Source organism: Rhodococcus sp. SBT000017, from assembly GCF_003688915.1.
In the GTDB taxonomy this organism is placed as follows: Bacteria; Actinomycetota; Actinomycetes; order Mycobacteriales; family Mycobacteriaceae; genus Rhodococcoides.
Genome location: NZ_REFU01000001.1, coordinates 4,280,480 through 4,336,594, shown reverse-complemented (window position 1 = coordinate 4,336,594; position 56,115 = coordinate 4,280,480). Strand labels below are relative to the sequence as shown.

The following is a 56,115-nucleotide window of genomic DNA, read 5'->3' as shown; positions in this document are numbered from 1 at the left end:
ACCAGTTCTCGATCGTGCGGTCGGTACTCGTATCCCTGAGCCTTGGCCCACATCTGCCGAACACGTCCGGACTGATCTCGCTTGGACCTGTCGATGTAGAGCAGCGCCACTGCACCCATCAGTGCAATTGCCGCAAGGCCGAACCACATTGCCGTCATCGCGCACCACCTTAATCGACATCAACACCTGCGCCGCCCACCACCGCCGGGTCCTGTGAACGGTCCCTACGACAGCTCGGGTTGCCTATCCACCGAGACTGGGCGTTTCGATGATGACGTTCGCGCGAATCGTTCCGTCCTCCACGGCCTCGCCCTGCACCACGACGAAAGCACCGACGGTCAGCGACGCCAGATCGCTACCGGACAACGAGATTATCTGCGTCTGAGGTGTGGTCTGCACCGTCACCGGAGCGCCGTCGAGGCCGTCGAGCGTCAGAGTCGAACCGTCGTTGGCGCTGATCGTTCCCACCGACGAGCCCAGCTGACCGAGAATCTCGGGGATTCCTCCCGGGATCAACTCGGGGGTGGTGGCCGTGCCCGATTCGGTGGGCTGCGGCGCGGTCGTGGGCGCACTCGAGGTGGGCGGCCGGATCGAGGTCGACGTCGACGGGCCGGTGGCCGTGGTGCCGGGCTCGTCCGATCCCCCGCTCAGGAAGGAAATTCCGAACACCACGACGATGGCGAGGACGACGAATCCGATCAGCGCCAGAACCCACGGGCGGGGGCCCTTGCTGCCCGAATCAGCGGCGTTCGGTCCATCGGTGGGAGGCGGAGCGCCGTACTCCGGCGGCTGCCCGAATTGCCCCGTGTGCCCGAACTGCTGAGTGTGGCCGAACTGCTGAGTGTGACCGTACTGCTGGGGCTGGCCGTACTGAGCAGTGTCGTACCCCGGGGCCTGGCCGTACTGCGGAGCCTGGCCGTACTGCGGAGCCTGGCCGTACTGCTGGGTCTGGCCGTAGGCCTGATTCGCCGCCGCCTGCTGCTCGGGGTCGTACGGCGGAAATGCCTGGGTGGGCTGATACCCCTGCGGATACGCCTGTGGATCGTCATTCGGCTGGGCCGGGTTCTGATACGCCTGCGTCGGATATGCCTCGGTGGGGTGAGCGCCGTCGGGGTAGTTCTGGGCCTCGGGGTCCGGCCGACCGTAGTCCTGGGTCGGCTCGGATGACTCCGTCTGGCGTGCCGCGTCCTGATCGCGTTCTCGAGGTGTCCGCGGGTCGTCCGGATTCGTCATTCCACGAGCGTACCTACCCGGTACACCCCAGTTGAAGGCACAAAACAGGCCCGCACGAGCAGTGCTCGTGCGGGCCTGTTCACGAAATACCGCGGCTAGCCCAGGATGAGGCGATCGCCGTCAGGAGTTACGTTGACCGACACCACATCGCCGTCGTGGACCTCGCCGGCGAGCAACAGCTTCGCCAGTTGATCTCCGATGGCCTGCTGGATCAGTCGACGCAGCGGCCGCGCTCCGTACAGCGGGTCGTAGCCGCGCACCGCGAGCCACATCTTCGCCGGCGACGACACGTCAAGCGTCAGGCGACGAGCCGCCAGACGCTTGGCGAGGAAGCCGAGCTGGATGTCGACGATCGACTCGAGTTGATCCTCGGACAACGCGTCGAACACCACCACGTCGTCGAGTCGGTTGACGAACTCGGGCTTGAACGACCGCCGCACCGCGTCCATCACCTGCTCCTTGGTACCGCCGGCACCGAGGTTGGAGGTGAGGATCAGGATCGTGTTGCGGAAGTCGACGGTTCGGCCCTGGCCGTCGGTGAGCCGGCCTTCGTCCAACACTGCGAGCAGGATGTCGAACACGTCGGGGTGCGCCTTCTCGACCTCGTCGAAGAGCACCACCGTGTACGGACGCCTGCGCACCGCCTCGGTCAGCTGGCCACCGGCCTCGTACCCGACATAGCCCGGAGGTGCACCGACGAGCCGAGCGACGGCATGCTTCTCGCTGTACTCGCTCATGTCGATGCGCACCATCGCGCGTTCGTCGTCGAACAAGAACTCCGCCAACGCTTTCGCCAGCTCGGTCTTGCCGACGCCGGTGGGTCCGAGGAACAGGAACGATCCCGTCGGACGGTTGGGATCGGCCACTCCGGCGCGGGAGCGTCGGACGGCGTCGGACACCGCTTGTACTGCGTCCTTCTGACCGACGACTCGCTTGCCGAGCTCGTCTTCCATGCGGAGGAGCTTGGCGGTCTCGCCCTCGAGCATCCGGCCCGCGGGGATTCCGGTCCAGGCCGCGACGACGTCGGCGACGTCGTCCGGTCCCACTTCTTCCTTGAGCATCACGTCGCCCTGAGCCGGCGAGGCATCGGTCTTGGCGGCGAGCTCCTTCTCGAGAGTCGGGATACGTCCGTAGCGCAGCTCGGCGGCCTTGCCCAGATCGCCGTCGCGTTCGGCGCGGTCGGATTCGCCGCGCAGGTTCTCGAGCTCCTCCTTGAGGACGCGCACCGAGTCGATGGCGTTCTTCTCGTTCTGCCAGCGTGTGCTGAGTCCGGCGAGCTTCTCCTGCAGATCGGCGAGCTCCTGGCGGAGCTTGTCGAGCCGAGCCTTCGACGCGTCGTCGGTCTCCTTCGCCAGGGCCATCTCCTCGATTTCGAGGCGACGGACGGCGCGTTCGACCTCGTCGATCTCGACGGGGCGAGAGTCGATCTCCATCCGCAGACGGGACGCGGCCTCGTCGACCAGGTCGATGGCCTTGTCCGGCAGGAACCGGGCGGTGATGTACCGGTCGCTGAGCGTGGCGGCGGCGACCAGGGCGGAGTCCGTGATCCGGACGCCGTGGTGCACCTCGTAGCGTTCCTTGAGTCCGCGCAGGATGCCGACCGTGTCCTCGACCGACGGCTCACCGACGTAGACCTGCTGGAAGCGTCGTTCGAGCGCAGCGTCCTTCTCGATGTACTTGCGGTACTCCTCGAGGGTCGTCGCACCGACGAGGCGCAGTTCGCCGCGGGCGAGCATCGGCTTGATCATGTTGCCCGCGTCCATTGCCGATTCACCGGTCGCGCCTGCTCCGACGATGGTGTGCAGCTCGTCGATGAACGTGATCACCTGGCCTGCGGAGTTCTTGATGTCGTCGAGCACGGCCTTGAGCCGTTCCTCGAACTCACCGCGGAACTTCGCGCCCGCGACCATGGAACCGAGGTCGAGGGAGACGACGGTCTTGCCGCGCAGGCTCTCCGGAACATCGCCGGCGATGACGCGCTGAGCGAGTCCTTCGACGATGGCCGTCTTGCCGACGCCTGGTTCGCCGATGAGCACCGGGTTGTTCTTGGTGCGCCGTGAGAGAACCTGCACCACGCGCCTGATCTCGGTGTCGCGGCCGATGACGGGATCGAGCTTGCCTGCTCGGGCCAGCGCGGTCAGGTCGGTGCTGTACTTCTCCAGCGCCTGGTAGGTGTTCTCGGGATCTGCGCTGGTGACCCGGGCGCTGCCCCGGACGGCCTGGAAGGCGTCGCGCAGCTCGTTCGGTCCGGCTCCGTGGCCGGTCAGGAGCTTGGCGACATCGTCGCTGCCGGTCGCCAACCCCACCATGATGTGTTCGGTGGAGACGAACTCGTCGTCGAGTTCGGTGGCCAGGTGCTGTGCGGCGGTGATCGCGGCGAGGGTTTCACGGCCGAGTTGCGGAGTGGTGGTCGAACCGGATGCCGAGGGCATGCGGTCGACGAGGTTCTGCGCTTCTCGACGCACCGTTGCAGGGTCGACGCCGACGGCCTTCAGCAAGGGTGTGGCGATGCCGTCGGTCTGATCGAGCAACGCCACCAACAAATGTGCCGGACGAATATCCGGGTTACCGGCCGCGGATGCGGCCTGCAGAGCAGCGGAAAGTGCTGCCTGCGACTTCGTGGTGGGAGTGAAACTGTCCACCGGTCACCTTCTTTCCAGAGTGGATTTCAAAGCCTGTCGATGACTACAACCATAGCCAAGTTGAGTCTGTTCCGCTCAACCTTGTTTTTCTCCACATTCGGCGAAATGCGGGATATCCTCGATCGGTCTACTTTGGTGACGGTCGATGGTGTGTCATCGGCAGTGATTCGGTGGGGTGGAGGTGGAGGTGGATCGATGCTCGACGCGCGCACGATCTCCCTGGTTCGCACCGGATTCAAATCCGTCGTGGCCGCTCAGGACGGCCCGGCGCGACTGTCCCGGTCCTTCTACGGGCATCTCTTCGCCGAGCACCCCGACTTCCGAGCCCTGTTCCCCGCGTCGATGGATGCGTTGCGCGAACACTTCGTCATGGCACTCGGATACGTCTTCGAGCATCTCGACGACCCCGACCGCGTCGAACCGTTCCTCGAGCAGCTCGGCCGGGACCACCGCAAGCACGGGATCTCGGGCGCGCATTTCCGTGCCGGCAGCTCGGCTCTGATCAGCGCGTTCCGCACCTTCGCCGGCAACGAGGTATGGACCGACGAGGTCGAGACCGCCTGGAACGACGCGCTCACCGTCGTCAGCAATGCGATGGCCGTCGCCGCCGACAACGACGAACTGCCGCCGTTCTGGAGTGCCACCGTCGTCGAACATCATCGGCTTCTCGACGACCTCGCGGTGGTGCGATTGAAGACCGACGGCGAAATCCCGTACTTTCCCGGGCAGTACGTCAGTGTGCAGATTCCGCAGCGGCCCAAGCTGTGGCGATACCTGTCCCCTGCCATCCCCAGCAATCCCTACGGCGAGATCGAGTTCCATGTTCGACGCGTCTCCGGGGGCTGGGTGTCGCCGGCGATGGTCACCGAAACCGCCGTGGGTGATCGCTGGTCCATCAGTCCGCCGCTGGGCGGGATGCATGTCGACCGCGCGATCCGCGAGGACGTGCTGATGATCGCGGGAGGCACCGGCCTGGCTCCGCTGCGTGCGCAGGTGATGGAGATGGCGCAGCGCAGCAACAATCCGCGGGTGCATCTGTTCGTCAGTGGGACGTATCCGTGCGACCTCTACGATCTGGACACTCTGTGGCAGTTGTCGCTGTCGAACCCGTGGCTGACGGTCGTTCCGGTGACCGAGGAGCTCGAGAATCCGTGGTGGTTTTCGGGCACACCTCGCGAACTACCGTGGGGCATGCACCACCGTCTGCACGGCGCGGTGGGCAAGGTGGTGACCCAGTTCGGCTCGTGGGCCGATCGGCAGATTCAGATCTGCGGGTCGCCGTCGATGGTACGGACGACGATCTACGCTCTCCGCAAGGTCGGCACGCCGATGGAGCACATTCAGCACGATCCGTTCTGAATCACTGTGCGCTGCAAAGTAATCAGCTCGACAGAGATCTCGGCGGCAGATCCTCGACGATTCCGCCCGCCACCAAGCGGGGAGTCCACGTCTCGGTGATGAGCCGACCGTCTCCGGTGATGATCGCGTCGGGATCCGGGTCGATCAGGATGGGGAATCCGGTGTCCGCTGTGGCCCGAATGTTCTGTACCAGTACGCCGTTCTCGATGGTGTAGTGCACGCGCACCGGTTGCAGGTCGGAGTCGAAAGCCCAAGGGCGACCGATGAATATCACCGCACGTTCGCCTGCGTCGAGCACCGAGACCGAACCGTCGTGTTCGAGACGCAGACTCCAGTGCGGCGGCATCGACGTTCTGAATTCGAACCTGCGCGGTGCCCGCGCATCGAGAAGATGGATCATCAACAACGCGCCGTCCCGTGGATCGCGTTGCGGCACAATCACTTCGAATGAATCGCATTCGTAGAACCTGGACCCGAACGGCCCTGGGATACCTGCGCCGAGATCGTCTGCGATGGCGAGTTCGAGCCAAACGAACCCGGAGCCGTCCTCGGCCCGGAGCATGATTCCCTCGGACGGGTGCGGCAAGGGCGACTCGTCCCGCGGCGCGTAGGACAGCACTGCGCGCAGCAATGGCTCGACCACCTCCGCGTCACCGTCTCGTGAATCGAACGTTCGTCGTTGACGACCGGTCATCTCCACCCCCTTCGCCTGGCAAGACAGTCTGCCACCGAGGCTCGGATCAGGTGTCCGATTCTGCGGAAAAGCATTCGTTCGATGCAGTTCCCGGGGCACCCGGCTGCGCCGATTCGGCGCCGCACTGCGCCCAACGCATGAAACCGATCAGTACGATTTTCGGATCAATTCCTGCAGGTCAGCCACGGTTCGCCGGAATCATGGCAGCGGCTACTATGAGCCGGTTCGGTCCGCGGCGGACCGATCTGCCCGGGTGGGCAGCGGCTGTATCAGGAAGGCACACACATCCCCGATGTCCGCTGATTTCGCCGCACGTCTGAACCATCTGTTCTCCACGATCCACCCGCCCGGACGCAAGCCACACACCAATGCCGAGGTCGCCGACGCGCTCGCCCTGCGCGGGCACCAGATCTCCAAGCCGTACATCTCGCAACTACGGTCGGGGCAGCGCGCCAATCCGTCCGCGGACACCGTGGCGGCGCTGGCTGCGTTCTTCAAGGTCAAGTCCGACTACTTCTTCGACAACATCTATGCGTCGAAGGTCGATCACGACCTCGAACTGCTCACCCAACTGCAGGGATACGGTCTACGCCGCCTGTCCGCCCGGGCATTCGACCTGTCCGAGGAATCCCAGAACCTGCTCAGCTCGATGGCCGAGAAGCTCCGCGTGAGCGAAGGACTCCCCGCGGTGCCGCCGGACAAGCACTCTCTAGGACCCAGCTTTCTGAGCTGATATGGGTCGTTCCGCAGGCTCCACTCCCGCGGCCGCGATTCGCGCCTGCACTTCGGGACGCCTCAGTGGCGGCACCGTGGGCGGTGGCTGACGCCGCTCCGGGAGCGCATCGAGTAGCCGGTGCGTCGTTGCCGTGACCTCGGCGACGGCCAGCTCGAAGGCGTCACGGGTGGCGTCGGACGTCTTCTGCACGCCACTGATCTTGCGGACGTACTGACGTGCGGCCGCTTCGATCTCCTCGTCGGTGGCGTGGGGTTCCAAGCCTCGCAGGGTGGTGATGTTTCGGCACATGCGTCGACGATAACCCCGCAGGTCACACCTCGAGAAGACCGGCCACGGCACGTAGACATACCGCACGAACCTGTTCTCGGTCGAGAGTTCTGCGCTCCACCCAGTCCAGACACACCGCTCGCACGAAGGCCACCCATCCGCGCAGCGCGATGCGGATCATTTCGTCGTCGCGAAATTCCGCGGGCAGAGCAGCCAGGATCCGGTCCTGCTGGATCTCGAACTCACGTGTGAGAATGTCGTCGATTCGGCGATCTCCCAGCAGGGACCCGCGGTTGACGGCTCGGACGCCGTGCGCGTGCTCGTCGGTGTAGGAGATGTAGGCGTCGAGCCCGGCGGCGATCTGCTCGAGGATCGGAAGCGAGGTGTCCGGTGCGGTGAGGTCGAGGTTTCGCTCGGATTCGGTGCGCACGATCTCGACGAAGAACTCCCGCTTGGACGGGAAGTAGTGGTACATCAACCCACGTGAGACGCCCGCGAGGTCGGCGACCTCCTCGATCCACACGTCCTCGTAGGGCCGCTCGGCGAACAGTGCCGAGCCGATCTCGAGTAGTTGCGCACGCCGTTGCGCCGGCGTCATCCGCTTGCGGGGTGTGGTCATGGGCCTCGAACTTTACTTGACACGAGTTCAACAGTGAGTACCGTCACTATTGCACACCAATTCAACAAGCCGAAACCATGGAGTGGCGATGTCGACAGAGTTCGCGGTACGAAACGGCGCTCTACCGCATCCCCCGTACCGAATTCCCGTGCTCGGCGACCTCGTCGGCGTCGACCCGCGTACCCCGGTTCAAGATTCGACCGCGATGGCCGGCCGCCTCGGCCCGATGTTCGAGCGGAACGTCCTCGGCAGGCGCTTCGTCTTCGCCTCGGGTGCCGACGTGGTGGGCGAGCTGTGTGATGAGAAGCGCTTCGAGAAGTTTCTGCCACCCGGCGTCGAGAATCTGCGCGATATCGGGGCCGACGGGCTGTTCACCGCCTACAACCACGAGCCGAACTGGCAACGCGCCCACGACCTTCTGCGTCCGGCGTTCACCGCCGGTGCCATGCGCGGCTACCACGAGATCATGGTCGACGTCGCCGACGATCTTGTTCGGCACTGGGAAGACCGCGCACGCACCGGCGCAACGACCGACGTGTCCTCGGACATGACGAAACTGACGCTCGAGACCATCGGTCGCACCGGGTTCAGTTACACCTTCGGCTCGTTCGAGCGAACCGAGCCGCATCCGTTCGTCTCCGCCATGGTCGGCGCACTGACGTACAACCAGCGGCGTGCGTTGCTGAAGATCCCAGCGTTCACCAAGCCCCTGTTCGCCCGATCCGACCGAAGGTACGCACACAACAAGCAGTACCTGGCCAACGTCCTCGCAGACGTCGTCCGGACCAGGCGCCGGTCCACCGAAGAATTCCACGACCTGCTGCAGATCATGATGGACGCGGCACGTGAGGTCGACAATCCGAATGCGTTGAGCGAAGCCAACATCGGCTACCAGATCCTGACGTTCCTGATCGCCGGGCACGAGACCACCTCCGGTGCATTGTCGTTCGCGCTGTACTACCTGGCGACACATCCGGAGGTCTTCGAGCGGGCCCGCGCCGAGGTCGACGAGGTGTGGGGTGCGGAAAAGCCGGAGTTCGGGCAGGTCCCCAAGCTGAGGTACGTCCGCCGAGTCCTCGACGAATCACTGCGCCTGTGGCCGACGGTTCCTGCGTTCGGGCGAGGAGCGCGGGCCGAGACCACCGTCGGTGACGGCTACCGAATGGCGGCCGGGGACTGGGCGATCGTGCTGGTGACGGCCCTGCATCGCGATTCGGTGTGGGGCGATCGGCCCGGTGAGTTCGACCCGGACAACTTTCTACCCGACCGCATCAGAGCCAGACCGGCTCATGTCTACAAGCCCTTCGGCACCGGTGAACGCGCCTGCATCGGAAGGCAATTCGCCATTCACGAAGCGGTCCTGGTACTCGGAACGATTCTCCAGCGTTTCGATCTGCGAGCCGACCCGTCGTACAACCTGCAGGTCGTGGAACGACTGACCATAATGCCCACTGGCTTTCGGGTGCAACCGACGATACGAGCGTAGTCAGTCCGGCAACAGCGGAACCGAGATTCCCGGATCGCGGCCGAGCAGCACCCCACGAGTGAGCGAGGTGGATCCGAACTTCTTGTGTACCCCGTCGAGCGCGCGGTCGAGAGCCGATGCCTCCGGAGGCTTTCGCACCGACGGTGCGTCGAACTGCAACTCGAGCTGTTCCGCTCCGCCCTTGTCGATACTCGAGACGGTGACACCGACGAGGGTGATGCCCTTCTCCGCGATCAGCGGTGCAGCATCGCGGAGCAGTTCGAGTGCGGCGTCCAGGATGTCTCGGGTGTCGGCGGTCGCGCGATCGAGTGTGTGCGAGCGGGTGGCGCGAGTGAAGTCGGCAAAACGCAAGCGCAACATGACGGTTCGACCGGTTCGCTGCGCCCCGCGCATCCGGTGCGTGACGCGATCGACGAGCCCGATCAACGACGCCTCCACCTCGGCCGCGTCGTGCCTACCGCGTCCGAGTGCTCGCTGTGCGCCGATGGAACTACGCGACTTCCCTGGTTGGACGCGCCGCGGATCCCGGCCCATGGCCAGCGCGTACAGGTGGGCGCCCGCACCCTTGCCGAGCACCGAGGCCAACGACCGCTCGCCGTAGGCTGCGATATCCCCGACGGTCCTGATGTCGAGGACGTGCAGCTTCTCGGCGGTCACTTTGCCGACACCCCACAGCCTTTCGATGTTCAGAGGATGCAGGAACTCGAGCTCGCCGCCGGGGGGAACGAGAAGCAGTCCGTCGGGCTTGGCGAATGCGCTGGCCACCTTCGCCAGGAATTTGGTGGTCGCGATCCCGACGGTGATGGGCAGCCCCACCTGCTCGGCGACGTCCCGTCGCAGTTGTTCCCCGATCGAGGCGGCGCTGCCCGCAATCTTCTGCAACCCGCCGACGTCGAGAAATGCCTCGTCGATGGAGATGCCCTCCACCAGCGGGGTGGTGTCGTGGAAGACGTCGAACACGTCCTTGCTCGCCTGCGAGTACGCCTCCATGCGAGGGGGGACCACGATGGCCTGCGGGCACACCGCGCGGGCCTGCCCGCCGCTCATCGCCGTGCGCACCCCGAAGGCTTTGGCCTCGTAGCTGGCGGCGAGCACCACTCCCCCGCCGACGATGACCGGCTTTCCGCGCAACCGAGGGTCGTCGCGCTGCTCCACCGAGGCATAGAAGGAGTCGAGATCGGCGTGCATGATGCTCGCCAAATTCCGATTGTTCGACTCCACGAAACTATGCTCGCACGTGCTTCCGACACTCCTCCATGCACAACCCGAGCAATCAGGGTGGACGAAGTGACCCAGATCACCGAGTGTGCCATTGTTGAAGCCGTCGGATCGGCGTGAACGGCTGGAGAAAATCGTGACGGCCTGGTGGCGGTGGTACGCAGTGCTCGGCGCATTCGGCTGCGCCGCCTACTTCGTGGTCCCGACGACCGTCTGGGGCCAGTCGGTCTTCGTTCTCGTCGGGGCCTCCGCCGTCGCCGCCACCGTCATCGGCACCAGAATGCACCGGCCACGCAACCGAACAGCGTGGCTGGCCATCGCCGCAGGTACCGCCCTGTGGGTGATCGGCGACATCGCCTACGAGTGGATCCACATCACCCGGGGCAGCGTCCCGTATCCGTCGCTGGCAGACGCCTTCTATCTCGTCGGGTATCCGGTCTACGGTTTCGGCTTGTTTCTCCTCGCTCGACACAAGTGGCGAGCGAGTGAGCGCGGCCATGTCGCCAACAGCGCCATCGTCATGGTCGCGTTCGGCCTGCTCACCTGGGTGTTCGCCGTGCAGCCGTCACTCGGCGAAGAGGGTATATCCGGAATCGCCGGTCTGGTCGAGGTCGCGTACCCCGCGATGGACATTTTCCTGCTGGGACTGCTGGCCCACTTCGTCGGCTCACGGCAATGGCGAGCCCTGTCCTATCGACTGCTCACCGTGGCCGTTGCGCTGCTCGTCGTCACCGACACCGTGAACAACTTCGCGATGGCCTCGGATTCCTCGTCCGACCGGTCTCTGTTCGACGTCGGATGGACCATCTCCTATGTCCTGATCGGCGTCGCAGCCCTCCACCCGTCCATGCGGCGCATCACCAACCCGAACATCGAATCCGACGCCCATCTGATGGCGTCGTTCACCACTCCCACGGTCGTCGTGTTGACCGCGGCCACCCTGACCGCGCCGATCGTGATGTTCATCGAAGTCGTTCGCGACGAGCCGATCGCCCAATGGGGATGGGCGGTGCTGCTGTGCGCACTTGCATTGGTGGTGCTGGTGATGTTTCGCATCACGGATCTGCTGCGGTTGTTGCACACCCAGACCGTCCAGCTACGTGCCGTCGCCGATACCGATCACCTCACCGGCCTGGCCAACCTGCGCGCCCTCGAACATCGACTCTGGGGCAATGCGGGTGAATCGACTTTGCTGACCGTCGATATCGACCGATTCAAGGAGATCAACGACACCTTCGGACGCGGCCTCGGCGACCAGGTCCTCGTGGTGGTCGCCGAGCGCCTTCGCGGCGTCGCCGACGACTCGATTCTGTTGGCGCGCTTGGCCGGTGACGAGTTCGCTCTGTGTGGGGCATCGGATTCGATGGACCCGGTCGCATTGGCACACGAGATTCAGCTCCGGTTCGCCACACCCTTCGAGGTGGGGAACATGACCCTGCTGATCGAAGCGAGCGTCGGCGTCGCGACGAATTCTCCGGCCGGCGACGGTGAGGACGAGACGACACCCGATCGCCTCGTGCAGCGAGCCGACCTCGCCGTCCAGACCGCGAAAGCCGCTCAGTCGCGCGTCGCGTACTACGACCGGTCGATGGACCGGGACAAGAGTGAGCAACTCATCATGCTCGGCGAACTCACCACAGCACTCGAAACGGATCAACTGCGACTGCACTATCAGCCGCAGGTCGACCTCACGACGATGACCGTCGTCGGAGTGGAGGCACTGCTGCGGTGGCATCACCCCAACGGCACGGTCCTGTCCCCCAGCGTATTCCTGCCCACCGCCGAACGCACCGGACTGATCCGGCCGTTGACGAGCTACGTCCTCACCCACGCCCTAGCCCAACGCGAGCAGTGGATGTCCGAGGGACTCGAGTTGAGCATCGCCGTCAACATCTCGACCCGCAATCTTTTCGACGACACCCTCATCGGGCAGGTGTGCACGGCGCTGAAGGAATTCGCCTGCCCACCTGGCCGATTGACCTTGGAAGTGACCGAGACGTCGGCGATGACCGACCCGGTGGGCGCGACCGAGAGCCTGTCGATATTGCATGCGATGGGTGTGCAAGTCGCCATCGACGACTACGGCACGGGCTACAGCTCTCTCGCGTACATCGAGCGGCTACCGGTACAGGAGTTGAAGATCGACCGCACCTTCATCGGCGGCATGGCGCGCAACCCAGCGCATGCAGCCATCGTGCGATCGACCGTCGAACTCGCCCGTACGCTGGGATTGTCGGTCACGGCAGAGGGAGTGGAGGACGAGGTGACGATGACGGCGTTGCGCGAGCTACGGTGCGGACGAGCTCAGGGTTACCACCTCGGCCGGCCCACCTCGGCAGACCGACTGCCCGCCCTGGTCGCCGAACTGAACGCACGGCTGAATACTGCTACAGGAGAACGGATATCATGACCGAGGCAGCCCTGTCGGTGTACGCCGCGATCAGATCTCGCCGCGACGTCCGCGCCGAGTTCGACGGCACCGTCGTCGACGACGAGACTCTGCGCCGAATCCTCGGAGCGGCGCATCAGGCCCCGAGCGTCGGCAACACCCAGCCCTGGGACTTCGTGGTCGTCCGCAAGCCCGACACTCTGAGCGCATTCGCCGCCCACGTGGCCGGTTGCCGACAGGACTTCGCGGACAAGCTGGACGCCGAACGCCGAAAGACGTTCGACCCCATCCGTATCGAGGGAATCGAGACGAGCGGAACCGGCGTGGTCGTCACCTACGATCCGAACCGTGGAGGACGGTACGTCCTCGGCCGTGACACCGTCGACGACACCGGACTGTTCTCCGCCGTACTTGCCATCGAAAACCTGTGGCTCGCAGCGATAGCCGAGAACGTCGGCGTCGGCTGGGTCTCGTTCTACGACGAGGCATACCTCACCGAACTGCTCGACATCCCCGCACCGGTCCGGCCGATCGCCTGGCTGTGTGTCGGCCCGGTCGAATCGTTCCAGGAGGTACCCGATCTGGAGCGCTTCGGTTGGCGCACCCGGCGTCCCCTCGACGACGCCCTGCACTTCGAGCAGTACCGCCGATGAGGGCGCGTCTGGTTGCCGTGGCCACTGCCTGCCTGCTCGTGGCCGGCTGCTCTACTGCCGAATCGCCTACCGAACCGTCCACTCCACCGACCACTCCGGCGGCCGAGCCCGCACAGGCTCCGGATGCTGCCGACCCGATCGGTACGGTCGTTCCACTTCCGGGCGCTCCCGAGGGTGTTGTTGTGGGGGCGTCCGGGATCGCTGCTGCCGGGGTGCGCGAGCCCGACGGCGTGGTGCTGTTCGACGCGGCCACCGGCGCTGTGCGGCAGATGGTCTCGACGACGGGTGCGCCGCGTCATCTCTCACTGGCCGGTCCCGACGGCCCGGTGCTGGTTCCGCTCGAGGGCAGTGACGAACTGCTCGAGATCTCGCTCGCCGACGGTGCGATTCTGTCGACCGCCACCGGGGTGGGCCGTCAGCCCCACGATGCCGTGCAGACTTCCGACGGCACCATCGTGGCCACCAACGAGATGGGCGGCGGAGTGATCTTCCTGCGCGGCGGGTCGGTGGTGTCGGATCTACCGCCTGGTCCAGTCCAACCCGGTGGTGTCGCCGCTCTCGGCCCGTTCGCTGCCGTCGCGGACGTGCAGGGCAACGGTGTGTGGGTCTACGACGGTACGACGCAGCAGGAGGTGGCGCAGGCTCCGATCGGCGTCAAGCTCACGCACGCGGTGACGGTGAATCAGACGGTGGCCGGGTTCGCCGACACCGACGGCGGAACGGTCCTTCTCGCATCGGTCGACGCTGCCGGGGGCATTCGTCAGATCGCGTCGATCGATGCGCCCGGAAACCCGTACGGGCTCGCCGTGGATCCCGAACGCCGACTGCTGTTCGTGACGCTGACCGCATCGAACGTACTGAGGGTCGTCGACGTGTCCGATCCCGCTGCTCCGCGCACCCTGGGCGATGTGCCGACGGTGACGCAGACCAATTCGGTTGCGGTCGATCCGCGGACCGGCGACGTGCTGGTGACCGGCAGCGACCCGGGCGCGAGCAGTTCGATTCAGATCATCACCCGCGCGGAGTTGCCTGGTAGTTAGACCGTCACCAGCCGTAGGACCCTGGGATTCCTTTGAACGGGCCCACCACGTCGTCGGTGATCCAGCCCTCGTAGAACCCGCCTTCCTGGGGCCGGACCGCTTCGCCGTCGATCTCGCAGTCCAGACGACTGGGCGAGAAGGCGAGGTACCCGGCGATCTCGGCGAAACGAGGAGTGGGGTTCTCGTAGCTCCATCCTGCGGCGGGTGCGACGGTATCTCCACCGTGCACGTCCCAGTAGGTGGCAGCACCCTTCCACTCGCAGTGCGTCGAGCGGGCGTCCGAGGGCGTCAGCGCACCCGGAACCACGTCCGCAGGCGAGATGTACCAGGTCGGTGGGTGGCTCGTCTCGAGCACGCGGTACGCGGCGGTGGTGCGGGCGACCACCTCGCCGCCGAGCCGAACGACCAGGGAACGGTTGGAGGCCTCGAGTTTGGGCGGGCGGGGGTAATCCCAGACGGACTCCTGGCCCGGCTTCGGCTTCTCGGGAACGACGGATCTCGGCAGATGTGAACTCATACTTCGATGGTGCCACCGGGTGTCACGGGGCGTCGACGGGATAGAGATCGTCCACCCGTTCCTCGTCGAGAATCCAGCGATCCACCTCGTCGAGAGGTTCGACCGTGCGCACCGAGGTGACCGAGGCTTCGGGCGGGCGCTGTTCGGTTCGACCCGGCTCGGTGCCGACTGGTTCGGTGCGGATTGGTTCGGTGCGGACTGGTTCGGTGCGGACTGGTTCGGTGCGGACCGGCTCGGTACGGACCATCGGCGCGGGTGCCGGTATGTCGGGCGTGGGGAGTTTGGAGGTGGGGAGTTCGGCCCCAGGTGTCACGGGTTCGACTCTCGGGACCGCGATTGCCACCTCTTCGGGGGCGGGGTCTTCGTCGGCGATGTCGATCGTCTTCGGCAGTTCCGCCGGTATCCGAACGAGGATGCCGAGTCCGTGCGTCGCGGCCAACAAGCTCACCGGGGCGACGGTGGCAATGGCCGCGGACAGGGCTGGATGCAGTGTGCCGGCGTCGGAGATGAAGGCGTGCATGGCATTTGCGCCGATACTCACCAGAGCTGCCGTGATCAACACGCCCCAGAAGAAGCGTCGACCACTGCGTTGATCCTCGAATTGGGCGAGCGCGATGACGGAGATCGTGGCCTGCAGGATGGTGCCGTCGACGATCACCGGCCACAGCCAGGACAGTGAGCGCGGAACGCCTGCCATCGTGGCGAGATCCCACAGTGCGGCGAAGCTCAGCACGAAGGACGCAATTCCGATGACGGTGGTGATGACGACCGCACTGACGAGCGTCGCACGCAGGACCTTGTTCATGGATCGTCATGAAACACGATGCCACCGACAAGTTCGACGGATCGGGCGGGAGCTACCCTCGAGGCACCCGGCTATCGCGTGGTGAACGCGCCGCCGTTGCCGTGAAGCGTCTGACCGGTACTAGGCAGAGCACCCGCCGAGGAGAAGAACACTGCCACTGTGTTCACCGCCACCCGGGCCGTGCTCCACCCTCTCTACATCGATTGCGATTGAACGTGTTCAGGCCACGCGCATGCACTTGCCAGCGTCCTCGTGGCGCATCAACCCCAGGCGGGCGGCGTCCAGGTTTCGGCGAGGGCGAGGTTCTTCTGACTGCTCTGCGAGCTTTGCAAGTACTCGAGGAAAACCCGCAGCGCGGGTTGCCTGTTGTCAGCGCGCCAGACGATCGCATGTGGATAGACCGGGGTGGGATCGACGATCGGGATTCTGCGCAGATCGTAGGACTCGGGCCACAGATACCTGGACCCCTCACCGATCAGAGTGGATATAAGGGCAGAATTCGCAAGCTCTTCGAGAAGTACGTCCACGCCGAAACTTGTTCCGATCGAGTCGATTCGGATCCCGAACGTTCGGCCGAACTCGTCGTAATATGCACCCCAGTCGGTGTCCGAACGCACGCCTGGCATCCATATCCGGTGTGGACGAAGATCTGCGATGGAGACGGAAGCCTTGTCAGCAAGGGGATGCTTCGGCCCGGTGAGTAGTTGATGGCGATCGTCGATGACGCGCGTCGACCGAAGTTCGGCCGGAAGCGTTCGACTGCGCGTAGCGCTGATGGCGCGGAAAGTTGCGTCCACACTGCCGTCCAAGACGGCGTCGAGGGCAGCGTCGGTGTTTGCGTCGGGGAGGGTGACGACATCCAGATCGATCTGTGGGTGAATCCTGTGAAATGCCCGCAGTGAGGTCGCAGGAGCCGTGCGACGGTTGAGAACGTCGACCCGTAATGCTCTGTTGCCCAACGCCACCGAACCGACGGCCCGCTGTGCACTCTTGACCAGCTCGCGCGCATGGGGCAGGAAAGCCTGCCCGTCCACACTCAATCGGGCTCCCCTCCCGGAACGCACGAACAGCGAGACACCGAGGCTTCGTTCCAGTGCCGCAATGCGTTTGGATACAGCCTGTTGTGTCAGCCCCAACCCGTCAGCGGCAGCCTGGAACTGACCTCCGTCTGCGGCTGCCACGAACGTCCGCACGGCCTCCGTATCCACCGTCGAACCCTATACGGACAACCATCGGTTGTGACTCGCCGACCTCGAGGTTGTTTGCCGACCGCCAACGGGTGCAGTTTGCTCGACATGCCCATCCGGAAGAGGTTCGCAGAGAGGACCGCCATGAACTTCGCCGAAAAAGTGCAGCGCGCAATCATGCTCACAGCAAAAATCAGTACGATCCCCTACACCGACCAGCAGGCCATTCGAGAGGGCTGGCAGGAACTGACCGGACAAACTGTCGACGACGCCTTCCATCTCATTCCACCGGTCTTTTCGGACCACGGGATCAACATCCGCATCGGCGGAAATGTGTTCGTGAATCAGAACTGCCGCTTCAACGACATCGGCGGGATCGAAATCGATGACGACGTCATGCTGGGGCCCAATGTCAGCCTGATCACCTCGGGGCATCCGATCGAACCCGCCGGGCGACGGGCCGGAATCACCTCGGCACCGATCACGATAGGACGAAACGTCTGGATCGGAACATCAGCACTGATCCTGCAAGGCGTCACCATCGGCGCGGAAGCCATCATCGGTGCCGGCGCTGTCGTCACTCGCGACGTACCCCCTCGAACGTTGGTGGCCGGGGTGCCGGCAACTGTGGTCAAGACACTCGCCTGAGTTCTCGGTGCCATTCAGTTGGTCCCCAGCGCCCTCTCGAAAAGGGCGAGCAACCGGTCCCAGTGCCGCTGCAGCCCAGCCGGATCGAAGGCGTCCGTGTCGGACATCGTGAACCCATGAATTGTGCCGGGATAGATCTCGGAGTTGTAGCTCAACTGTGCGGCGTCCAACGCTCTATTTAATTCGTTCAGAGCCTCGGGCGTCAGATCGCCTGCGGCGTGGCCAAAATGGACTTCGGCGGTGATTTTCGCAAGCTCTTCGATTCGGTCCGCTGCCACCGGGCCATGGAATGCGGCAATCGCGGCAATCCGGCTCGGGTACACGGCGGCGGTTCGCGTCGCGAGCAGACCACCGATGCAGTAACCGACCACCCCAACTTCACCTGTGCTCACTTCAGGCTGTTCTTCAAGAAATTGTAGGTAGACCTCGGCGTCGCTGGAGACGCGCTCGGCAGTGTGCAGATGGATGAAAGGCATCAACTGGTCGACGAGTGCCGGCCGAATTTCTTCTCCGATGTGGTCGGGAAGCGCGACGAGGGGCGCTCGACCATGTCGGTAGAAGATGTTGGGAACGAGCACGTAGTAGCCATGGGCGGCCAACTTTTGTGCCATCTCACGAAGCACGGGCCGAGGACCGAACGCATCGGGATACATCAAAACGCCTGGGTGCGGCACCTGGTCATCTGGAAACGCGGCGAAGACGTCGGCGTGTCCATCCGCCATCGGGATCTGGAAAGTTTTGGTGGGCATGAATTCTCCTGTCGTGGTTGATTTTTCGATACCATCAACACAACAAGGCGGACCCCGCGCTCCCGTCAAAACAGGGCCGGGTCACCGATCCGTGTGTGGCGCAACGCCGTCCCGGTGGTCATTGCCAAAGAATAACGCGTCCGGAGCCGCCGACACCAGACTCGCGGAGATCGGTCGAGAACACTCCCGGAGGTGGACCGTGGATCACGACTGCTGGTCGACCCCGACGTCAGCCACCGGACGGTGCGTCCGGCTTCCTCGGCGCTACCCGAAGAGGCGGGGATGACGGAGATCGTTGTCGACGTCTCCGCATCCGCGGTACAGGAAGCTCAAGCGGTTCGGACGGCTCCGCGGTAGAAGTCGGCGCGATCGTGTGCAGACATTCCGCCCCACACGCCGTAGGGCTCGTTCGCCTCCAGGGCGTGCTGGCGGCATTGTTCGAGTACCGGGCAGCGGCCGCAGACCTGCTTGGCGGATTTTTCACGCGAGGTGCGGGCGCGTCCTCGTTCGCCTTCGGGATGGAAGAACACGGACGAGTCCAATCCGCGACACAGTCCGTCGAGTTGCCAGTCCCATACGTCTGCGTTGGGTACGGGAAGTTGGACCGGCCTGGCGGGTGCGCCTCGCACCATGAGCTGTCTCCTCACTGAAAAAGTGAACAAGCTCACTATCTCGCATTCGTCATACTTTTACAAGTCCTTTCGGTCATTCGTAGTACTTAAAAGCAAGCATGCTTGCTTGAGTTTTCTTCGATCAGTGACTCTCGGACATTCCCGCGCGCTTCTCGAGCTCCAGCAGAATGTGCTCGGCGATCTTGGTCGGGGGCGGACCGATGTCGACGACGATGGAGTTCTCGTCCTCACCCAGCGGCTCGAGGGTCGAGATCTGCGTGTCGAGCAGCGAGGACGGCATGAAGTGGTCCATCCGAGCATTGAGGCGACCGCTGATCCGATCCTTCGTTCCGGCCAGATGCACGAAGATCACCTCCGAACCCTCCCTCGACCCAGCAGCCAGCACGTCCCGATACGTCCGCTTGAGGGCCGAGCACGTCACGATCCCCGATCGGCCCGTCGTGGTGTGGTCGGTGATCCATTCCGCGATCACGTCGAGCCACGGCCACCTGTCCTCGTCGGTCAGCGGCTGACCGGCCGCCATCTTGGCCACGTTGGCGTCCGGATGCAGGTCGTCGCCCTCCTGCAGGTCCCATTTCAACGCGCCGGCGAGAATTCCCGCCACCGTCGACTTGCCCGAACCGGACACTCCCATCACTACGAGAACCGGATGATGCGCTCTGCCTGTCGTCTGTGATGCCATCCCTCGATACTGCTCCATCTCGCTCCGGCGGATCGGACAGACGCGAGAATCCGGGCAACCCGTGGGACGATCGGTCGGACATGAGCGAGACCAGCGACTTCCGCCAGCTTCACGATTCGGTGCTCGACGAGCTCGGTCGCGACATCGTGAGCGGCGCGATCCCGAGCGGGACCCGAATCTCGGCCGACGACGTCGCCGTGCGGTTCACGGTGTCGCGGACCGTCGTCCGGGAAGTGGTCCGCGTCCTGGAATCGCTGGGGTTGCTCACCGTGCGTCGGCGCGTGGGGATCACCGTGCAGGGCTCGCAGAACTGGAACTCCCTCGATCCGGTGGTCATTCGCTGGCAACTGGCCGGGCCCGCCCGCGCCGAGCAGTTGCTGCTGCTCAGCGAATTGCGTTCGGGCATCGAGCCTTTGGCGGCCAAGCTCGCGGCGCATCGAGCAACGCCCGAGCAATGCGGCGCGCTGACGGCCGCTGTCATCGGAATGTCGTCGACGTCCCGGGCCGCGGATTCCGACGCCTACCTCGAGCACGACAGCAATTTCCATCGCACATTGCTGGCGGCCTCGGGCAACCCGATGTTGCGGTCGATGTCCGACATCGTGGTGGAGGTGCTGGCCGGACGCACCCGGCATTCCCTGATGTCGCGGCAGGCCGACCCGGAGGCGATCCGGCTGCACGGCGTGGTCGCGTCGTCGATCCAATCCGGCGATGCAGACGGCGCGCAACGCGCCATGTTGGCCATCGTGACCAAGTCCGCTGCCTCGATGTCGGCGGCCTCCGGTGTGACTCCGTCGCCCGGTCTGGTCCCCGACCAGCAGTGATACATCACGCGCACAAAGCCAGGTACGCCGAGGCGGGGTTCATCGCCTAGATTCGACGGGTGACTGCTCTCGAATTGCCGCTCGAACTTCGCCGCGCACTCGTTGGAGTAGCTCGGACTCCGCGTCTGCTCGTCGCGTCCGATTACGACGGCACCATGGCGCCGATCGTCTCCGACCCGCAGAAGGCCTTCCCGCACCCAGAGTCGGTCAGCGCCATGCGCGGGCTCGCCTCCCTGGCCGGCACCAACGCTGCCGTCATCTCCGGACGTGCCCTCCGCGATCTCGCGATCCTCTCCCGCCTGCCGTCCGAGGTGCAGTTGGTGGGCAGTCACGGCAGTGAGTTCGACGCCGGATTCATCAACGCCATCGACGAGAACGCCAAGAAGCTCCTCACCGTCATCACCGGCGAACTCCAGGCCATCGCCGACGCCCATCCCGGCGTGAGTATCGAGACAAAGCCGGCCAGCGTCGCGCTGCACGTCCGCAATGCCGAGACCGCCGCCGGTGACGAAGCGCTCGCAGCGGTGCGATCCGGTGCCGCTGCGCGGGACGGCGTTCAGGTCACCGAAGGCAAGTCCGTCATCGAACTGGCCGTCATCGTCACCGACAAGGGCGTCGCCCTCGACATTCTTCGCCATCAGGAAGCCGCCACTGCCGCAGTCTTTTTCGGCGACGACGTCACCGACGAGAAGGCGTTCGGACACCTGCACGGGCCGGACATCGGCGTCAAGATCGGGCCGGGAGACACCCTCGCGGAGTTCCGGATCGACAGCACCGAGCAGGTCGCGCTCGCCCTGGCATTTCTGCTCGAAGAGCGACGGCAGTGGCTTTCGGGAGCCGACGCCCCACGCATCGAACGACTGACGATGTTGGCCAGCCCCAATGCCGTAGCGCTGCTGACCCCCGACGCCGACGTCACCTGGCTGTGCCACCCCGAACCCGATTCCGCAGCAGTGTTCGCGCACCTGCTCGGCGGCGATCAGGCCGGCCACTTCAGCGTCGGACCCACCCGCGCATCACTTCCGCTGAGTCAGCAGTACGTGGACGGCACGATGACGGTGCAGACCAAGTGGGCCAGCCTGCAGGTCACCGATTACCTGCCGCACGACATCGGCCAGGGCCAGACCGCGCTGACGCGAGTCATCACCGGCAAGGCCACCGCCGTGGTCACCTTCGCACCGCGTCCGGAATTCGGAAAGGCCTGGGCCTCACTCGAACCCGATGTCGACGGTCTCCGCATTCTCGGTACCGCAGATCCGATGGTGCTGCGCAGTCCCGGCGTCACCTGGAACATCGTCTCCGACGGATCTCAGCAGACGGCACACGCCGAGGTCGATCCGTCCGACGGACCGATCGTTCTCGAATTGCGGCTCGGCACAGACGATCTGACCGAATACCCGTGGGACGAGGTGGAGCGTCGCCGCGCCTCGGAGGCATACTGGAAGGACTGGGCCGACGGCCTGGACCTGCCTCCACTCAAGCGCGATCTGATGAAGCGATCGGCACTGACCCTCCGCGGCCTCGTACATGCCGAGTCCGGCTCGATCATGGCTGCGGCCACCACCTCACTGCCCGAGGACATCGGCGGAGTACGTAACTGGGACTACCGATACTGCTGGCTGCGCGACGCCGCACTCACCGCAACCGCGCTGGTCGACGTGGGATCGATGGCGGAGGCAGAGAACTACCTCTCCTGGATCCACGGTGTGCTCGAGTCGGTCTCCGGCCCCGAGCGTCTGCACCCGCTCTACACGATCTGGGGTCTCGGCCTACCGCCCGAGGCCGTCATCGACGAGCTGCCCGGCTACGCCGGCTCGCGTCCGGTACGCGTGGGAAATGCTGCCAATCAACAGGTTCAGCTGGACGTCTTCGGTCCCATCGTCGAACTGGTGTCCGCTCTCGCCCATGCACGCAAGGCCGCAGGATCGGACCACGTTCTGTCCGAAGACGATTGGGATCTCGTCCGCGCCATGGTCGAAGCCGTCGAGCGTCGGTGGTTCGAGCCCGACCACGGCATCTGGGAGATCCGCGACAACCCCCGTCACCACGTCTACTCCAAGGTGATGGGCTGGATCACCGTCGATCGCGCCATCCGACTCGCCGAAAAATTCGGTCGCACAACAGAACCCAGCTGGGCATCTCTGCGCGCGACCATCCGCGAGGAAGTGCTCGCCAACGGCTGGAACGAGGAAGTGCAGTCCTTCACCGCCGCGTACGACGGCACCGACCTCGACGCCGCCACGCTGTTCATCGGACTGTCCGGACTGATCGACCCGGCCGACCCACGCTTCGCGGCCACCGTCACCGCCACCGAAGCCGAACTGCGCAGCGGCTCGACCGTGTACCGATACCGCCACGACGACGGACTGCCCGGCGGCGAAGGTGGCTTCCACCTCTGTGCGGCCTGGCTCGTGGAGGCATACCTACTGGTGGGACAACGCGCCGAAGCCGAAGCACTGTTCGCCCAACTCGTCAGTGCTGCAGGGCCCACCGGACTGCTCAGTGAGGAATACGATCCCATCGCCGAACGATCCCTCGGCAACCATCCGCAGGCCTACAGTCACCTCGGTCTGCTGCGTTGCGCGAGATTGCTCAGCGCTCAGCCTGCTTGACCCCCGCCCCCCTTCCGCGTCAATGGCCCCTCCCTGGTTGGGATCAATGCGCCTTTGTTGCACTCAGAGCGACTGAATCTCACATTCATCCCGAACGGGGGGCGGGTGGGCGGGCAGAAGGCGGGCGGGCAGGAGAGCGGGCGGCAAAGGTCAGGCGATAGCGGGCGGCTGTTTCGGCGGCGGTCCTGCGGTTCGGCCGCGGAAGAGTTCGGTCGGCAGAGTTTCGGCGGCGACGATGCCCGAGTGGGAGGACGAGAGCACCAGTTTGCCTGCTCGACGGCCTTTTTCTTCGGCGTCTTGGCGCACGGTGGTGAGGTTCTCGCGGATGGCGTCGGAGATGCCGTCGAATCCGGTGACCGAGAGTTGGCTCGGCACATCGATTCCCGAGACTCGAGCGAAGTTGAGTGCGCCGAGGGCGATGACGTCGGTGGTGCAGAGCAGGGCGGTGGTTTCGCGGTTGGCCTGCAGCGCTTGGGCGGCCGCGGAGTGGCCGGAGCGGACGGTGTGGTCGAAGCGTTCGACGACGGTGAGGATGTCGGGGTCGAGTCCGGCGTCGATCATGGCTGCCTGGACTCCGGCGATGCGTTCGCGTTGGACGTGGAAGTGACTGTCCGCCAAGCGCCCCGGGGGTACGACGCCATCGCGGCGGTCGCGTCCGAGCCTCATGCACAGGACGGCGAGGTGCTCGTGCCCCTGTGAGATGAGATGTGCGGCAAGCATTTTCATCGCGCCTCGGTCGTCGATGGCGACGAGGGCCGCTTCGGGGATGTTGCGCGGCTGATCGCAGACGACGATCGGTAGGTGGCGTTCGCGAACGGCAGCGAGGTAGGGGTCGTCGTCGGCGACGGAGTAGACGACGAAGCCGTCGACTCCTGCTTGTTGGACGACGGCTGCGGCTTGCACGTCGTCGCGTTCGGCTCCGGCGGGGATAAGCAGTAGGCCCTGCCCTGCGGCTTCGCAGGATTCGGCGAGTCCAGCGAGGAAGCTCATCGCGGCGGGGTCGCGAAAGGAGTAGCTCAGGGCTTCGGTGAGGAGCAGCCCGATGGCTCCGGCCTTGCGGGTGCGCAGCGATCGCGCGACGGGGTCGGGGCCGGCGTATCCGCGGCGTTTGGCGGCCTGGAGGACGCGTTCGCGGAGTTCCGGAGAGAGCTGATCGGGTCGGTTGTAGGCGTTCGAGACGGTGGTGCGCGATACCTTCAGCTCGGCGGCGATCGACGCCAACGTCGCCTGACGTCGCGGTTCGCTTGACCTGACCATAACCGGGACGTTAGTCCCACAACACGGCGTAGAGAAACTCGAGGTCTCGTTCGTCCGATTCGATCCGTCACCCCACTGCGCGCTAGAGTACAACGGTAACGGTTTCCATTAGCGTCAAGTTCCGCTCACAGGAGTTCATCGATGTCGTCCACCCATCGCGCGTCCCGGACCAAGCTCACGGCTGCACTGGGCCTGACCTGCGCCGCAGCCCTCACACTCAGCGCGTGCAGCTCCACCGAATCCGCGAGCACCGAGTCGGCTCCGGCCACCGCCGTCGACGGACCGATCACGATCGTCGCGTCCACGAACGTCTGGGGAAGCGTCGCCGAGGCGGTTGCAGGCGACCTGGCGACAGTGACGTCGATCATCTCCGACCCGTCCGCGGACCCGCACTCCTACGAGGCGAGCCCCGCCGACGCGGCTTCCGTAGCCGAGGCGTCGCTCGTGGTCTACAACGGTGGCGGCTACGACCAGTTCATCGAGGACATCCTCGGATCCGAGGGCCAGGACGTGCCGTCGGTCGATGCCTTCTCCCTGCTCGAGGACAGCCACGATCACGACTCCGAGCCCGCCTCCGACGAAGCGACACCGGAAACAGAAGCAGAAGCAACGGACGATCACGGCCATTCGCACGGTGAGGTCAACGAACACGTCTGGTACAACGCCGAGGTGGCAGCGCACACCGCCGAGGAGATCGCCGACAAGCTCGGTCAGCTCGATCCCGACAACGCTGCGCAGTACACCGCCAACGCCGAGACGTTCCACGAGCAGGTCCACGGCATCACCGACGTGACGGCGAAGATCGCTGCCGATCACCCCGACGCACCGGTGGCGCAGACCGAGCCGATCGCGCACTACCTCATCGAGGAGTCCGATCTCGACGATCGCACCCCCGAGGATTTCAAGGACGCCATCGAGGAGGGCAACGACCCGTCTCCGGCATCGATCGCCGCAACGCGTGATCTGTTCACCTCGAAGTCCGTCCGCGCGCTGATCTACAACATCCAGACCGAAGATGCTGTGACACAGGACATTCGCTCCACCAGTGAGGCCGCGGGCATCCCCGTCGTCGAGGTCACCGAGACTCTGCCCGCCGGGATGACGTACCTCGAGTGGCAGACCAAGGCAGCGACGGATCTGCAGGCCGCCCTCGCAACCACCCCTTGAGCCGATCCGACTCCTGATCTCGGACCGGTTGATGGAAAGCTGTAGTACATGCCTGCTGTAGAACTGCGCGATGCCGGACTGGCGTTCGGTGAGCGCACGCTCTGGCAGAACCTGGATCTGGCGGTCGAGAAGGGCGAGTTCATCGCCGTTCTCGGCCCCAACGGGTCGGGCAAGACGTCTCTGCTCAAGGTGCTGCTGGGCCAGAATCACCTCACGTCCGGCACGGCCGCGATAGACGGCCATCCCGTCCGTCGCGGCCAGTCGGGCGTCGGCTACGTGCCCCAGCAACGCAACATCGACGACGATCTACCCCTGCGCGGACGCGACCTCGTCGGCCTCGGCTGGGACGGCCATCGGTGGGGCATGGGCCTGCGCGGCATGCGGCAACGCAAGGAGACGGTGCAGCGCGCGATCGATCAGGTCGACGCCAACTCCTTCGCGGGCGCTCCCGTGGGCTCGATGTCCGGCGGTGAACAGCAGCGGCTGCGCATCGCCCAGGCACTCGTCGGCGATCCGTCGGTCCTGCTGTGCGACGAGCCCCTGCTCAGCCTCGACCTCGCCAACCAGTCTCTGGTCTCGAGCCTCATCGATCGCCGACGGCGGGAGCACGGCACGGCAGTGCTGTTCGTGACGCACGAGATCAACCCGATCCTCCCGCTCGTCGATCGCATCGTCTACATCGTCGACGGCCGGTTCCGCATCGGCACTCCCGCCGATGTCATGACCACCGAGGTCCTGTCCGAGCTCTACGGCACCGAGGTCGAGGTGTTGAAGGTTCGCGGCCGGCTCATCGTGGTCGGAACCGGTGACTCCATCGATGCACTCGGCTCGGCCGGCGCTCACCATCCACCCGTGCCGCACGACAGAGAAGACAAGGCATGAACGAGAAGGTTCTCGACGCATTCTCGAAGATGCTCGACTTCGACACCACCGCCAATCTGCTGACCTACGACTTCGTCCAGCAGGCTCTGCTCGCCGCCGCGATCCTCGGATTGCTCGCCGGGGCGCTGGGCCCGCTGATCGTCAGCCGCCAGTGGGCGTTCGCGGTGCACGGATCGAGTGAGCTCTCGCTCACCGGCGCCTCTGCCGCACTGCTCGTCGGCATCACCGTCGGCCTCGGAGCCATCGTGGGGTCCGTGGTCGCGGCGGTGATGTTCGCCCTGCTCGGTAGCAAGGCCCGCGACCGCGACTCGGTCATCGGCGTCATCATGTCCTTCGGCCTCGGCTTGTCGGTGTTGTTCATCTGGCTCTATCCCGGCCGAACCGGCACCAGCTTCTCGCTGCTGATCGGCCAGATCGTCGGCGTCGGGCAGAGCGGGATCGAGTTGCTGCTGGTGTGCGCCGTCCTGGTGCTGATCGTCCTCACCGTGGTCTATCGGCCGCTGCTGTTCGCCAGCACCGACCCCGAGGTGGCGCTGGCCCGCGGCGTCCCCGTCCGCGCACTCTCGGTGGTCTTCGCCGTGCTCGTCGGCGTCGCCTGCGCACTGGGCGTCCAGATCGTCGGAGCGCTGCTGGTGCTCTCGCTGCTGATCACTCCCGCCGCAGCCGCCGCACGGGTCACTGCCAGCCCACTCAAAGCGACGCTGCTGTCCATCCTGTTCGCCGAGATCGCCGCCGTCGGAGGCATCCTGCTCTCCCTCGCCCCCGGGCTTCCGGTGTCGACGTTCGTCACCACCATCTCCTTCGTGATCTATCTCGTCTGCCGTGCGATCGGCGGAACCCGCAAGGCCAATTCCGGACGGCTGGTTCCCGCCTAGGATGACGAGGGTGTCCATCGACCTCAACGCCGATCTCGGCGAAAGCTACGGTGCATGGACTCTCGGGGACGACGACGCGATGCTCGCCCTGGTATCGAGCGCCAACGTTGCGTGCGGCTTCCATGCCGGTGATCCCACCACTCTGCTGCGTACGTGCCGTTCGGCCTCGAACGCAGCCGTGCGGATCGGTGCGCAGGTGGGCTATCACGACCTCGCCGGATTCGGCAGACGCTTTCTCGACGTCTCCTCGGCCGATCTCACCGCCGACGTGATCTATCAGATGGGTGCACTCGACGCACTCGCTCAGGTCTCCGGTTCGGCCGTTGCCTACGTCAAACCACACGGCGCGCTGTACAACGCGATCGTGCACCATCGCGTTCAGGCCAAGGCCGTGGTCGACGCCGTTCTCGCCTACGACCCCACGCTGCCGGTGCTCGGCCTGCCCGGTTCGGTGTTCCTCGACGAAGCGGAGCGAGCCGGGCTTCGCACTGTCACCGAGGCTTTCGCCGACCGCGCGTACACCCCGCAGGGAACGCTGGTGGCCCGCTCGGAACCTGGCGCCGTGCTGTCCGATCCCGACGCCGTCGCCCGGCGCGTGCTGACCATGATCACCGACGGCACCACCCTGGCGGTCGACGGCTCGCCCATCGACATTGCCGCCGAGTCGATCTGCCTGCACGGCGACTCCCCCGGCGCGGTCGCGATGGCAACGGCCGTGTCGGAACTGCTGCGCGGCAACGGCATCGACGTGACAGCCTTCGTCTGATGCGCATTGTTCCGGCGGGTGAGAATGCAGTACTCGTCGAGTTCGACGGGCTGGACGAGACCATGGCGTATTACCGCTCTCTGACGGCCGATCCACCGTCTCGAGTCGCCGATCTGGTTCCCGCCGCCCGCACCGTGCTGGTGATGTTCGACGGGCCGAAGCAGCCGATACTGGACTGGATCTCGGCCACCGAACCCGCAGTCGACGTGGACGACGACCGGTCCGACACCGTGACTATCTCGGTGGTATACGACGGCGAAGACCTCGACGAGGTGGCCCGACTGACCGGCCTGTCCACCACCGAAGTCGTTGCCGCACATACCGATCAAGCGTGGATCGTTGCGTTCGGCGGCTTCGCACCCGGCTTCGGCTATCTCGTCGGCACCGACGCCCGGCTGCACGTTCCGCGGCGCACGTCGCCGCGCACCAGCGTCCCGGCCGGCTCGGTGGGGCTGGCGGGTGACTTCTCGGGCATCTATCCGCGCTCCTCCCCCGGCGGCTGGCAACTGATCGGGCGCACCGACGCGCAACTGTGGAACCTGGACCGCGATCCACCCGCGCTGCTGCGGCCCGGCACCACCGTTCGATTCGAGCAGGCATGAGAGCCCTGACCGTTCTGCAGACGGGACCACTGTGCACCGTCCAGGATCGCGGGCGCCCAGGGTATGCGTCGATCGGTGTGGGGCGCTCGGGGGCCGCAGATCGGCTCTCGCACGATGCCGCGAACCGATTGGTGGGCAACAACTCCGACGCCGCCACGCTGGAAGTGACCTTCGGTGGCCTGAACCTCCGCGCCGAGTTCGACGCCGTCGTGGCCGTCACCGGGGCACACGTGATCTGCCGCGTGGACGGCACCCTGCAAGGATTGAATTCGACGCTCGTGGTCCGAGCCGGACAGGTACTGGAATTGACCACGCCCACATGGGGTCTGCGGAGTTACCTGGCCGTGCGGGGTGGGATCGACGTCCCCGCCGTCCTCGGCAGCCGTGCGACGGACACGATGTCCGGTCTCGGACCGGCAGCGCTCTCCGCCGGCGATGTTCTGAACGTCGGCAACGGCAGCGGGGAATGGCCCGCCGCGGATTTCGTACCGCCGCCATCGACCCGAGCCACATTGCACGTCACGTTCGGGCCGCGCGAGAACTGGTTCACCGAGAGCACCCGATCGCTGCTGCTGGAGCAGCCGTGGACGGTCACGCCGGACACCGATCGCGTCGGAATCAGGCTCGACGGCTCCGAGCCGCTGGTTCGCGCACTCGACAGCGAATTGGCCAGTGAGGGAATGGTTCTCGGCGCTCTACAGGTTCCACCGTCGGGGCAGCCGGTGTTGTTTCTCGCCGACCATCCCGTCACGGGCGGTTATCCGGTGATCGCCGTCGTCACCGCGGCCGACGTGTCCGCTGCCGCACAACTGACGCCCGGAACGCAGATACGCTTTCGCGCTGTCGGTTGATTCCGGCCCCGGACAACCTCACACCCCTTTTGTCGACCTCGCACACCGGCTATCGCGTGAGCGAGGGTGTGAGGTTCGCAGAAAGGGTGTGAGGTCCGTGCCTACCCGCGACGCTGACGAGCGATGTCGGCCAGTACGACGCCCGCGGCGACGGATGCGTTGAGTGATTCCACCGGCCCCGCCATCGGGATCGACAGAATGTGATCGCAGGTCTCGCTGACCAGACGCGACAGGCCCTTGCCCTCGGATCCGACGACGATGACGACCGGACCCTTACCGTCGAAGGTGTCGAGTTCGGTGTCGCCGCCCGCGTCGAGGCCGACGACGGTGACGCCCTTGGACTGCCAATCCTTGAGCGTACGAGTCAGATTCACTGCTCGCGCGATGGGCAGGCGAGCTGCGGCACCGGCACTGGTTCGCCATGCCACTGCGGACACGCTGGCACTGCGACGCTGCGGAATCACGACGCCGTGACCACCGAAGGCAGCCACCGATCGCACGACGGCACCGAGGTTGCGCGGGTCGGTGATGTTGTCGAGCGCCACGAGCAGCGCCGGCTCCTGGTGCGTGCGCGCGTTCGAGATCAGATCGTCGGGGTGCGCGTAGCGGTACGGCGGCACCTGGAGGGCCAGGCCCTGGTGCAGTCCGTTGGCGCTGAGCTTGTCCAGATCCGAACGAGGAACTTCGAGGATGGAGATCCGCGCATCGCCTGCGCGCTGTACGGCTTCCTTGAGTCGATCGTCGCTGTCGGTACCGACGGCAACCCACAGTGCGGTGGCGGGCACGCCTGCACGCAGGCACTCGACCACCGGGTTGCGACCGAGTACCACCTCGGGACCGTCTTCGGCCTTGCGTCCGGCCGGTCGTCCACCCGCGCGGCCACCGGTGTTGCCGCCGCGGTTCGTTGCGGACTTCTCGGCGAGCTTGGCCCGACGCGCGGCGGGATGCTTGGTGCGCTCGGAGGCGGGAGGCGTCGCGCCGCGCCCCTCGAGGCCCTTCCGACGCTTGCCGCCGGATCCGGCGACCTGTCCCTTCTTGGTGCCGTCCTTGCGGATTGCGCCGCGCCTACTCGAATTGCCTGCCATCACAAACCTGCTTCGTCGGTCTTACTCGTACCCAGCGACCATTCGGGCCCGTTGGGTGTATCTGTCACGTCGACCCCGGCTTTCGCAAGTCGATCGCGTATGTCGTCGGCGGCGGCCCAGTCCTTGGTCGCCTTCGCCGTTGCTCGACGCTCCAGCTCGGCCTGGACCAGGACGCCGAGGGCGCCGAGAGCTGCTGCGTCGGAACCACTGTCTTTGCTCCAGTGCGGATCGAGCGGGTCGACACCGAGGATGTCGAGCATCGCGCGCACACTGCCTGCGTACTCCACCGCTGCCGGTAGGTCACCGGATTCGAGTGCGGTGTTGCCCAGGGTGACGGTGGCATGAATCTCGGCCAGCGCCTTGGGAACTGCGAGGTCGTCGTCGAGAGCCTCGGCGAATCCGGCCGTCCACTTGCCCATCGGCACCTCACCGGCTCGTTCGACGGCTCGTTTGACGAACCCTTCGATGCCCCGGTACGTCACGGCCGCGGTCTCGAGTGCGGTATCGGAGTACTCCAGCATCGAGCGGTAGTGCGCTCCACCGAGGTAGTACCGAAGCTCTTGCGGCCGAACCTTTTTCAGCACGTTCGGCACCGAGAGCACGTTGCCGAGAGACTTCGACATCTTCTCGCCGCCCATCGTCACCCACCCGTTGTGCAGCCAGTACCGCGAGAAGCCGTCTCCGGCCGCCATGGACTGCGCGCGCTCGTTCTCGTGATGCGGGAACACCAGATCCAGCCCGCCGCAGTGGATGTCGAAATCCGAACCGAGGTAGTTCTCCGCCATCGCCGAGCACTCGAGATGCCAGCCCGGACGGCCGGGGCCCCACGGCGTCGGCCACGCCGGCTCGTCGGGCTTCGCGCCCTTCCACAGCGTGAAGTCGCGCGGGTCACGCTTGCCCTCGGCGACGCTCTCACCCTGGTGTACGTCGTCGAGCTTGTGCCCGGACAGTGCGCCGTAGCTCGGGAAGCTCTGCACGTCGAAGTAGACGTCGCCGCAGTCGTCGGCGTAGGCGTGGCCGCGTTCGATCAGACGCTCGATCATCTGGACCATCTGGGTGATGTGCCCGGTCGCACGCGGCTCGGCGGACGGCGGGAGCACCCCGAGCCGGTCGTAGGCCCAGGTGAAGGATCGCTCGTAGGTAGCAGCCCACTCCCACCACGGACGGCCCGCGTCACGCGCCTTGTTGAGAATCTTGTCGTCGATGTCGGTCACGTTGCGAACGAATGCGACGTCGTAATCGTGCGCCAGCAACCAGCGGCGCAGTACGTCGAACGCGACGCCGCTGCGCACGTGGCCGATATGAGGTTCGCCCTGCACCGTTGCCCCACACAGGTACACCGATGCATGGCCAGGGACCAAGGGGGTGAATTCCCGCAGGGCCCTCGTCTCGGTGTCGTGTAGGTGAAGGGTCACGACCAGCAATGCTACCGGTGGTTTTACCTCGTCATGACAAGTGCGGTCGCGATGGCCGCGATTCCTTCACCGCGACCGGTCAGCCCGAGCCCGTCGGTGGTGGTCGCAGACACCGATACAGGCGCACCGAGCACCCGCGAAAGAACTTCCTGGGCCTCGACGCGGCGCGGTCCGATCTTGGGCCGATTGCCGATGATCTGCACCGCTGCGTTCCCGATCGCGAATCCGTCCGCGTCGAGCAGGCGCTTGACCTCGGTCAACATGGCAGCTCCACTGACCCCGTCCCATTCCGGACGACCGGTCCCGAACACCGATCCGAGATCGCCCAGTCCGGCCGCGGACAGCAGCGCGTCGCACAGGGCGTGCGAGGCCACGTCGCCGTCGGAATGCCCGTCGAGTCCGTCTGCGTCCTCGAACAACAAGCCGGCCAGCCAACAGGGCCGACCGGGAGCAATGGGATGGACGTCGGTGCCTATGCCGACTCTCACAGCTCGTCTCGACTGTTCACAGCAGCGCCTTTGCCAGTAGCAGGTCGTGTGGAGTGGTGATCTTGAACGCGAGTGCATCGCCGACGATGGAGTGCACCGTCTCGCCGATGCGCTCGACGAGGCCCGCGTCGTCGGTGGAGATGTCGGATGTTGCGTCGTACGCGCGGCGCAGGACGTCGGCGTCGAAGCCCTGCGGGGTCTGCACCGAGCGCAGACTCGCGCGGTCCGGGGTACCGACCACTGCGCCCATGATGTCGACTTCCTTGATGGTGTCGACGACCGGGAGAACCGGAATGACGGCGGAGCGTCCGGCTCGTACCTCGGCCACGACGCGGGCGATCAGCGTCGGTGGGGTGAGGGCCCGGGCTGCATCGTGGACGAGCACGACGGCTGCGTCGCCGACAGCGGCGAGACCGGCGCGTACCGAATCGGTCCGCTCGAGCCCTCCGGCCACGACGGTGACGTCGTCACCGACATGACGGCGGGCCGCGTCGAGCAGCTCGGCCGGCACGATGACGACGATGCGATCGACGGCACCCGAGGCCCGGAGACCGTCGACGGACCGAGTCAGAAGAGAGTCGGTACCCAGACAGACGAATGCCTTCGGCTCGTCGTAGCCGAGCCGAAGGCCTTTGCCTGCTGCGGGTACCAGGGCGACCACGTCGCCGGCAGTACCGTTCACTTTATGAAGCTGTAGCGAGAACTTCGTCGAGCATGGTGTCGGCCTTGGCCTGATCCGTTCCCTCGGCGAGTGCGAGTTCGCCGACCAGAATCTGACGTGCCTTGGCGAGCATGCGCTTCTCGCCCGCCGACAGTCCGCGATCCTGCTCGCGTCGCCAGAGATCGCGGACGACCTCGGCAACCTTGTTCACGTCACCGGAAGCGAGCTTCTCCAGGTTGGCCTTGTATCGGCGCGACCAGTTGGTGGGCTCTTCGGTGTGCGGCGCGCGGAGCACCTGAAAGACTTTGTCGAGACCTTCTTGCCCGACGACGTCGCGAACGCCTACGTATTCTGCGTTGTCCGCGGGAACTCGAACGGTGAGGTCGCCTTGCGCGACCTTGAGAACCAGATACTCTCTCGGTTCACCCTTGATGGTGCGTGTCTCTATCGCTTCGATCAGCGCCGCTCCGTGATGGGGGTAAACGACGGTGTCTCCGACCTTGAAAATCATGTGACAAGTGCCCCTTTCGATTTACCCAGAATACCACGGCTCATATCAACGGTGCAGGTCAGGGGCATAGTGGTGCCGAATCAGGGGTTGACACAGACGGATCGACGTGTATCCGGGGCCACATTTTCCCGTGAGTCGTTCCGCGGTTCCCACTCCTGACAGGCACCCTCACCTGGCGTCATCGGGCCGCTGGCCGACCCCACGAGCGGCCGGTGGACGAGAACTACTACTCTGCCTAGTGGACGAGATGGACCGAGCCGGCCCGGCACCACATGGAGGACGACCGAAGTGACTGCAATAGACGCTGCGACACCGCTTGGCCGCCATCGCAGGACGGCCGCCGCCCTCGCTCTTCTCGCCGGTGGCGCGTTGGCCCTCACCGCGTGCGGCGCAGGTCAGATCTCCCAGACTGCGACTCAGGTCGCCGCGGTCAACGGCAACTCCGTCGACGTCGGAGACATCCAGCTGCGCAACGTGCACGTCGTTTACCCCACCTCCGAGGAATACAGCATCGAGCCCGGCGGCACCGTCGAGCTCGGCTTCACGGCCATCAATTCCAACCCGACCGTGGCCGACGAGCTGACCGACATCTCCTCCCCCGAGGCTCAGGTCACCATCGTCGACGAGGCGGAAGCAGGCAGCAACGAGATCGCTCCGCTGACCGCGCTCGGCGCAGGTTCGCCCGCGGATGTTCAGCTCGACGATCCGCTGCTGCCGATCCAGCTGATCAAGGTGGAGATGGCCGACATCTCCGAGAACGTTCGACCGGGCCTGACGCTGCCGGTCACGTTCGAGTTCGCGAACGCGGGCGAGGTCGTCGTCAAAGTTCCGGTCGATGCCGGTCACGAGCTCGAGCGCGACGAGTCCGCGGTAACCGAGCACAGCGAAGGCGAATAGCCGCCGCCCCGACCCTGTCGGCGCCGATCGTTAGGCTCTCGGCGTGGTCAAACTGAAGTCGAGCTACCGCTGCTCTGCGTGCCGTCACTCGGTCTCGAAGTGGGTCGGTCGCTGCCCCGAATGCGGTGACTGGGGCTCGATGGACGAGGTCCAGGCCACTGCCGCTCCGCTCGCGACACGCGCAGGTGCATCGGCCCTGCGTTCGGGCGGCGGGGCCATGATTCCCACCACGCCCGCCGCGGCTCTGACGACCATCAGCAGTGCCACCTCACAAGCCAACACCACCGGGATCGACGAGTTCGATCGCGTTCTGGGTGGCGGCCTCGTCCCCGGTTCGGTCGTGCTCCTTGCCGGCGAGCCCGGAGTCGGCAAGTCGACGCTGTTGCTCGAGGTGGTGCATCGGTGGGCCCGCTCGGCACCCGATCGCCGCGCGCTCTACGTCACCGGCGAGGAGTCGGCGGGTCAGGTGCGGTTGCGGGCCGATCGAACCGGCGCGGTACACGAGCGCGTCTTCCTCGCCGCCGAGTCCGACCTCGCCACCGTCTTCGGCCACGTGGAGCAGGTCAAGCCCAGCCTGCTGATCGTCGACTCCGTGCAGACGATGCTCGCCGCAGACGTCGACGGCGTCATTGGCGGCGTCACCCAGGTCCGCGCCATCACGAGTGCGCTGACCACGCTGGCCAAGACGACCGGGGTTGCGGTGCTGCTCGTCGGACACGTCACCAAGGAAGGTGCGGTGGCAGGTCCGCGGTCGCTCGAGCATCTCGTCGACGTGGTGCTCAACTTCGAGGGTGACAAGCACTCCACCCTGCGGATGATTCGCGGCGTCAAGAACCGATTCGGCGCATCCGACGAGGTCGGCTGTTTCGAGCTGCGCGAAACCGGGATCGTCGGCATCAGTGATCCGTCGGGGCTGTTCCTGCATCACCGGGGCGACGCCGTGCCCGGAACTGCCGTGACCGTCACGATGGACGGCAAACGGCCCTTGTTGGCCGAGCTGCAAGCGTTGATCGTCGACACCGCGATGCCGTCGCCTCGGCGGGCGGTCAGCGGGCTCGATCACGCCCGCGTGGCGATGATCCTTGCCGTGCTGGAACGCCGCTGCGGGGTCAAAGTGTCCAAGGCGGAGGTCTACGCGGCGACGGTCGGCGGGATGCGCACCAGCGAACCGTCCGCCGATCTTGCGCTGGCCGCGGCGGTGGCATCGGCGGTCCGCGATCAACCACTTCCGCCGGGCATGGTGATTCTGGGCGAAGTGGGCCTGGCAGGCGAGGTGCGCCGCGTCGCCGGGCTGGGTCGCCGTCTCGCCGAGGCCGCGCGATTGGGGTTCAACTACGCCATCGTCCCCGAGGACGCCGGTCCCATACCGGACGGCATCAAGGTCAAGACCGTCACGAACGTCGGCGAGGCGTTGACCTACACGCGTATGCGGCCCGTATGACACCGGGCAGTATTCTTTGTCTGACTGCCCGCATGTAGCAGCGCAGTATTCTTTGTCTGACTGCCCGCATGTAGTTGCGCAGTACTCTTTGTTCGCACAGTATCCGCAGCCCGAGCCCGAGCCGCTGCCATGACACGAGGGGGTTGGCCATGGAGGGCACCACGCCGTCCCCAGCGTTGCGCGAGACCATCGCCCGGCTTGCACCGGGAACCGCCCTGCGCGACGGTCTCGAGCGAATTCTGCGCGGCCGCACCGGCGGCCTGATCGTCCTCGGATACGACGACGAGGTCGAGGCGATCTGCGACGGCGGGTTCGAGCTCGATGTCGAGTTCGCGCCCACCAGACTTCGCGAGCTGTCCAAAATGGATGGCGCAGTGGTGCTTTCGACCGACGGCAAGCGAATCGTGCGCGCCAATGTGCAGCTCGTACCCGACCACAAGATCCCCACCGTCGAATCCGGCACCCGACACCGCGCCGCCGAGCGAACTGCCATGCAGACCGGCTACCCCGTCGTCTCGGTGAGCCAGTCGATGAGCATCGTCAGCGTCTACATCGGCGGTATCAGGCACGTCGTTGAGGGCTCGGCCACCATCCTCTCGCGCGCCAATCAGGCCGTCGCGACGCTCGAACGCTACAAGGCCCGACTCGACGACAACACCCGCCAACTCTCTGTCGTCGAGATCGAGGACTTCGTGACCCTGCGCGACGCCCTGACCGTCGCGCAGCGCCTCGAGATGGTGCGGAGAGTGTCGGTGGAGATCGAGCAGAACGTCCTCGAACTCGGCACCGACGGCAGGCAGCTCGCCCTCCAGCTCGAAGAGTTGTTGGGCGACAACGACGTCGATCGCCAACTGATCGTCCGTGACTACCTCGCCGGCAACGAACCGTCGAGCACCACCGGAGTCGAGAAGGCGCTGGCCGCACTGGACAAGCTGACCGACGTCGATCTGCTGGATCTGACGACGCTGGCCCGCGCCTTCGGATATCCCGCGACCATAGAGGCCCTCGACACTCCGATGAGCCCCCGCGGGTACCGGGTGCTCACCCGAGTTCCGAGGTTGCAGTTCAGCCAGATTCACCGACTGGTCGGCGCGTTCGGCACCCTGCAGGGGCTGCTCGCGGCTACCGCAGCCGACCTGCAGTCCGTCGACGGCATCGGTGGACTGTGGGCTCGTCACATCCGTGAAGGCCTCTCCAGACTGGCCGAGGCGTCGATCTCGGGGCCGTACGACTAGGACGCCTTCTTCTTGGTCCCCGGCAGGAAGCCTGCGTCGATCACGGCTTTCACAAACGGCCGGGCACTGGTGATCAATTGCTCGGCGTCCGGGACGTTCTTCCACACGGCCGACGCCATGATGTCGGTGCGATCCTCGATGTGCTGATCGAGCGCGACGCCGTCATCGGTCAACGTCTCTCCCTCGGGGGAGATTGTGAGCAGTCCGCGGGCAGCGAGTCGTTCAGCGGCAGAATCCCATTCGCTCTCGGACCATTCCCGGGTGAGCTGCGTGATGCGTTTGCCGAGCGCTCGACGGCCTGGCTGCGGGGCCGTGCGGTCGGCCTCGTGGAAGACGGCGGCTTCCGTGGGGTCGAGCTCTGCGTCGATCAGTGCGGCGAGGTGGCCGTCACCGCGCCACTCACGCAGGACGGTGATCGAGTGCCAGAGGGCCAGGTGCGGTGCCTCGGGTCGATCGGCGGAGTGCCACGCGGCGGCGAGCGGTCGGCCCGCGAACGAGGCGGTGTCGCCGATATCGCCCAGACGGCCCGCCAACGTTGTGAGCGCAGGGTCGTTTGCCAGGGGGCCGAGTGCCGTTCCCAGAACGGAGTCGAGCAGGGTCCACCGACGATCGGACACCGTCTCGAGACCGACGGCCACGGCGGCAGGCCACGCACGCTCGATCAGTACCGGATTGAAGTTGTAGAACGCAGCAGCGACGACACTCGGCGCGCACGGACCCATCGGGGCCGCCCGAGCGCCGACGTACCAGGCGTGCCCGTCGAGGCCGGTGTCCTCGTACGCCGATCCCAGTTCGGGGTTGAAGTACGCGGTGACGTGGAAGGGTTCGAGCGTCTTGTAGGCGGCGCGGGCGAGAGCTGTCGAGGTCGTCATGAGATTCGACCGTACTCAGCCGGTGATGTTGAACGGCTCCGGCACGCTCTTGAGCTCGCCGAGCTGGGCGATCGCCTGGTAGGCACCGACACCGACCGGGATGCGCTCCTCGCCACAGCCGGGAACCGAGTTGGTGCCGGACCACTTGACGGTGAAGCCGGCCTGTTCGCCGGGCTTGAAGGTGCGCAGATCCGACGCGGCGTTGGGGAAGCAGTCGATGTTGGACCAGATGCGCTGATTGTCGAGGGTGTAGACGAGTGCCTGCTGCAGCCCGGCACCGACATCGCGCTGGCATTCGGTGGAGCCGATGTTGGTGATGACCACGGTGAACACGGGCTCTTCGCCCAGACGGTAGGTGGCCTTCTCCGGCGTCACCTTGATCGCAAGCGATTGATCCGGGCACTGGTTGGAGATCACGGGAGCCGGCGCACCGCTGGTGGGCGCAGCTGCGCCACCACCGGCAGCGGAGTCGGTGGCTCCACCCGAGCCGCCGGAACCACCGGATCCACCCGAACCGCCGCCGGAACCACCCGCTCCGGCGGAATCGGCGTCGGAGGCAGAAGAGCTGGGTGACGGCAGCGCCGAGGATGTCGCCGGAGCCGCAACGACGCCTGCGGGAGCGGCCTCGGTGTCGTCGGAACCGCCACTGAGCGAGGCGATGAACCACACGATCAATCCGAGGACGACAACGGCCGCACCGATAGCGAGCGCACGGCGTCGCCAGTAGATTTCGGGAGGCAAAGGCCCGGTCGGTTCCAACACGAATCAACCGTATGCGGACGAAGCCACGCTATCCCTGAGCCCACACGGCGTGTCGCGTCAGCGAACTCACCGAAATGGGATCCGAGCTGATTCAGGCAGGCATTTCGCCGATGTCGCCGATGACCTCACGCAACTGCGCATGTCCCTTCGACAGTTGGTAGGTGAGGCCGACGATCGCGAGTTCCCCGGCTTCGACCTTCTCGGCGACGATCCGCGAGCGCTGCATCAGCAGATTGCCGGTCTCCTCGACGTGCCGAGCCTCGAACTCGTCGACGGCCTGGTAGCCGTCGCGGCGGGCCGAGAGCACCGACGGGGTGACGCGTTCGACGACGTCGCGGATGTACCCACCGGGTACGTCGCCACTCTCGAGGGCGTCGACGGTCGCCTTGACTGCACCGCAGTGATCGTGGCCCAGCACCACGATCAGCGGGGCCGCCAGTACGGCGACGCCGTACTCGATGGAGCCCAGAACCGCGGAATCGACCACGTGACCGGCGGTGCGCACGACGAACATGTCGCCGAGGCCCTGGTCGAAGATGATCTCGGCAGCAACACGCGAGTCGGCGCAACCGAAGAGGATGGCACTGGGGTGCTGAGCACTTTCGAGGCGAGCACGATCCTCGATACCCTGCGACGGGTGCAGGACCTCTCCGGAGACAAACCGTTGGTTGCCTTCCTTGAGGGACTTCCAGGCAGCGATCGGATTCGAAGCAGGCATGTGTTTCATTGTGCACGCGCAGCGGGCGCACGGCGAGTTGGGTGCACGTGGATCGAGTTACCGGCGAGTCGGGTTGACTACTGTTGGGACCGATCACAGACACGACGAGAAGGGCGACCACTTGCCGATCGATGCCGACGCTCTGCTCGGGTGGTTCGACACCGACGGACGCGATCTGCCGTGGCGGCGACCCGGCGTCAGCGCGTGGCAGATCCTGATGAGCGAGATCATGCTGCAGCAGACGCCGGTGGTGCGGGTCGCGCCGATCTGGGAGCAGTGGGTGCAGCGTTGGCCGGTGCCGTCGGCGATGGCCGCGTCCTCTCAGGCCGAGGTGCTCCGCGCGTGGGGCAAGTTGGGCTATCCGCGTCGAGCATTGCGGTTGCACGAGTGTTCCCGCGTGCTCGCCGAGGAGCACGGCGACGAGGTACCTGCCGACGTCGAGACACTGCTGGGCCTGCCGGGTATCGGTGCGTACACCGCGCGCGCAGTGGCGTGTTTCGCCTACGGTCAGCGAGTTCCGGTGGTCGACACCAATGTTCGACGCGTCGTGGCGCGTGCGTTGCACGGCAACGCCGAGCCGGGGAATCCCTCCACCTCGCGGGACCTGGCCGACGTCGAGCAGCTGCTCCCGGAGAGCGTCCCGCGCGCCGCCCGCTACTCGGCGGCGTTGATGGAACTGGGCGCACTGATCTGTACCGCCAAGAATCCGGCATGCCTGCTGTGCCCGCTGCCGGAGTGCGCCTGGATCGAAGCAGGCAGGCCCGCGCACACCGGCCCGGCCAAGAAGGTCCAGAAGTTCGCGGGCACGGATCGTCAGGTGCGCGGAAAACTCATGTCGGTACTGCGTGAGAGCACCGGACCGGTCGAGCGCGCCCAACTCGACATCGTCTGGCCCACCGACCCGACGCAACGCGACCGAGCTCTCGATTCACTGCTGACCGACGGATTGATCGAACAGACCGAGTCGGGATTGTTCGCCCTCGCGGGTGAGGGTTCGGACGGCTAACTCCGGCCGTTTGCGTCGAACCATGCTCTGCCGAGCAACAATCGGTCCACCAGAGCGGCCGCCTCGATCTCGTCGATCTGCCCGACCATCGTCATCGTCCCCAAACCGTGCAACGCGGCCATGAGCAGCCGAGCCTCCGCGACGGCGTCGATTCGATCCGAGCCGCTCTCCGCTGCGGCCTGCCCGATCATGTGGGTCAGAACCGACTCCAGCACAGCAAGATTGGCGCGATACGCAGCCTGCGCCAGGTCCGGTTCCCGGATCGCCAAGGATGCGAACGACACTCCCAGCCGATGGAAGCGCCTGCCCTCGTCGTCTGTCGGCAACACCGAACGGGCGAACATCTGCAGGCGTCGGGCTGCCGAAGCGCCGGCGATCGCGTCGATCCGGGATCGAGAGTCCGCGTAGCCACGCTCGGAGAAGCGCGTCAAAACGGCGTCGAGCAGCCCTGCCTTGGAGTGGAAGTAGTACTGAACCAGACGCAGCGACACCTCGGCTGCCGCGGCGGCGCTCCGCATCGTCAGCGCCTCCAGCCCATCGACGGTCGCGACCCGCTCCGCAGCTACCAGAATCTGCTCTCGTCGATCTTCGCCGGCCATCTTCCGCCCACCTCCCCATGTTTGATACAACTGTATCAAGCGGCTGTTATACAGCTGTACCAATCGAGGGGGTCGAGCATGACGCGGGAGCGTTCGTGGGGTGTTCTGGCAGTTGCGTGCCTGGCCCAGTTGCTGGTGGTGCTCGACTCCTCGGTCGTCAACATCGCACTGCCGCAGATCGCCCGAGCGCTGAGCATCGACGATCGAGACGTGCAGTGGGTCGCCAGCGGATACACCGTCGCGTTCGCCGCGGCCCTGCTCGCCGGAGCCCGCGCAGCCGACACCCGAGGCATCCGCGAGGTTTTCCTCTTCGGCGTTTCCCTGTTCGTCGCCGCCAGCGTTGTCGGCGGAGTCGCATCCACCGGCTCGATGCTGGTGTCCGCGCGCATCGTTCAGGGTCTGGCCGCAGCAATCGTCTCCCCGGCCACGTTCACGTTGCTCACTCTCACCTATCCCGAGGGGCCGATGCGGACACGTGCTGTCGCGGTGTGGACGGCCATCAGCGTTGCCGGCGGTGGAGTGGGCAACATCGCCGGAGGCGCGCTGACCGAGTACATCTCGTGGCGGTCGGTTCTGCTGATCAACCTGCCCATCGGCGTCGTCCTGCTGATGTCGGCTCGTCGACATCTCGACGCTCGGCGAGCCGGGACCGAGGCGCATCGGCCCGGGCTCGACATCGTCGGTGCCGCTTTCGGGGCGTTGGCCCTCGGCGCGTCCACCGTGGCGGTCACCCAGCTCGGAGCCGGCGGCTCGCAGTCGTTGTCCCTGTCGACGGCTGTTCTCGCCGTGGCCGGATCGATCGGATTCGTACTCCGACTGCGTCGATCGACCGCACCACTGATTCCGTTGCGGCTGTCCGCCGATCGCACCGTGGTCACGGGGAATCTGCTGACACTGCTCACCGGTGCGGTGTTCCAGATACCGATCTGGTTGTACCTGACCTATCAGATGCAAGAGCTCCTGCAGCGGTCACCACTGCAGGCTGCAGTGGGCTTTCTACCGCTCACTGCCGCTCTCGTCGTGACCGGCGTCGCAGTCACTCCTGCTCTGATGCGCAGATGCCCCTCGCACCTGGTTGCCGCTGCCGGCGCCACCCTGGCCGCCGCCGGACTGCTCGGCCTCGCTGCGGCCTCGAATTCGCCTGGCTACCTCGCGGCAGTCGGGCTGCCGTCGATTCTGATCGGGATCGGCGGCGGGCTGCTCAACACCCCGTTGGCCACTGCGGTGACCAGCGGGGTCGCGCGCTCCGACGCCGGAGCCGCGTCAGGATTGATGAACACGTCCAAGCAGTTCGGTGGCGCGATGGGGTTGGCGCTGCTCACCATCGTCGCCGGGCTGACGGACTTTCGATTCGCCTATTCGGCCATGGCAGCAGCGATGGCGGTGACCGCGGTGTGCTGCGTGGTCTTCCTTCGCACACCGCCGCCGAAAGTTCGCTACTGAGCGAGAAATTCGACGAGAGTCGCGTTGACCGCATCCGGACGTTCGAGGTAACCGAAGTGACCGGTGTCGGCGATCTCGACGTAGCGCGCACCCGGTATCGCGTCGGCGACGTCGCGGCACTGCTGCACCGGGATCATCCGGTCGTCCGCGAATCCGATGACGAGCGACTTGGCCGCGATCCTCCGGTACGCCGCCAATCGATCTGTCCCGCTCCGCATTTCGAGTCCGATCTGCGCCCGCATACCCGCAGTCTTCCTGCCGCCGGAGTATTCGAGGATTGCCAGCCAATCACCGATCGCGGAGTCGTCGGCCAGCGTCTTCGGCGAAAAGTTCTGCATCGCAGTCATCGCCGCCCGGTACGACGCGGGGAGTTCGACCCCAGCGTCGTGCAGGTCCTTCTCCCCCTTGGACAGTTGCTCGCGAAAGGTGCCCGACTTGCCGTAGGTGGCCATCATCACTGCATGCGACACCAGATCCGGCCGGGCCAAGGCCAATTCCTGAGTGACGCGGGCTCCCATCGAGGTGCCCACGACGCGTGCTGCGCCGCCTCCGAGGTGCTCGATGAGGGCAGCGGTGTCGGCGACCAGGTCGTCCAGCGTCATCCCGCTCGCACACTCGGAAGACGGTGCGATACCGCGATTGTCGAAGGTGACAACCCGGTACCCCTGCTTCACCAGCACCGGAACCTGATGGGTTCGCCAGACTCGTCCCGGGCTACCGGTGCCCATCACCAACACCACGAGCGGACCGTCGCCGGTCACGTCGTAGTTGAGGTCGATTCCGTTGAGCTTCGCGAGCGGCATTCGGATCATCCTAGTGCGCGCAGGAACTCCTCGACCGCCGTGCGATACCGCTCGGGTGCCTCGTCGTGAATCAGGTGCGCCGCCTTCTCGACCCGCACGTACGCCGATCCGGGCTTGCTCGAGTACATCTGCTGCATCTGACCGGCCGGGGTGATGGTGTGTTCACCCTCGATCAGCAACACCGGCGCGTCGACGGCATCCCACTCGTCCCAGAAGTGCCGAGTCCCCCACTCCTGCGAGATCGCTTCGAAGAAGTCCACCTCACCGTGCAGCCGCCACCCGTCGGCGTTTCGCTCGAAGGAATCCAGAAAGTACTGACCCGCAACGTCTCCGAAGAACGCCCGCACCGCGTCGGCGTCGGGAAAGGGTTGCGGCCACGCCCGGATCATCGCGGCCCAGTCGTCTGCGGTGCGGCCCCTGAAGTCCGGGGCGATGTCCTCGACAACCATGGCGGTCACCAGGTCCGGTCGCTGGGCGGCCGCACACCAACCGTGCAGTGCGCCCATCGAATGACCGATCAGCACACTGGGCCCCAACGCCTCGAGATGCTGGAGCAGATCGGCAACGAAGAACTCCGTCGTGAGCTCGGGAGGCGGCGGTCGCCGGTGCCCCGGCGCATCGTAGGTGTGCACGTGCCCGAACTCCCTGAGCCACGGAACCTGCCGCCGCCAGGTGGCGGCACTGCCCATCAGCCCGTGCAGCAGCAGAATCGAACGGCCGGATCCACCCTCGTCGTAGAGCATCACCGCCGAGCATATCGGCGGAGTAATCTCGCGGGCATGGCCATTGTGAAGATCAATGCGATCGACGTACCCGAGGGCGCAGGCCCCGAACTCGAGAAGCGCTTCGCCGCGCGCGCCGGGTCGGTCGACGGCTCCCCGGGCTTCCTCGGGTTCCAACTGCTGCGGCCGGTCAAGGGCGAGTCGCGCTATTTCGTCGTCACCCAGTGGGAGGACGAGGAGTCCTTCCAGGCGTGGTCGGCGGGACCGTCGCGGGAGGCTCACGCTGGAGCCAGTTCCGCGAAGCCTGTCTCGTCCGGAGCATCACTGCTCGAATTCGAGGTCGTACTGGACGTGCCTGCCACTTCGTGAGAGCGCACGCGTCCGCTCAGATGCGTTCGCGGGCGAGCTCCCATTCGAGTTTCGTCGGCATCTCCGAATCCAGTTTCGCCACCGCATCGGCCAGGAACTCGGCGGGCATCGGCCTACCGAGGATGTAGCCCTGGGCACCGTCGCAGCCCAACTCTCGGAGCGCATCCAACGTGCCCGCGTCCTCGACTCCCTCTGCCATCACCCGCACCCCGAGGCTTCGAGCCAAGTCGATGGTCGAGCGCACGATCGATGCGTCGGTCTCGTCGGTGTTCATCTTCGACACGAACGAGCGGTCGATCTTGAGAGTCTGCACCGGCAGGGTCTGCAGATAGGCCAACGAGCTGTAGCCGGTGCCGTAGTCGTCGATCGCAATGGTGACGCCGAGGCTACGCAGGGACGTCAACGCGTTCACCGAGCGCACCGGATCGGTCATCGCCGTCGTCTCGGTGACCTCGAATTCCAAAGCGTGGGCGGGAACCGAGTATTTCGCCAGCGCGGCCGCGACCTGTTCGGTGAGCGTCTCGTCCAGTAGGTTTCTCACCGAAAGATTGACCGAGACAGACAAATTGATGCCGCGTCGACGCAATTCGCTGCACTGCGCCAAGGCCTCGTCCAGCACGAGCGCGGTGATGGCGGGCAACATGCCGGTGCGCTCGGCGTCGGGCAGGAACATCGACGGTCCGATCAAACCCTCGCGTGGGTGCTGCCACCGCAATAGAGCTTCGACGCGATCGACACTGCCGGACTCCAGATCCAGGCACGGTTGAAAGAACACTCGAAGCTGGTGGTCACGAATGGCCGTGTCGAGTTCCCCCAGCAACCGCATCTGATCGTGGCGGTCGCGATCCATGTCGGGTTCGTAGCGACCGACGCGGGTATGGCCGGCCTTCGCTGCCGTCAACGCCACGTGGGCGCGCTGAAGCATCGCCTCACCGTCCACCGGACTCGCCTCCGGCTCCTCGGTGTCGTTCCGGGTCACCCCCGGTTCCTCGATCGCGGCGATTCCGACGGTCGCATCGAGCGCCACGTTGATGTCGTGCACGAACATCGTTCTACTGACTGCGAACTGAAGCCGCTCGGCGGTGTCCGTCACGTCGATCTGCGCGGGACGCCGGCGCATGGCGACGACGAACTGATCCCCACCGAGCCGTCCCACGAGGTCGTCGGACCGCACCGATGCCACAAGGCGATGACCGATCTCGCGCAGCACACTGTCTCCCACGCTGTACCCGAAGGTCTCGTTGATCTGAGCGAAGCGATCGATGTCCACCACGAGCGTGAAGACGTCCGAATCACCACGGGTGGCGAGCATCGTGTCCAACCGCTCTCGGAGCAGGCGGCGACTGGCCAGTCCGGTGACCGCGTCCGTCCGAGCCACGTCCTCGAGCACTGCGGCCTGCAACCGCAACGTACTCAGGAAACACGCATGCGGCACCCGACGAGCGCGATGACCAGCGCCGAGGACCCCACGATCACCCAACCCCACTGTTGGACGGGTATTCCGCGGGCCAACTGAACAGCCATCGCAAGGGGTGTCACGGCGACCGCGACCGTGAGTCCGAGAAATCTCACGCGCCCGAATTTGAACGGGCTGGACCGGTCGACCCGCGACACCGCCCGCTCCGGAATGTGTAGGGCGATCACACCGAAACACACGTACGCCGCCAGCCACAGCGTGTTCAGAAGAGTCGAACGGTAGAGCTCGGAGGTGGTGACCGCGGCATAGGACGCGAAGTCGGCAGAGACGAGGAACACGACGCCCGCCGTGGCCGCCAGGAACGGCACCGTGGTCGAGCGAGTCAGCAGGTACAGACTGCCGACGAGCGTCAGCAGAAACGCATCGATGGTGAGGTAGACCGTGGCCGGCCACAGTTCCAATGCCGACGGAAACGACAACGCCGCATCGTCGGAGATGACGAACACCCATGTGGCCAGTCCGACACCGACCGCAACCACCAGACACTCGAGAAGTTCTTCGATCCCGAACACGAGTCCGTTCTCGTCGGCGGCTCGGGCGAAGCCGACAGCGATCACCAGGTAGCCGAACAGATAGAAGATGTCGGACGAGGAGAACGTCGATACTCGTCCTCCGCCGACATGCACCATCGCTATCAGCGCGTCGCCGATGCCCCAGGAGCCGACGCCGACGGCCATGTACTTCCACGTCCGCTTGTCCGGCCCGGGTTCCCGAAAGTAGCGGTACACGAACGCGGCCACTGTGGCCAGGAGCACGATTGCGTAGATCGCATCCTGGGGTATTCCAGGCGGGGTAAGTGCGTACACCGCGACTGCGAGTGCACCGAGGCCCAGGAAGCGCGTCCACAACATGGTGGGGCTGATCCTTCCTAGGCCGGTCGGTGCATACCCCGAACGTACGCATCAGCCGATCGAACCCGACGTTTGACCACGATTCGTAACCGAATCACCCTGCAGATGGGTCAAGTAACGAACTATTTCAAACCTGACGATTGTTCGCCAGTCTCACATCGGGCGATTTGTCCGTTCAGCCCTCGAGAGCCGCGTCCAATGTGATGTCGACGCCGGTGAGAGCCTTGCTGACGGGACAGGTTTCTTTTGCCGCCTGAGCTGCTTTCGCGAAGCCGTCGGCGTCGAGACCCTCGACCTCGCCACGCACGGTCAGTTTGATGCCGGTCAGCTTGAAGCCCGGCTCATCGGGACCGAGCGAGACATCGGCGGTGACCTCGAGGCTCTGCGGGGTGCCGCCCGCCTCGGCGATCAACGCCGACAACTGCATCGCGTAGCAACTCGAATGAGCCGCGGCGATCAATTCCTCGGGACTGGTGGTGCCGTCGGCATTCTCGGCGGCGCGCTTGGGAAACGACACATCGAAAGTCGCTGCGCCGGAACTGGACAGCTCCACCTGGCCGGAACCCTGTTCCAGCGTTCCGTTCCAAGCTGTGCGTGAAGTACGAGTTGGCATCGAACCGAGTCCTTTCGTTGTCGACCCTGACGTAGGCCTGTTTCTCAGGCTAACGTCAGCGGGGTGACCGGGCTACCGAGTGCAAGGATGTCGACACGACGGCTGCGACAATCGAGAAACTTCTCGCGCGCGGCAACGATCGCAGCAACCGTGGCCCTGTCGATCGTCGCATTCTCGACGCCGATTGCCGTCGCCGGTCCCCTGGCGGACTTCTACGACGCGCCGGTGGCGACGCTCGGCACCGCGACCCCCGGCGAAGTGGTCCGAAGCCGGCCCGTCAACTCGCCCAAGGGGTTCGGACTCGGATTCGACATCGAACGGATTCTCTATCGATCCACCGATACACACGATCTGCCCATGGTCGTATCCGGCTACACCATGACCCCCACAGCTCCGTGGACCGGACCCGGACCCCGACCGGTGATCGCGTACGCGCCCGGCACTTCCGGTATGGCGGACCGCTGCGCCGGATCGGCAGTTCTCGGGACAGTCGGCTCGTCCCCGGCCATCCTGCCGCTGCTGCTGGCCGGATATCGCGTCGTCGCAACCGATTACCAGGGACTGGGCACCCCCGGCGGGCACACGTACCTGAACCGGATCGCATCGGGCCGAGCGCTGCTCGACGTCGCCAGAACCGCAGACGTCGAACCGACCACCCCGGTGGTGCTGTTCGGCTACTCCGAAGGCGGGTTCGCATCCGCATCCGCTGCCGAACTCGCCGCCACCTACGCCCCGGAGCTCAACATCCAGGGAGCGTATGTCGGTGCACCACCGGCAGATCCGACGCTCAACATCGACACACTCGACAACACCGGCCTCGGCAGCGCTGTGCTCTTCGCTGTCGACGGGATGATCAACGCCTACCCGGACCGGGCAGCGGGGATCCGCGACCTCTTCGACTCCGACGGGATCGCCGCGCTCGACGCCGCACAGAACTGGTGCACCACCGACCCCGCGGCCTCCGAGATCGTGCGAACGACCGAGCTGACCCGCGACGGCCGACCACTCACCGAGCAACTGAGCAACCCCGTTCTGGCCGAGATCACCGCCGCCAACACGGTCGGACGCATCGCCCCGGCCATGCCGGTGTACCTGTCGCACGCGGTCGAGGACGACACCGTACCCATCGAGCAGAGCCGCACCCTGCTCGGGCGCTGGCGCGATCTGGGTGCAGAAATCACCTACCGCGAATACGACCTCCCGGCCATCCCGGTCGAGGGCGCGAACCACCAACCCGGAGCCCTGGCGGCCTACAACGACGTGATGCCCTGGATCGCCGGACTGATTCACGCAGGAGTGGAGCCTGCAGGAACGACCCGATAGGCAGCAGCTGATCTCAGGTGTGAAATCAGGGTGTTCACCGAGGCGTCGACCCCGATGAAGTTGGTTCACTCCATCCATGCGCATCGTCCACGCCCTGCTGACCGTCGTCGCTGTCCTGGCCGCAGGCTCCCCCACCCCACCTGACCCCGGCGTGGCGTCGGACATCGAAGTTGTCGCCGAAGAACTGGGGCTGCCGGGGGTCGCGTTCCGCGTCGTCTCCGAGAACGAGGTGTTGGAGAACGTCGAGTACGGGCTGGACGGGGACGGTGCGCCGATCGACGAGGGAACGCCGTTCGTGTGGGGTTCGGTATCGAAGTCGGTGACGGCGGCGACGGTGTACGCACTCGCCGAACATCAAGCCCTCACGCTCGATGGAACCGTGAATTCGATTCTGCCGGAGAGTGATTCGATCGTTCCGGGCGACGTCACGATCGACGACCTGATCCACCACACCAGCGGTCTCCCCCACGACGTCACCGAACTGGACGTGTGGGGACGTTCCGAGCGAGCGCTCGACGTCGTCCCCACACTGGACGTCACCGTCGCCGACCGCGGGACCTTCCGCTACTCGAGCCTGAACTACCTACTGCTGCAGGCAATCGTCGAGAAGGTCACCGCCGAACCCTTCGCCGACGTCGTCGCCCGCGAGACCGGAGTGCACACCGCCGGCACCGTCGCACCCGGCCACGTCCCGTTCTTCACCTTCCCCCGAAGCATCGATACCGGAATCGACTCCACTGGAATGGGTTACGGCTACCTGAGTGGATCCATCGACGAACTCTCACGCTACGCATCCCGGCAACTGACCGTTCCGGCGTCGAACAGTCCCGATACGGTGCCGACGGGTTCGGGCGCGACGTACGGATACGGGTGGTACGTCGAAACGCTGGCCGACGGTACCGAGATGCGCTGGCATTCCGGTGCGGTCCCCGGCTATTTCACTCACGTCGCACTCGTTCCGGAACGCCACCTGGCCGTGGTCCTCGCGACCAATCGATACGGCGAACTCGAGGCCGACGCGCTCGCCTCGGCGGCCCGCTCTCTCGTGCTCGCCCGACTCGGCATGGACGAGCCTCGTACCGCCGGCTTCGGTCTGTACGAAGCAGCGCTGATCGCGGCGACCGCACTCGCGGTGTTGTTGGCGCTCTGTGCGACGAGAACGCTGCTCGGATTCAGAACTGCTCCCGGACGATGGGCACCCGCGCGTGCCCTGGCTGCCCTTGCGGCCGGATTGTTGCTGTACTTCGGGCTGCCTGCGCTCGCCGGTGCGCCGATGTCGACACTGGCCCGCTGGGCTCCTGACATCGCGCTGCTGTTCTGGATCGTGCTGGCGGAACTTGCGGTCATCGCCGTGGCCCTCGGTGCTCGGGTCTTCCTCCTGCGTCAATGGACCACTGCACACGTCTGAGCGGTGCAACGGTCCATTCACCCACGGAACTGATCTGCGTGAATGAACCACTGCACACGTCTGAAGAGTGCAAGGGTCCATTGACGCGAACGGGGCGAACGGGGCGAACGGGGCGGGCGGGCGGGCGGGTGGACATACGACAACGGGCGACCCTCCGAAGAGGATCGCCCATTGTCGTGTGCTGTGAAACTTACTCGCTCTCGCTGTCTCCGGTGGCCTTGGCCAGGTCGACCGGGACCTCGTCGGGGACGATGATCGCCTTCTTCTCACCGCGGAAGGTGAACTTCGCGTCCTCGCCTGCGCCTTCGCCGTCCCAGTTCACGACGTCGACCAGGATGATCTGGCCGGCTTCGATCTCGCCGAAGAGGATCTTCTCCGACAACTGGTCCTCGATCTCGCGCTGGATGGTGCGACGCAGTGGCCGCGCACCCAGGACGGGGTCGAATCCGCGCTTGGCGAGCAACGACTTCGCCTTCTCGGTGACCTCGATCGCCATGTCCTTGTTCTTGAGCGCACCTTCGACTCGGTTGAGCATGAGATCGACCATCTGGATGATCTCGTCCTTGGTGAGCTGGTGGAACACGACGATGTCGTCGATACGGTTGAGGAACTCGGGGCGGAAGTGCTTCTTCAGCTCGTCGTTGACCTTGAGCTTCATCCGCTCGTAGTTCGAGCCGGTGCCTTCACCCGAGGAGAAGCCGAGGCCGACGGCCTTCGAGATGTCCGAGGTACCGAGGTTCGAGGTGAAGATGAGCACGGTGTTCTTGAAGTCGACCGTGCGTCCCTGGCCGTCGGTGAGACGACCGTCTTCGAGCACCTGCAGGAGGGTGTTGTAGATCTCCTGGTGTGCTTTCTCGATCTCGTCGAACAGCACGACGGAGAACGGCTTGCGGCGGACCTTCTCGGTGAGCTGGCCGCCCTCTTCGTAGCCGACGTATCCGGGAGGAGCACCGAACAGGCGCGACGCGGTGAAGCGGTCGTGGAACTCGCCCATGTCGATCTGGATCAGGGCGTCGTCCTCGCCGAAGAGGAAGTTCGCGAGAGCCTTCGACAGCTCGGTCTTACCGACACCGGACGGGCCGGCGAAGATGAACGAGCCCGACGGACGCTTCGGGTCCTTCAGACCTGCGCGGGTACGACGGATCGCCTTGGAAACGGCCTTGACTGCCTCGACCTGGCCGATGATCCGCTTGTGCAGCTCGTCCTCCATGCGGAGCAGACGCGTGGTCTCTTCCTCGGTGAGCTTGAAGACGGGGATGCCGGTCCAGTTGCCCAGGACCTCGGCGATCTGCTCGTCGTCCACCTCGGCGATGACGTCGAGGTCACCGGAGCGCCACTGCTTCTCCCGCTCGGCACGCTGACCGACGAGGGTCTTCTCCTTGTCGCGCAGGTTCGCAGCCTTCTCGAAGTCCTGTGCGTCGATGGCCGATTCCTTCTCCCGGCGCGCGTCGGCGATCTTGTCGTCGAACTCGCGCAGGTCTGGCGGAGCGGTCATCCGGCGGATGCGCATCCGCGCGCCCGCCTCGTCGATGAGGTCGATCGCCTTGTCGGGCAGGAACCGGTCGTTGATGTACCGGTCGGCCAGTGTGGCAGCTGCGACGAGCGCACCGTCGGTGATCGAGACGCGGTGGTGTGCCTCGTAGCGATCGCGCAGACCCTTGAGGATCTCGATGGTGTGCTCGACGGTCGGCTCGCCGACCTGGACGGGCTGGAAACGACGCTCGAGTGCTGCGTCCTTCTCGATGTACTTGCGGTACTCGTCCAGGGTGGTGGCACCGATGGTCTGCAGTTCGCCACGAGCCAGCTTGGGCTTGAGGATCGACGCAGCGTCGATGGCACCTTCGGCGGCACCTGCGCCGACGAGCGTGTGCAGCTCGTCGATGAACAGGATGATGTCGCCGCGGGTGTTGATCTCCTTGAGCACCTTCTTCAGGCGCTCCTCGAAGTCGCCGCGGTAACGGCTGCCGGCCACGAGCGAGCCGAGGTCGAGGGTGTAGAGCTGCTTGTCCTTGAGCGTCTCGGGGACCTCGCCGTTGACGATGGCCTGAGCCAGGCCTTCGACGACTGCGGTCTTACCGACACCGGGCTCACCGATGAGGACGGGGTTGTTCTTGGTGCGACGCGAGAGCACCTGCATGACGCGCTCGATTTCCTTCGCGCGACCGATGACCGGGTCGAGCTTGCCTTCGAGCGCGGCCTGGGTGAGGTTGCGTCCGAACTGGTCGAGGACCAGCGACGTGGACGGGGTGCCCGCCTCGCCGCGGCCGCTGCCGCTCTCGGACGGTTCCTTGCCCTGGTAGCCCGACAGCAGCTGGATGACCTGCTGGCGCACGCGGTTGAGGTCGGCTCCGAGCTTGACCAGGACCTGAGCTGCGACGCCTTCGCCTTCGCGGATCAGTCCCAGCAGGATGTGCTCGGTGCCGATGTAGTTGTGGCCGAGCTGCAGTGCTTCACGCAGGCTGAGCTCGAGTACTTTCTTGGCGCGCGGGGTGAACGGAATGTGACCGGACGGAGCCTGCTGACCCTGCCCGATGATCTCCTCTACCTGGCTGCGTACTCCTTCGAGGGAGATGCCCAGCGACTCGAGAGACTTGGCTGCGACGCCTTCGCCCTCGTGGATGAGGCCGAGCAGAATGTGCTCCGTGCCGATGTAGTTGTGGTTGAGCATCCGGGCTTCTTCTTGAGCCAGGACGACAACACGCCGCGCGCGATCGGTGAACCTCTCGAACATCGCTCTCCCTCACTTCTTGGCGGGTGGTAGCTCGCCCACCAGTTCTTCTAGCGCCGCAGTGTCCAACACGCCGGGTCGCTTGTGCATTTGAAGGTAAGACTGGTTCTCACTGTAGTTGGCCGACGTTACGAACGCCGACCCTCCACCCCTGAAATGCTGCGCAACCGCCCACGTGTGCGGACTGCCTTGCCTGCTTACTGTTCATAACGCAGGCACTATGCAAAACGTTTCCCGTTCACTGTCCGCTGCTGGCGAACAACTCTTTACCGTTCGATCAGGCCTGAGCCGGCTTCACGATCGGAAACAGGATCGTTTCGCGGATGCCCAAGCCGGTCAGCGCCATCAACAGACGGTCGATTCCCATGCCGGTTCCGGTGGTCGGCGGCATACCCTGTTCCATCGCGGCGAGGAAGTCCTCGTCGAGCACCATCGCCTCGTCGTCGCCGGCGGCGGCTTGGCGCGCCTGATCCTCGAAACGCTCGCGCTGGATGATCGGATCGACCAGCTCGGAGTAGCCGGTGGCCAGCTCGAACCCACGGACGTACAGGTCCCACTTCTCGGTGACGCCGGGCTTGCTGCGGTGCTGACGCGTCAGCGGGGACGTCTCGACCGGGAAGTCGCGGACGAACGTGGGCTCGGTCAACGCGTCGCCCACCTGGTGTTCCCACAGCTCTTCGACGAGCTTGCCGTGGCCGTAGATCGGGACGCCGTCCTTGCGCGGCACCTCGACGCCCACCTTGTCGGCGATCGCGAGCAGCTCGTCGACGGTGGTGTCGGGGGTGACGTCGAATCCGAGCGATTCCGACAGCGACGGGTACATCTCGAGCGTCGTCCATTCGCCGCCGAGGTCGTAGGTGGTGCCGTCGGGCAGCGTCACGACCGTGGATCCGAGGGCGGCCATGGCCACTTCCTGGACCAGCTCACGCGTCATTGTCGCCGAATCGTCGTACGTGCCGTAGGCCTCGTACGTCTCGAGCATCGCGAATTCCGGCGAGTGCGAGGAGTCTGCACCCTCGTTGCGGAAGTTGCGGTTGATCTCGAACACCTTCTCGATACCGCCCACGACGCAGCGCTTGAGGAACAGCTCAGGCGCGATACGGAGATAGAGGTCGGTGTCCATCGCGTTGGAATGGGTGACGAACGGCCGCGCCGCCGCGCCGCCGTGCAGCGTCTGCAACATCGGCGTCTCGACCTCGAGAAATCCACGACGCTCGAGGGCGTTGCGCAGTTCCCGGACGACGGCGATGCGCTTGCGGGCGGTCTCACGCGAGGTCGGGTTGGTGATCAGATCCAGGTAACGCTGCCGGATCCGCGTCTCTTCGCTCAGTTCCTTGTGCGCGACGGGCAGCGGACGCAGCGACTTCGACGCGATCTGCCAGGCGTCGGCCATCACGCTGAGCTCGCCGCGTCGGGAGCTGATGACCTCACCATGCACGAACACGAAGTCACCGAGATCGACATCGGACTTCCACTCCGCGAGTGCGTCCTCGCCGACGCCTGCCAGGCTGATCATTGCCTGCAGCTGGGTGCCATCGCCCTCCTGCAGAGTGGCGAAGCACAGCTTGCCGGTGTTGCGGACGAAGATGACACGGCCGACGACTCCGACGATCAGGCCGGTTGTCGTATCGGGTTCGAGTTCGGGGAACTCGGTGCGGATCTCGAGCAGCGAATGGGTCCGCGGGACCGACACCGGATATGCCTCGACCCCGCGCTCGAGCAGCGCGGCGCGCTTGGCACGACGAATCCGTAGTTGCTCCGGGGTGTCGTCGGCAGGCTGGGTAGAAGCTGTATCACTCACGCGCAGACACTTTACAGTCCGAGCGTGTAAGGACTGTCAGTGCGCTGCGACGGCTTCCGCCTCACGGACGCAGTGCTTGGCCTGCGTCAACACACCGAGCAGCCCAGCCGACTTCAGCGCCTGATAGCCGCCGACCAGATCGGTTGACTTGTGCAGACCCAACAGCTTGAGCGACGCAGCAGCGAGCGAGGAGGTGTAGCCCTCGGAGCAGATGACGATCCACTCGACGTCGTGGTCGACGGCGATCGCCAGGCGCGCATCGCTCGTCGGGTCCAGACGCCATTCGAGGACGTTGCGTTCGATGGCGAGTGCCCCGGGCAGCGTTCCCTCGACGGCGCGTTGCGCCTGGGGGCGGATGTCGACGACGACGGCTCCGCGGGCGACGGCGTCGCGCAGCTCGAAGACGGTCATTCGATCGATGGTCTCGCGTGCGGATTCGAGCATTTCGACGATGGTCATGCGGTGGCCTTCTCGGGTTCGTCGGTGAGCTCGCTACGGGTGCGGCGCAGCGTGGACCGTTCGGTCACTTCGTAGTAGGACATCGCCGTGAGCGGTGGCGAGTAGGCGTGCACGCTGAGGGTGGGGCCGGCCGGTTCGGACGCCGGATCGTGCATCACGTCGTGAACCCAACCGAGCGGAAACGACGCCTGATCACCGGCGTCGAGGCGACGTTGCTTCAGTCCTGTTCCAGCCCAACGGTATTCGAGAAGCGAGCCGCTGAGAACGGTGAGCGCACCGAGCGACCCCGCGTGATCGTGCAGTTCGGTGGATCGATCGGGAACCCAGCTGATCAACCAGACGTCGAGGTCGTCGTCGGAATGCAGTCGGGCGGCCCAACGCTCGTCGGTCGGCCAGCGACCGCCGACGGGAAGCAGGTGATCGAAGAGGCCCTCGAGGACGTCGGATGCGCCCTGGTCGGTGATCCGCAGCAGGTCGGGTGGACGCAACCGGGTCGGAAGCGTCGAGACCGAACGCGACGACGATCGGGTACGGGAGGGTACAGAAAGTACACGTGTGGAAAGCATGAAGCTCTACTCCAGGGGTGTGTTACGAACGAGGCAGGGTTCAGCCTCGACAACACTCCTGGGTGGCCATGCACGTCATCACGCCGAGAATTCTGACACACGGCACCGCGAAGCGCTAGTCGTTCACCGTGGACGCCGTTTGGCCATGTTGCGTTCGTAGACCAGACGCAGCCCCTCGAGGGTCAGGTCGGGTTCGTGGTGCTCGATGGTCGTCGACTCGGGCAGGATCAGCGCCGCGATGTCTCCGGTACCGATGATCGCGACGTCCGCGCCCGACACCTCGGGAACCTCTCGTCGAATTCGCCCGACCAGGCCGTCCACCAGACCGGCGAACCCGAAGATGGTGCCCGACTGGATGCACTCGACGGTGTTCTTGCCCAACACCGAACGAGGCCGGATCATCTCCACCTCACGCAACGTGGCAGTGCGAGTGGACATCGCCGACGCCGACATCTCGAGACCAGGAGCGA

General features: G+C 65.5%; 56 protein-coding genes (2 of these 56 only partly in view). 23 read left to right on the top strand and 33 right to left on the bottom strand.

Features of this window, described 5'->3' with window-relative positions; all coding sequences use genetic code 11:
- The 3 genes from AYK61_RS20525 to clpB all read right to left on the bottom strand — a co-directional run.
- Positions 1-158: the 5' end (the start) of a hypothetical protein gene (locus AYK61_RS20525; RefSeq protein WP_121872186.1), read on the bottom strand. It extends 892 nt beyond the left edge of the window; the window shows 158 of its 1,050 coding nt (coding positions 1-158); its start codon is at positions 156-158; its stop codon lies beyond the left edge, outside the window.
- Between the two features lie 85 nt (positions 159-243).
- Positions 244-1,233, bottom strand: a complete 990-nt coding sequence (locus tag AYK61_RS20520; protein ID WP_121872185.1) for a DUF5666 domain-containing protein — start codon at positions 1,231-1,233, stop codon at positions 244-246.
- 95 nt (positions 1,234-1,328) lie between these two features.
- Complete coding sequence (clpB, locus tag AYK61_RS20515; protein WP_121872184.1) at positions 1,329-3,875, bottom strand: ATP-dependent chaperone ClpB; 2,547 nt, start codon at positions 3,873-3,875, stop codon at positions 1,329-1,331.
- A 195-nt stretch (positions 3,876-4,070) separates the two neighbouring features.
- Here clpB and AYK61_RS20510 point away from each other — a divergent pair, with 195 nt between their 5' ends.
- Positions 4,071-5,234, top strand: coding sequence for a globin domain-containing protein (locus AYK61_RS20510; RefSeq protein ID WP_121872952.1), 1,164 nt, complete (start codon positions 4,071-4,073; stop codon positions 5,232-5,234).
- Between the two features lie 22 nt (positions 5,235-5,256).
- Here the strand turns inward: AYK61_RS20510 and AYK61_RS20505 are convergent, their stop codons facing one another.
- Positions 5,257-5,928, bottom strand: coding sequence for a hypothetical protein (locus AYK61_RS20505; protein WP_147458364.1), 672 nt, complete (start codon positions 5,926-5,928; stop codon positions 5,257-5,259).
- A 292-nt stretch (positions 5,929-6,220) separates the two neighbouring features.
- On the opposite strand from AYK61_RS20505, the gene AYK61_RS20500 reads away from it, so the two are divergent.
- Complete coding sequence (locus tag AYK61_RS20500; RefSeq protein ID WP_121872951.1) at positions 6,221-6,661, top strand: helix-turn-helix domain-containing protein; 441 nt, start codon at positions 6,221-6,223, stop codon at positions 6,659-6,661.
- Here the strand turns inward: AYK61_RS20500 and AYK61_RS20495 are convergent.
- Both AYK61_RS20495 and AYK61_RS20490 read right to left on the bottom strand, forming a co-directional pair.
- Entirely contained in the window at positions 6,638-6,952 is a 315-nt protein-coding gene (locus AYK61_RS20495) for a DUF2277 domain-containing protein (RefSeq protein ID WP_121872182.1), read from the bottom strand. The two genes, AYK61_RS20500 and AYK61_RS20495, sit on opposite strands and share 24 nt — an antisense overlap.
- A gap of 22 nt (positions 6,953-6,974) precedes the next feature.
- Positions 6,975-7,550, bottom strand: a complete 576-nt coding sequence (locus AYK61_RS20490; protein ID WP_121872181.1) for a TetR/AcrR family transcriptional regulator — start codon at positions 7,548-7,550, stop codon at positions 6,975-6,977.
- Between the two features lie 88 nt (positions 7,551-7,638).
- On the opposite strand from AYK61_RS20490, the gene AYK61_RS20485 reads away from it, so the two are divergent.
- Complete coding sequence (locus AYK61_RS20485) at positions 7,639-9,036, top strand: cytochrome P450 (protein ID WP_121872180.1); 1,398 nt, start codon at positions 7,639-7,641, stop codon at positions 9,034-9,036.
- Here AYK61_RS20485 and dinB read toward each other — a convergent pair whose 3' ends face one another.
- Positions 9,037-10,257, bottom strand: coding sequence for a DNA polymerase IV (gene dinB, locus AYK61_RS20480; RefSeq protein WP_259468132.1), 1,221 nt, complete (start codon positions 10,255-10,257; stop codon positions 9,037-9,039).
- Between the two features lie 133 nt (positions 10,258-10,390).
- Between dinB and AYK61_RS20475 the strand changes: the two genes are divergently transcribed.
- Genes AYK61_RS20475 through AYK61_RS20465 form a run of 3 tightly spaced genes read left to right on the top strand, consistent with a single transcriptional unit; the run spans position 10,391 to position 14,336 of the window.
- A complete protein-coding gene (locus tag AYK61_RS20475; protein WP_147458363.1) occupies positions 10,391-12,664 on the top strand; it encodes a bifunctional diguanylate cyclase/phosphodiesterase in 2,274 nt (757 codons plus the stop codon).
- Between the two features lie 11 nt (positions 12,665-12,675).
- Positions 12,676-13,296 carry a 5,6-dimethylbenzimidazole synthase gene (bluB, locus tag AYK61_RS20470; protein WP_183130469.1) on the top strand — a complete coding sequence of 207 codons (621 nt, stop codon included), beginning with the start codon at positions 12,676-12,678 and terminating at the stop codon, positions 13,294-13,296.
- Positions 13,293-14,336 (top strand): hypothetical protein, encoded by a 1,044-nt coding sequence (locus AYK61_RS20465; protein ID WP_121872177.1) that lies wholly within the window; start codon positions 13,293-13,295, stop codon positions 14,334-14,336. The genes bluB and AYK61_RS20465 overlap by 4 nt, the downstream gene beginning before the upstream one ends.
- 4 nt (positions 14,337-14,340) lie before the next feature.
- Here AYK61_RS20465 and AYK61_RS20460 read toward each other — a convergent pair whose 3' ends face one another.
- The 3 genes from AYK61_RS20460 to AYK61_RS20450 form a co-directional block, all read right to left on the bottom strand.
- The gene (locus AYK61_RS20460; RefSeq protein ID WP_121872176.1) at positions 14,341-14,853 is read right to left on the bottom strand and encodes a DUF427 domain-containing protein; all 513 of its coding nucleotides are present in this window, start codon (positions 14,851-14,853) and stop codon (positions 14,341-14,343) included.
- Positions 14,854-14,875: 22 nt separating this feature from the next.
- Entirely contained in the window at positions 14,876-15,658 is a 783-nt protein-coding gene (locus AYK61_RS20455; RefSeq protein WP_121872175.1) for a DUF2637 domain-containing protein, read from the bottom strand.
- Between the two features lie 260 nt (positions 15,659-15,918).
- Positions 15,919-16,866 carry a LysR family transcriptional regulator gene (locus tag AYK61_RS20450; RefSeq protein ID WP_121872174.1) on the bottom strand — a complete coding sequence of 316 codons (948 nt, stop codon included), beginning with the start codon at positions 16,864-16,866 and terminating at the stop codon, positions 15,919-15,921.
- Between the two features lie 123 nt (positions 16,867-16,989).
- Here AYK61_RS20450 and AYK61_RS20445 point away from each other — a divergent pair, with 123 nt between their 5' ends.
- The gene (locus AYK61_RS20445; RefSeq protein ID WP_183130373.1) at positions 16,990-17,493 is read left to right on the top strand and encodes a sugar O-acetyltransferase; all 504 of its coding nucleotides are present in this window, start codon (positions 16,990-16,992) and stop codon (positions 17,491-17,493) included.
- Positions 17,494-17,507: 14 nt separating this feature from the next.
- On the opposite strand, the gene AYK61_RS20440 is transcribed toward AYK61_RS20445, so the two are convergent.
- The 3 genes from AYK61_RS20440 to AYK61_RS20430 all read right to left on the bottom strand — a co-directional run bounded on the left by AYK61_RS20440 (position 17,508) and on the right by AYK61_RS20430 (position 19,556).
- Positions 17,508-18,242: a dienelactone hydrolase family protein gene (locus tag AYK61_RS20440; RefSeq protein ID WP_121872173.1), complete on the bottom strand. Its 735-nt coding sequence runs from the start codon at positions 18,240-18,242 to the stop codon at positions 17,508-17,510.
- Between the two features lie 329 nt (positions 18,243-18,571).
- Positions 18,572-18,874 (bottom strand): WhiB family transcriptional regulator, encoded by a 303-nt coding sequence (locus AYK61_RS20435; protein ID WP_008713079.1) that lies wholly within the window; start codon positions 18,872-18,874, stop codon positions 18,572-18,574.
- 121 nt (positions 18,875-18,995) lie between these two features.
- The gene (locus AYK61_RS20430; RefSeq protein ID WP_121872172.1) at positions 18,996-19,556 is read right to left on the bottom strand and encodes a gluconokinase; all 561 of its coding nucleotides are present in this window, start codon (positions 19,554-19,556) and stop codon (positions 18,996-18,998) included.
- Between the two features lie 80 nt (positions 19,557-19,636).
- Between AYK61_RS20430 and AYK61_RS20425 the strand changes: the two genes are divergently transcribed.
- Complete coding sequence (locus AYK61_RS20425) at positions 19,637-20,380, top strand: FadR/GntR family transcriptional regulator (RefSeq protein WP_121872171.1); 744 nt, start codon at positions 19,637-19,639, stop codon at positions 20,378-20,380.
- 59 nt (positions 20,381-20,439) lie between these two features.
- Positions 20,440-22,992: a trehalose-phosphatase gene (gene otsB / locus AYK61_RS20420; RefSeq protein ID WP_121872170.1), complete on the top strand. Its 2,553-nt coding sequence runs from the start codon at positions 20,440-20,442 to the stop codon at positions 22,990-22,992.
- 150 nt (positions 22,993-23,142) lie between these two features.
- Here the strand turns inward: otsB and AYK61_RS20415 are convergent, their stop codons facing one another.
- The gene (locus AYK61_RS20415; protein ID WP_121872169.1) at positions 23,143-24,249 is read right to left on the bottom strand and encodes a LacI family DNA-binding transcriptional regulator; all 1,107 of its coding nucleotides are present in this window, start codon (positions 24,247-24,249) and stop codon (positions 23,143-23,145) included.
- A gap of 141 nt (positions 24,250-24,390) precedes the next feature.
- Here AYK61_RS20415 and AYK61_RS20410 point away from each other — a divergent pair, with 141 nt between their 5' ends.
- Genes AYK61_RS20410 through AYK61_RS20385 form a run of 6 tightly spaced genes read left to right on the top strand, consistent with a single transcriptional unit; the run spans position 24,391 to position 29,392 of the window.
- Positions 24,391-25,416: a metal ABC transporter solute-binding protein, Zn/Mn family gene (locus tag AYK61_RS20410; RefSeq protein WP_121872168.1), complete on the top strand. Its 1,026-nt coding sequence runs from the start codon at positions 24,391-24,393 to the stop codon at positions 25,414-25,416.
- Positions 25,417-25,464: 48 nt separating this feature from the next.
- Complete coding sequence (locus AYK61_RS20405) at positions 25,465-26,298, top strand: metal ABC transporter ATP-binding protein (protein ID WP_121872167.1); 834 nt, start codon at positions 25,465-25,467, stop codon at positions 26,296-26,298.
- Positions 26,295-27,173, top strand: a complete 879-nt coding sequence (locus tag AYK61_RS20400) for a metal ABC transporter permease (protein WP_121872166.1) — start codon at positions 26,295-26,297, stop codon at positions 27,171-27,173. The genes AYK61_RS20405 and AYK61_RS20400 overlap by 4 nt, the downstream gene beginning before the upstream one ends.
- Position 27,174: 1 nt before the next feature.
- Positions 27,175-27,939 carry a LamB/YcsF family protein gene (locus AYK61_RS20395; protein WP_121872165.1) on the top strand — a complete coding sequence of 255 codons (765 nt, stop codon included), beginning with the start codon at positions 27,175-27,177 and terminating at the stop codon, positions 27,937-27,939.
- Entirely contained in the window at positions 27,939-28,541 is a 603-nt protein-coding gene (pxpB, locus tag AYK61_RS20390) for a 5-oxoprolinase subunit PxpB (protein WP_121872164.1), read from the top strand. Before AYK61_RS20395 ends, pxpB begins: the two co-directional genes overlap by 1 nt.
- Entirely contained in the window at positions 28,538-29,392 is an 855-nt protein-coding gene (locus AYK61_RS20385; RefSeq protein WP_121872163.1) for a biotin-dependent carboxyltransferase family protein, read from the top strand. Before pxpB ends, AYK61_RS20385 begins: the two co-directional genes overlap by 4 nt.
- Before the next feature lie 101 nt (positions 29,393-29,493).
- Here the strand turns inward: AYK61_RS20385 and rlmB are convergent, their stop codons facing one another.
- From rlmB to AYK61_RS20360, 5 genes are read right to left on the bottom strand one after another with little or no spacing between them, the layout of a single operon-like run.
- Positions 29,494-30,477: a 23S rRNA (guanosine(2251)-2'-O)-methyltransferase RlmB gene (rlmB, locus tag AYK61_RS20380; protein WP_121872162.1), complete on the bottom strand. Its 984-nt coding sequence runs from the start codon at positions 30,475-30,477 to the stop codon at positions 29,494-29,496.
- Positions 30,477-31,892 (bottom strand): cysteine--tRNA ligase, encoded by a 1,416-nt coding sequence (gene cysS / locus AYK61_RS20375; protein ID WP_121872948.1) that lies wholly within the window; start codon positions 31,890-31,892, stop codon positions 30,477-30,479. Before cysS ends, rlmB begins: the two co-directional genes overlap by 1 nt.
- A 23-nt stretch (positions 31,893-31,915) precedes the next feature.
- On the bottom strand, positions 31,916-32,380 hold the full coding sequence (ispF, locus tag AYK61_RS20370) for a 2-C-methyl-D-erythritol 2,4-cyclodiphosphate synthase (RefSeq protein WP_121872161.1): 465 nt from the start codon (positions 32,378-32,380) through the stop codon (positions 31,916-31,918).
- 16 nt (positions 32,381-32,396) lie between these two features.
- Positions 32,397-33,062 (bottom strand): 2-C-methyl-D-erythritol 4-phosphate cytidylyltransferase, encoded by a 666-nt coding sequence (ispD, locus tag AYK61_RS20365; protein ID WP_121872160.1) that lies wholly within the window; start codon positions 33,060-33,062, stop codon positions 32,397-32,399.
- Position 33,063: 1 nt separating this feature from the next.
- The gene (locus AYK61_RS20360; protein WP_027494344.1) at positions 33,064-33,552 is read right to left on the bottom strand and encodes a CarD family transcriptional regulator; all 489 of its coding nucleotides are present in this window, start codon (positions 33,550-33,552) and stop codon (positions 33,064-33,066) included.
- Between the two features lie 288 nt (positions 33,553-33,840).
- On the opposite strand from AYK61_RS20360, the gene AYK61_RS20355 reads away from it, so the two are divergent.
- The 3 genes from AYK61_RS20355 to disA all read left to right on the top strand — a co-directional run bounded on the left by AYK61_RS20355 (position 33,841) and on the right by disA (position 37,125).
- The gene (locus AYK61_RS20355; RefSeq protein WP_121872159.1) at positions 33,841-34,449 is read left to right on the top strand and encodes a hypothetical protein; all 609 of its coding nucleotides are present in this window, start codon (positions 33,841-33,843) and stop codon (positions 34,447-34,449) included.
- A 43-nt stretch (positions 34,450-34,492) separates the two neighbouring features.
- Positions 34,493-35,890: a DNA repair protein RadA gene (gene radA / locus AYK61_RS20350; RefSeq protein WP_037195051.1), complete on the top strand. Its 1,398-nt coding sequence runs from the start codon at positions 34,493-34,495 to the stop codon at positions 35,888-35,890.
- Between the two features lie 149 nt (positions 35,891-36,039).
- Positions 36,040-37,125 carry a DNA integrity scanning diadenylate cyclase DisA gene (disA, locus tag AYK61_RS20345; RefSeq protein ID WP_121872158.1) on the top strand — a complete coding sequence of 362 codons (1,086 nt, stop codon included), beginning with the start codon at positions 36,040-36,042 and terminating at the stop codon, positions 37,123-37,125.
- Here the strand turns inward: disA and AYK61_RS20340 are convergent.
- The 3 genes from AYK61_RS20340 to AYK61_RS20330 form a co-directional block, all read right to left on the bottom strand.
- Positions 37,122-37,997 carry an SCO6745 family protein gene (locus AYK61_RS20340; RefSeq protein WP_121872157.1) on the bottom strand — a complete coding sequence of 292 codons (876 nt, stop codon included), beginning with the start codon at positions 37,995-37,997 and terminating at the stop codon, positions 37,122-37,124. The two genes, disA and AYK61_RS20340, sit on opposite strands and share 4 nt — an antisense overlap.
- A 15-nt stretch (positions 37,998-38,012) precedes the next feature.
- Positions 38,013-38,759 (bottom strand): hypothetical protein, encoded by a 747-nt coding sequence (locus AYK61_RS20335; RefSeq protein ID WP_121872156.1) that lies wholly within the window; start codon positions 38,757-38,759, stop codon positions 38,013-38,015.
- Between the two features lie 91 nt (positions 38,760-38,850).
- A complete protein-coding gene (locus AYK61_RS20330; RefSeq protein ID WP_037195038.1) occupies positions 38,851-39,477 on the bottom strand; it encodes a carbonic anhydrase in 627 nt (208 codons plus the stop codon).
- A gap of 121 nt (positions 39,478-39,598) precedes the next feature.
- Between AYK61_RS20330 and AYK61_RS20325 the strand changes: the two genes are divergently transcribed.
- Positions 39,599-40,483: an A/G-specific adenine glycosylase gene (locus AYK61_RS20325; RefSeq protein WP_121872947.1), complete on the top strand. Its 885-nt coding sequence runs from the start codon at positions 39,599-39,601 to the stop codon at positions 40,481-40,483.
- Here the strand turns inward: AYK61_RS20325 and AYK61_RS20320 are convergent.
- The gene (locus AYK61_RS20320; protein WP_121872155.1) at positions 40,480-41,082 is read right to left on the bottom strand and encodes a TetR/AcrR family transcriptional regulator; all 603 of its coding nucleotides are present in this window, start codon (positions 41,080-41,082) and stop codon (positions 40,480-40,482) included. The two genes, AYK61_RS20325 and AYK61_RS20320, sit on opposite strands and share 4 nt — an antisense overlap.
- A 78-nt stretch (positions 41,083-41,160) precedes the next feature.
- Here AYK61_RS20320 and AYK61_RS20315 point away from each other — a divergent pair, with 78 nt between their 5' ends.
- Positions 41,161-42,525, top strand: a complete 1,365-nt coding sequence (locus tag AYK61_RS20315) for an MFS transporter (protein ID WP_121872154.1) — start codon at positions 41,161-41,163, stop codon at positions 42,523-42,525.
- Here the strand turns inward: AYK61_RS20315 and AYK61_RS20310 are convergent.
- Together AYK61_RS20310 and AYK61_RS20305 are read right to left on the bottom strand one after the other, a co-directional pair.
- A complete protein-coding gene (locus AYK61_RS20310; RefSeq protein WP_121872946.1) occupies positions 42,519-43,328 on the bottom strand; it encodes an alpha/beta fold hydrolase in 810 nt (269 codons plus the stop codon). The two genes, AYK61_RS20315 and AYK61_RS20310, sit on opposite strands and share 7 nt — an antisense overlap.
- A 5-nt stretch (positions 43,329-43,333) precedes the next feature.
- Entirely contained in the window at positions 43,334-44,071 is a 738-nt protein-coding gene (locus tag AYK61_RS20305) for an alpha/beta fold hydrolase (protein ID WP_121872153.1), read from the bottom strand.
- 36 nt (positions 44,072-44,107) lie between these two features.
- Between AYK61_RS20305 and AYK61_RS20300 the strand changes: the two genes are divergently transcribed.
- Positions 44,108-44,419, top strand: a complete 312-nt coding sequence (locus AYK61_RS20300; protein ID WP_121872152.1) for an antibiotic biosynthesis monooxygenase — start codon at positions 44,108-44,110, stop codon at positions 44,417-44,419.
- A gap of 16 nt (positions 44,420-44,435) precedes the next feature.
- Here the strand turns inward: AYK61_RS20300 and AYK61_RS27400 are convergent, their stop codons facing one another.
- The 3 genes from AYK61_RS27400 to AYK61_RS20290 form a co-directional block, all read right to left on the bottom strand.
- Positions 44,436-45,827, bottom strand: coding sequence for a bifunctional diguanylate cyclase/phosphodiesterase (locus AYK61_RS27400; RefSeq protein WP_183130372.1), 1,392 nt, complete (start codon positions 45,825-45,827; stop codon positions 44,436-44,438).
- 5 nt (positions 45,828-45,832) lie between these two features.
- Positions 45,833-46,747, bottom strand: coding sequence for a hypothetical protein (locus AYK61_RS27395; protein ID WP_183130371.1), 915 nt, complete (start codon positions 46,745-46,747; stop codon positions 45,833-45,835).
- 175 nt (positions 46,748-46,922) lie between these two features.
- A complete protein-coding gene (locus AYK61_RS20290) occupies positions 46,923-47,360 on the bottom strand; it encodes an OsmC family protein (RefSeq protein WP_068053702.1) in 438 nt (145 codons plus the stop codon).
- An 87-nt stretch (positions 47,361-47,447) separates the two neighbouring features.
- Here AYK61_RS20290 and AYK61_RS20285 point away from each other — a divergent pair, with 87 nt between their 5' ends.
- Both AYK61_RS20285 and AYK61_RS20280 read left to right on the top strand, forming a co-directional pair.
- On the top strand, positions 47,448-48,683 hold the full coding sequence (locus AYK61_RS20285; RefSeq protein WP_121872150.1) for a lipase family protein: 1,236 nt from the start codon (positions 47,448-47,450) through the stop codon (positions 48,681-48,683).
- A 76-nt stretch (positions 48,684-48,759) separates the two neighbouring features.
- Entirely contained in the window at positions 48,760-50,091 is a 1,332-nt protein-coding gene (locus AYK61_RS20280; protein ID WP_121872149.1) for a serine hydrolase, read from the top strand.
- A 190-nt stretch (positions 50,092-50,281) separates the two neighbouring features.
- Here AYK61_RS20280 and AYK61_RS20275 read toward each other — a convergent pair whose 3' ends face one another.
- From AYK61_RS20275 to AYK61_RS20255, 5 genes are all read right to left on the bottom strand, one after another.
- Complete coding sequence (locus AYK61_RS20275) at positions 50,282-52,822, bottom strand: ATP-dependent Clp protease ATP-binding subunit (RefSeq protein ID WP_121872148.1); 2,541 nt, start codon at positions 52,820-52,822, stop codon at positions 50,282-50,284.
- Positions 52,823-53,096: 274 nt separating this feature from the next.
- Complete coding sequence (gene lysS, locus AYK61_RS20270; RefSeq protein ID WP_121872147.1) at positions 53,097-54,620, bottom strand: lysine--tRNA ligase; 1,524 nt, start codon at positions 54,618-54,620, stop codon at positions 53,097-53,099.
- A gap of 36 nt (positions 54,621-54,656) precedes the next feature.
- A complete protein-coding gene (locus AYK61_RS20265) occupies positions 54,657-55,079 on the bottom strand; it encodes a rhodanese-like domain-containing protein (protein WP_121872146.1) in 423 nt (140 codons plus the stop codon).
- Positions 55,076-55,645: a cysteine dioxygenase family protein gene (locus AYK61_RS20260; protein ID WP_183130370.1), complete on the bottom strand. Its 570-nt coding sequence runs from the start codon at positions 55,643-55,645 to the stop codon at positions 55,076-55,078. The genes AYK61_RS20265 and AYK61_RS20260 overlap by 4 nt, the downstream gene beginning before the upstream one ends.
- A gap of 123 nt (positions 55,646-55,768) precedes the next feature.
- On the bottom strand, positions 55,769-56,115 hold the final stretch of the coding sequence (locus AYK61_RS20255) for a type III pantothenate kinase (protein WP_121872144.1). It continues 454 nt past the right edge of the window; the window shows 347 of its 801 coding nt (coding positions 455-801); the start codon falls outside the window, past its right edge; the stop codon is at positions 55,769-55,771.

What these genes read in the sequence shown, in the direction of transcription:
- AYK61_RS20415 (WP_121872169.1), bottom strand. Translation starts at nt 24,249, where the DNA reads ATGGTCAGGTCAAGCGAACCGCGACGTCAGGCGACGTTGGCGTCGATC.
- AYK61_RS20285 (WP_121872150.1), top strand. Translation starts at nt 47,448, where the DNA reads ATGTCGACACGACGGCTGCGACAATCGAGAAACTTCTCGCGCGCGGCA.
- AYK61_RS20460 (WP_121872176.1), bottom strand. Translation starts at nt 14,853, where the DNA reads ATGAGTTCACATCTGCCGAGATCCGTCGTTCCCGAGAAGCCGAAGCCG.
- pxpB (WP_121872164.1), top strand. Translation starts at nt 27,939, where the DNA reads ATGCGCATTGTTCCGGCGGGTGAGAATGCAGTACTCGTCGAGTTCGAC.
- AYK61_RS20330 (WP_037195038.1), bottom strand. Translation starts at nt 39,477, where the DNA reads ATGCCTGCTTCGAATCCGATCGCTGCCTGGAAGTCCCTCAAGGAAGGC.
- disA (WP_121872158.1), top strand. Translation starts at nt 36,040, where the DNA reads ATGGAGGGCACCACGCCGTCCCCAGCGTTGCGCGAGACCATCGCCCGG.
- AYK61_RS20455 (WP_121872175.1), bottom strand. Translation starts at nt 15,658, where the DNA reads ATGAACAAGGTCCTGCGTGCGACGCTCGTCAGTGCGGTCGTCATCACC.
- AYK61_RS20405 (WP_121872167.1), top strand. Translation starts at nt 25,465, where the DNA reads ATGCCTGCTGTAGAACTGCGCGATGCCGGACTGGCGTTCGGTGAGCGC.
- AYK61_RS20400 (WP_121872166.1), top strand. Translation starts at nt 26,295, where the DNA reads ATGAACGAGAAGGTTCTCGACGCATTCTCGAAGATGCTCGACTTCGAC.
- AYK61_RS20495 (WP_121872182.1), bottom strand. Translation starts at nt 6,952, where the DNA reads ATGTGCCGAAACATCACCACCCTGCGAGGCTTGGAACCCCACGCCACC.
- AYK61_RS20320 (WP_121872155.1), bottom strand. Translation starts at nt 41,082, where the DNA reads ATGGCCGGCGAAGATCGACGAGAGCAGATTCTGGTAGCTGCGGAGCGG.
- AYK61_RS20520 (WP_121872185.1), bottom strand. Translation starts at nt 1,233, where the DNA reads ATGACGAATCCGGACGACCCGCGGACACCTCGAGAACGCGATCAGGAC.
- AYK61_RS20395 (WP_121872165.1), top strand. Translation starts at nt 27,175, where the DNA reads ATGACGAGGGTGTCCATCGACCTCAACGCCGATCTCGGCGAAAGCTAC.
- AYK61_RS20260 (WP_183130370.1), bottom strand. Translation starts at nt 55,645, where the DNA reads ATGCTTTCCACACGTGTACTTTCTGTACCCTCCCGTACCCGATCGTCG.
- AYK61_RS20385 (WP_121872163.1), top strand. Translation starts at nt 28,538, where the DNA reads ATGAGAGCCCTGACCGTTCTGCAGACGGGACCACTGTGCACCGTCCAG.
- AYK61_RS20265 (WP_121872146.1), bottom strand. Translation starts at nt 55,079, where the DNA reads ATGACCATCGTCGAAATGCTCGAATCCGCACGCGAGACCATCGATCGA.
- AYK61_RS20290 (WP_068053702.1), bottom strand. Translation starts at nt 47,360, where the DNA reads ATGCCAACTCGTACTTCACGCACAGCTTGGAACGGAACGCTGGAACAG.
- AYK61_RS20435 (WP_008713079.1), bottom strand. Translation starts at nt 18,874, where the DNA reads ATGGTGCGAGGCGCACCCGCCAGGCCGGTCCAACTTCCCGTACCCAAC.
- AYK61_RS20315 (WP_121872154.1), top strand. Translation starts at nt 41,161, where the DNA reads ATGACGCGGGAGCGTTCGTGGGGTGTTCTGGCAGTTGCGTGCCTGGCC.
- AYK61_RS20410 (WP_121872168.1), top strand. Translation starts at nt 24,391, where the DNA reads ATGTCGTCCACCCATCGCGCGTCCCGGACCAAGCTCACGGCTGCACTG.
- AYK61_RS20430 (WP_121872172.1), bottom strand. Translation starts at nt 19,556, where the DNA reads ATGGCATCACAGACGACAGGCAGAGCGCATCATCCGGTTCTCGTAGTG.
- AYK61_RS20340 (WP_121872157.1), bottom strand. Translation starts at nt 37,997, where the DNA reads ATGACGACCTCGACAGCTCTCGCCCGCGCCGCCTACAAGACGCTCGAA.
- AYK61_RS20275 (WP_121872148.1), bottom strand. Translation starts at nt 52,822, where the DNA reads ATGTTCGAGAGGTTCACCGATCGCGCGCGGCGTGTTGTCGTCCTGGCT.
- AYK61_RS20425 (WP_121872171.1), top strand. Translation starts at nt 19,637, where the DNA reads ATGAGCGAGACCAGCGACTTCCGCCAGCTTCACGATTCGGTGCTCGAC.
- AYK61_RS20465 (WP_121872177.1), top strand. Translation starts at nt 13,293, where the DNA reads ATGAGGGCGCGTCTGGTTGCCGTGGCCACTGCCTGCCTGCTCGTGGCC.
- AYK61_RS20500 (WP_121872951.1), top strand. Translation starts at nt 6,221, where the DNA reads ATGTCCGCTGATTTCGCCGCACGTCTGAACCATCTGTTCTCCACGATC.
- AYK61_RS20360 (WP_027494344.1), bottom strand. Translation starts at nt 33,552, where the DNA reads ATGATTTTCAAGGTCGGAGACACCGTCGTTTACCCCCATCACGGAGCG.
- AYK61_RS27395 (WP_183130371.1), bottom strand. Translation starts at nt 46,747, where the DNA reads ATGTTGTGGACGCGCTTCCTGGGCCTCGGTGCACTCGCAGTCGCGGTG.
- rlmB (WP_121872162.1), bottom strand. Translation starts at nt 30,477, where the DNA reads ATGGCAGGCAATTCGAGTAGGCGCGGCGCAATCCGCAAGGACGGCACC.
- AYK61_RS20280 (WP_121872149.1), top strand. Translation starts at nt 48,760, where the DNA reads ATGCGCATCGTCCACGCCCTGCTGACCGTCGTCGCTGTCCTGGCCGCA.
- AYK61_RS20310 (WP_121872946.1), bottom strand. Translation starts at nt 43,328, where the DNA reads ATGCCGCTCGCGAAGCTCAACGGAATCGACCTCAACTACGACGTGACC.
- AYK61_RS20510 (WP_121872952.1), top strand. Translation starts at nt 4,071, where the DNA reads ATGCTCGACGCGCGCACGATCTCCCTGGTTCGCACCGGATTCAAATCC.
- AYK61_RS20505 (WP_147458364.1), bottom strand. Translation starts at nt 5,928, where the DNA reads ATGACCGGTCGTCAACGACGAACGTTCGATTCACGAGACGGTGACGCG.
- AYK61_RS20300 (WP_121872152.1), top strand. Translation starts at nt 44,108, where the DNA reads ATGGCCATTGTGAAGATCAATGCGATCGACGTACCCGAGGGCGCAGGC.
- AYK61_RS20485 (WP_121872180.1), top strand. Translation starts at nt 7,639, where the DNA reads ATGTCGACAGAGTTCGCGGTACGAAACGGCGCTCTACCGCATCCCCCG.
- AYK61_RS20490 (WP_121872181.1), bottom strand. Translation starts at nt 7,550, where the DNA reads ATGACCACACCCCGCAAGCGGATGACGCCGGCGCAACGGCGTGCGCAA.
- AYK61_RS20445 (WP_183130373.1), top strand. Translation starts at nt 16,990, where the DNA reads ATGAACTTCGCCGAAAAAGTGCAGCGCGCAATCATGCTCACAGCAAAA.
- AYK61_RS20440 (WP_121872173.1), bottom strand. Translation starts at nt 18,242, where the DNA reads ATGCCCACCAAAACTTTCCAGATCCCGATGGCGGATGGACACGCCGAC.
- AYK61_RS20305 (WP_121872153.1), bottom strand. Translation starts at nt 44,071, where the DNA reads ATGCTCTACGACGAGGGTGGATCCGGCCGTTCGATTCTGCTGCTGCAC.